Origin of the sequence: Nonomuraea sp. NPDC046570, from assembly GCF_040645915.1 — a bacterium.
Classification (GTDB): Bacteria; Actinomycetota; Actinomycetes; order Streptosporangiales; family Streptosporangiaceae; genus Nonomuraea.
The window spans coordinates 55,378-111,939 of record NZ_JBEYZF010000022.1 but is presented as its reverse complement, the minus strand read 5'-3'; the positions used below and the strand labels follow the sequence as shown (position 1 = coordinate 111,939).

The window sequence follows — 56,562 nt, the reverse complement described above, 5'->3', positions numbered from 1 at the left end:
GTCGGCTCCCGCCAGGGGGCGAGGCGCATCGTGCTGGGCGGTGAGCGCAGCCAGAGCTTCGCCGAGCTGCACAGCTTCGCCCAGTGGGCGCGCTCGAACGGCTACCGGGTGGGCGGCCAGGTGATCGCCCAGCGGCGCAGGCCCGCCCGCGGCGCCGAGGCCGGGCGGCTCGGCTCGGACACGGTGCTCGACGTCCTGCGGCTGCGCACCCTGGAGGGTGAGCCCGTCCTCGTCGAGCGGACCGTGTACGCCGACTGGATCGCCGCCGCCGTCGAGGCGGTCCCCGCCGACTGCGAGTCGATCACCCAGGCGCTCTACGACACGGCCGGCGTGGTCTTCGCCTACGGCGAGCACCTGCTCGACGCGGTCGCCGCGGGCACCCGGGACGCGGCCCTGCTGGGCGTACGGCGCGGCAGCCCGCTGCTGCGCCAGCGCCGGATCACCACCACGCACGAGGGCCGCCCCGTCGAGTGGTCCGACGACCGCTACCGGGCGGGCAGCGTGGCCTTCAGCGTCCGCAACTCGATCGGCGCCAACCCGCTGATCCGCCAGGCGGGTGACTTGCGCTTCGGCGCGTAAGAACATATGTTCGATACATAGCACCCGCCTTCCCCCGGGTGGCTCACGAGAGATCCATCAGGAGCCCCGGGAAGAAGAGACGTCTTGAGCAGACTCTATGGCGATCCGATCGAGGTGTGGACCCGCGAAGGGCAGCCCACCCAGTTCGTCTGGCGTGACCGGCTGTATCTGGTCAGGCGCGTCCTGGATCACTGGGTGGTGGCCCGCGAGTGGTGGAAGACCACCGAGGGGGATCCCGGCGAGCGCCGGTTCTGGCGGATCGAGGCCAGTCCCGGGCGCGAGGTCGGTTCCTACGAGCTGCGCTTCGACAGCGCGAGCGGCGGCTGGCTGCTGATGAGGTCGTGGGACTGATGGCCGGATTCCCGCACCTGCACGTGGCCTCGGCCTACTCCATGCGCTACGGCACCGCCTTTCCGCAGGCGCTGGTGCGCCGGGCGGCCGAGCACGGCATGGACATCCTCGCGCTGACCGACCGCGACGGCCTCTACGGCGCGATCAAGCACGCCCAGTCCTGCGCGGACGCCGGCATCCGCCCGGTCTTCGGCGTCGACTTCGCCCTGGCCCCCTCCGCGTCCCGGGATCCCGCGTCGCGCGCCCCCGCGTCCCGGGAGGCGCGCCCGCGGACCGGGCCCGACGCCGAGGACCGGGTCACCGTGCTGGCCCGGTCGGGCGGCTGGTCGCGGCTGGCCAGGCTGGTCACCGCCGCCCACCACTCGGGCGCGCGCGGCGAGCCCAGGGTGACCCGCGAGCTGGTCGGCTCCTGGTCCGGCGCGGCCGGCTCCGACGGTTTCGGGGAGCGTGACGGGCTGGTCGTGCTGCTCGGGCCGAGGTCGGACGTCGGGCGAGCGGTGGCGGCCCGCCGCGATGAGCAGGCCGGGGCGCTGCTGAACCGCTGGCGGTCACTGGTCCCGGGCGTGGTGATCGAGCTGGTCGACCAGTACGGCTACCGCGACGCCATCACCGCCGTGCGCATGCTCGCCCTGGCCGAGGCGGCGGGCGTGCCCGCCGTACTCACCAACGCGGCCCGCTACCTCGACCCGGCCGACCACCAGGTCGGCGACGTGCTCGACGCGGCTCGCCAGCTCGTCCCGCTGCACCCCCGGCACCTGGAGCGGTCCACCTCGCACGCCTACCTCAAGAGCGGCGAGGAGATGGGGCAGGTCGCCTACAAGGTCTGCGGCGGCGACGAGCGGCGGGTGGGCCGCCTGCTGCACACCACCAGGCGGCTGGCCGAGGCGTGCGCCGTCGACCCGCTGGAGCTGCTGCCGCTGCGCGGGCCCGAGCCGCACAACCTGCACCTGCCCGAGATCGGCGGCGACCCGGTGCCGCTGCTGCGCCACCGCGTCCTCGACGGCCTGCACGAGCGCGGCCTCGACCGCGACGAGCACGCGCGCACCCGGCTGGAGGAGGAGCTGCGGATCATCGAGCGGAAACGCCTGTCCGGATATTTCGTGGCGGTGGCTGGTATCACCGACATGATCCGGCAGATGGGCGTCCGCTGCGCCATCCGCGGCTCGGGCGCGGGCAGCCTGGTCAACTACCTGCTCAGGATCGGCGAGGTCAACCCGCTGGACCACGGCCTGCTGATGGAGCGCTTCCTGTCCGAGGGCCGCATCGGCCTGCCCGACATCGATGTGGACGTGGAATCCGCCCGCCGCCTCGACTGCTACAAGGCGATCTACGACCGGTACGGCGAGGCACGGGTGGCCTGCGTCTCCATGATGGAGACCTACCGGGCGCGCAGCGCCATCCGCGACGTGGGCGGGGCCATGGGGCTGCCGCCGCACGAGATCGACGCCATCGCCAAGGCCTTCCCGCACATCCGCGCCCGCCAGATCACCGCGTCCCTGAGCGACCTGCCCGAGCTGCGCGAGAGCCGCCTCGGCGACGGCGGGCTGGAACGCGTCTTCCGGCTCGCCGAGAAGCTCGACGGGCTGCCCCGGCACATCGCGCTGCACCCGTGCGGGGTGCTGATCGGCAACTCGGCGCTGCGTGACCGCACCCCGGTGGAGCGCAGCCTGCTGGAGTTCCCGATGTCGCAGTTCGACAAGGACGACGTGGAGGAGGCGGGGCTGCTCAAGCTGGACGTGCTCGGCGTGCGGATGCAGTCGGCGATGGCGTACACGCTGGGTGAGATCAGGCGCGTCGACGACCTCGAGGTCGAGCTGGACTCGGTTCCGCACGACGACCAGGACACCTACGACATGATCTGCGCCAGCCGTACCCTCGGGTGTTTCCAGATCGAGTCGCCGGGGCAGCGGGAGCTCGTCGCCAAGCTGGAGCCGCGCACGATGCACGACCTGATCGTGGACATCTCGCTGTTCCGGCCGGGGCCGGTGAACTCCGACATGGTCACGCCGTACCTGGAGGCCAGGCACGGGTGGCGGCAGCCGTACTATCCGCACGAGCGGCTGCGCGGGGCGCTCAAAGAGACCCACGGGGTGGTCGTCTTCCACGAGCAGGTGCTCAAGGTCATCGAGGTGATGACCGGGCGGACCCTGTCGTTCGCCGAGCGGATGCGGCGCACGCTGGCCACCGCCGAGGGGCGGGAGAAGGTGAAGTCCTGGTTCGAGCCGCTCGCCCTCGACAACGGGTTCGACGAGCGGACGGTGCGGAAGGCGTGGAAGGTGCTCGACGCGTTCGGGGCGTTCGGGTTCTGCAAGGCGCACGCGGCGGCGTTCGCGCTGCCCACCTACCAGTCGGCGTGGCTCAAGCGGCACCACACGGCCGCGTTCTTCGCCGGGGTGCTCACCCACGAGCCGGGGATGTACCCGCAGCGGGTGATCATCGACGAGGCGCGGCAGTGCGGGGTGGAGATCCTGCCGCTGGACATCAACAGGTCGGGCCGGGAGTGGCGGGTGGAACGCGTCGGCCCGGCCCTGTCGGTCCGCGTCCGGCCCGAGGACCTGCTGGAGCCCGGCGCCGAGACGCCGGCCCGGCGGGTGCGGGAGTTCCGGGCCGGGGAGCTCGGGCGGGGGTACGCCCTGCGGGTGCCGTTCTCCGGGGTCAAGGGGGTGAGCGAGGCCGAGGTGGAGCGGATGGTCGCCGGGCAGCCGTACACCTCGCTGGCCGACTTCTGGGACCGGGCCAGGCCCTCGCGGCCGATCATGGAGCGGATCGTCCAGGTGGGCGGCCTCGACGCGGTGCACGGCCTGCGGCCTGGCGGCCCGCGCTGGCGGCCGGGCGAGCTGACCCGCCGCGATCTGATCGCCCAGGTCGGCGTCCTGGAACGCGCCTCGGCGACGGGTGTCAAGGGCGGCGCGGGCAGGAAGAAGGGCTACGTCCCCAACCAGCGCGACGCGCCCGCGCGGCAGGCCGTCCAGCTTCCGCTCGGGTTCGCCGAGCGGATCGAGCCCGGCGAGCTGCCCGAGATGACGGAGACCGAGATGGTCGAGGCCGAGCTGGAGATCCTCGGCATCGACGTCAGCCGCCACGTGATCAGCTTCCACGACGAGCTGCTCGACGCCATCGGGGTGGTGCGTTCCAGCGAGCTCCTCGACCAGCGCAACGGCGCGGAGATCCTGGTCGCGGGGGTGAAGGTGGCCACCCAGACGCCGGCCGTACGCTCCGGCCAGCGCGTCATCTTCACCACCCTGGACGACTCGACCGGCCCGGTGGACCTGACGTTCTTCGAGTCGGTCCAGGGCAGGTGCGCGGCGACGGTGTTCGGCTCGTGGCTGATGGTCGCCAGGGGGGTGATCCGCCGCACCGGCTCCCGGGCCGTGTCGATGCGTGCCGTCGACTGCTGGAACCTGGTCGACCTGGACGCCGCCTGGCGCTCAGGCGGCCTGGCGGCGGTCCGCGCCCTCCTCGACCGCGTCCCGCAGCCCGACCAGGCCGTCGGCGGCCGTCAGATCGAGTACGCCAACGGCTTCCGCCTGTCCCCCTACGCCGACATCGGCCCCGCCCCTGGCGTCGTCGACCCGCCCCGCCGGCTCTGGCACGCCAGCCAGGGCAGCTCCGGACCGGCCGCGGCGTAGGAGAGGCGCTAGCCCTCCGCCGTGCCGGAGGGTTCCAGCGGGGTGCGGCGGAAGGCGGACAGGGAGCGGGGCGGGGGGCGGAGGGAGTGGAAGCGCTGGCGGGAGGGGGCCGTCTGGATGCGGGTGATCTCGCGGACGGTCAGCGCGCACAGCAGGGCCGCCACGGTGGTGGCCGCAAGCTCCACGCCGCTCAGCCCGGTCAGCTCGCCCGCCCCCGCGTCCAGCGGGAGCCGTACCACCACCAGGGACAGGGCCGTCAGCCAGCTCAGCCACCACGCCCCCAGCAGCGCCAGCCAGCGGTGGCGGCGGTCGAGCGGGGGCTGGGCGCCCCGCCACACCTCGTCCACCAGCAGGGCCGGGGCGATCAGGTTGACGCCCGGAATGAGCCACCCGGCCGCCACCGGAGCGGCCGTGGCCGTGCGCGAGTTGGCCTGGCGGACGCGGACGAGCCAGGTGAGGTAGGCGGCGGACGCCGCGACGGTGGTGCCGACGAGCAGCATCATCAGCACGGCGAACAGCGTGACGGCGCCGACCAGGGCCTCCGCGCCAGGGGAGCGCGGATCGCCGCCGAGGGAGGCGATCTCGGCCGCCAGGCGACGGCCGCGGACCTCCTCGAAGAGCACGAGCGCGGTCATGGCGGCGAGCTGGGCGGCGAGGGTCAGGTAGACGGCGGCGGTGGCGGGCCTTTTCGGTGGTGACGGGGTAAAGCGCACGAATCTCTCCCCCCGGACATGCGCTGAGGTTCTGATTCACTTTTATCCCGACAGCCACCTGCTTAATCAGCTCACCACGCCGGACTCCCACGCCCACGCGGCGATCTCCACCCGGTTCCGGGCGCCGAGCTTGACCTGGATGCTGCCGAGGTGCGTCTTGACCGTCGACAGCGACACGAACAGCTCCCCGGCCACCTCCTGATTGGTCCTGCCCCGGGCCACCAGCCGCACCACGTCCAGCTCCCGCTCGGTCAGCGGATCGTTCGGCGACTGGGATCCGTTTCCCGTGCGCGGGTGGGCCAGATGCTGCAGCAGCCGTACCGTCACCGACGGCGACACCAGCGCGTCGCCCGCCGCCGCGGCCCTGATCGCCTCGATCAGCAGCGTCGGCCCGCTGTCCTTCAGCAGGAACCCGGCCGCCCCGGCCCGCAGCGCGCCGTAGACGTACTCGTCCAGGTCGAAGGTGGTGACGATGACCACCCGCATCGGGCTCTCCACCCCGGGACCGGCCAGAATGCGCGTCACCTCGAGCCCGTCGAGCCTGGGCATGCGGATGTCGAGCAGGCACACGTCCGGCCGCAGCCGCCTGGCCGCCTCGACGGCGTCGGCCCCGTCGGCCACGGCCGCCACCACCTCGATGTCCGGCTGGGCGTCGAGGATCATCTGGAAGCCGGTGCGGACCAGCTCCTGGTCGTCGGCGATGAGCACGCGAATAGTCACTTTGACAGCTTAGAGATCGGCCGTTCGGCCGAGGGGCATCGGACGCCCGGCCGATACGGCGACCGGAGCGTGCGCGGGAGAGTCCTGGTCATGAGTGAGGTACTTGCGGGACGGGCGCTGACGAAGACGTTCGGAGACAGGGTCAGGGCACTGGCCGGAGTGGACATCGCGGTGGCCGCGGGCGAGGCCGTCGCGATCATGGGCCCGAGCGGATCGGGCAAGTCGACGCTGCTGCACTGCCTGGCCGGGATCATGAAGCCGGACTCCGGTGAGGTGCACCTGCTGGGCTCGCGCATCGACGCGATGCGCGAACGCGAGCGCAGCGCGCTGCGCCGGACCCGGTTCGGTTTCGTCTTCCAGTTCGGCCAGCTCCTGCCGGAGCTGCCCGCCGACGAGAACGTGGCGCTGCCCCTGATGCTCGGCGGCCTGCCCAGAGCCCAGGCGGTACGGCAGGCCCGCGACTGGTTCGCCCCCCTCGGCCTGGGCGGCATGGAGACCCGCAGGCCGGGCGAGCTGTCCGGCGGCCAGGCCCAGCGGGTGGCGATCGCCAGGGCGCTGGTGACCAAGCCCGCCGTGGTGTTCGCCGACGAGCCGACCGGCGCGCTCGACCAGACGACCGGCCACGACACGATGCGGCTGCTGGTGGAGGCGACCAAGCACAACGGGGCCTCGCTGATCGTGGTGACGCACGACCCCGGCGTGGCCGGCTGGTGCGACCGTACGGTGGAGGTCCGCGACGGCCACCTGCTGCCGGGGGTGCGCGCGTGAAGACCTCGCTCGCGCTGAGCTGGCGGCTGCTGCGCGGCGGCGGCCGGCGCGGCCTGCTGGGCAGCTCGCTCACGCTGGCCGCGGTGGCCGTCTCGACGACGCTGCTGCTGTTCACGGTCGCGGCCAACTTCGCCTTCCAGGACAGGGCCGAGCGGGAGGCCTGGCGCAACCCGGTCAAGTCCGGCAAGCCCGTCGCGGTGGAGGCCATGCGCAGGGACTACGCCGCGGGCAGGCCGATCACGGTGATCGACCTGGCCGCGCTCGACGGCCGGACCGCCCCGCCGCCGCCCGGCCTGAGGACCTTCCCGCGGCCGGGCCAGGTCTGGCTCTCCCCGGCGCTCGCCGACCTGGCCTCCAGCCTGCCCGCCGGCCAGCTCGCCGCCCGGTACGGCAAGCCCGCCGGCGTACTCGGCGAGCAGGCGCTGATCCACCCGGACGAGCTCGTCGCCGTGGTCGGGCGCGCCCCCGGCGACCCGGCGATGACAGCCGCCCGAGCGCACGACATGAGAACGGCCGTCCCGCCGACGCCCATCGCGGACTTCACCGGCGAGCGGACCGACGACGCCATCGCCTACCAGGCACTCGCGCTGATCGCCAGCGTGCTGATGCTGGTGCCGCTGCTGGTGTTCGGCGGCGCCGCCGCCCGGCTCACCGTGGCCCGCCGCGACCAGCGGCTGGCCGCGCTGCGCCTGGTCGGAGCCACCCCGGGGCAGGTGGTCGGCATGACGGCGGCGGAGGCGGTGATCGTCGCCTTCGCGGGCGCGCTGCTCGGCTTCGTGCTGTACGCGCTGGTCATGCCGCTGCTGGCGGGCATCCCGATCGCCGGAGGCGGCTGGTTCGTCGCCGACCTGTGGCCGGGCCTGCTCAACGTGGCCGCGGTCCTGGTGGCCGTGCCGCTGCTGGTCGGGGTGTCGGCGGTGGTGGGCCTGCGCCGGGTGGTGGTCAGCCCGCTCGGCGTGGCCAAGCGGGAGACGCCGCCGGGCATGCGCGTCGTCAGGATGATCGTGCTGCTGGTGGTCCTCGCGGCCGTGCCCGTGGTGGCCCCGAACGCCGGGGTGGGCGTCGTCGCGGTGATGATCGGGCTGGCCTTCCTCGCCGTCAACCTGGCCGGCCCCTGGGTGGTCGGGATGATCGGCAGGATCACCGCGGGCGCGGCCAGGCGTCCGGCGAGGCTGCTGGCCGCGCGGCGGCTGATCGACGACCCGCGCGCGGGCTGGCGCACGGTCAGCGGCGTCGCCATGACGGGGTTCGTCGCCGGATTCATCGGCCTGCTCAGCCCCGGCGCCTTCGCCACCGACGGGGCGGCGGACGAGCTGCGCCTGACCGCGCCCGCCGCGGCCGTCGCCCAGGTCGAGCGGCGGCTGGACGAGGCGGGTATAGGCGCCCAGGTCTCCCACAAGGACGGCCTGGTCACGATCGCGGTGAAGAAGACGGACGACGCGACGCTGGACCGGGCGCGCACCGCGCTGGAGGGGGTCTCGCCCGGTCACGGCGCGTCGACCAGGGCCGAGGAGGACAAGGCGCAGCTGGTGATCCTCGACGACATCAGGGTCGGCGTGATCACCGTGCTCGCGGTGTCGTTCCTGGTCGCGATCGCCAGCTCGGCGATCACCGCCGCCTCCTCGATCCTGGACCGCAGGCAGACCTACGCCCTGCTGCGCCTCGCGGGCACTCCGCTGGAGGTGCTGGACAAGGCCAGGCGGGCCGAGACGCTGATCCCGTTGACGGTGATGGGCGGCGGCACGATCCTGGCCGGCGCGTTCTGCGCCCTGCCGTTCGCGTCGGGGTCCATGAGCTCCACCGGCGCGATCACCCTGGCCGCGTGCGTCGGGCTCGGTTTCGGCGGGGTGATCGCGGCGGGCGCCCTGAGCAGGCCGCTGCTCCGCTCGGTCACCGCCGACCCCGCTCCCCGGCCCGACTAGCCGAGCACCAGGTCGCGGATCGTGGTCAGCGACCTCTCGTCGCGGGGCCCCATCACCAGCAGGCTGGTGACGGGGCTCTCGTGCCAGGGCTGGAGCCGTTCGCGGATCCGTCCCGGTGGGCCGACCAGGGAGATGCCGTCGGCCAGCTCGTCGGGGATCGCCTGGAACGCCTCGTCCCTGCGGCCCGCCAGGTAGAGGGCCTGGACGCGCTCGGCGGCCTCGGCGTAGCCCATCCTGCCGATGATGTCGGCGTGGAAGTTGCGGCTCCTGGCGCCCATGCCGCCGATGTACAGGGTGAGCATCAGCTTCACGCCGTCCAGGGCGGCCCTGACGTCGTCGGAGATGACGACCATGACCATGGCGGCGATGTCGAAGTCCTTCGGGGCGGTGGCGAGGGACTCGCCGTACATCTCGCCGATCTTGGCGGGGAAGGCGAACAGCGGGAGCCAGCCGTCGGCGAGTTCGGCGGCCAGCGCGACGTTCTTCGGGCCCTCGGCGCCCAGGTAGAGGGGGATGTCGGGGCGCAGGGGGTGGGTGATGAGCTTGAGCGGCTTGCCGTGGCCGCCGGGCAGCGGCAGCGGGTAGTGCGGGCCGTCGCCGGTCACCGGCTCCTCGCGGCGCCAGACCTTGCGCATGATGTCGACGTACTCGCGGGTCCTGGCCAGCGGTCTGGCGAACGGCTGGCCGTACCAGCCCTCGACCACCTGGGGGCCCGAGGCGCCCACGCCGAGCAGCAGGCGGCCGCCGGTGAGGTGGTCGAGGGTCATCGCGGTCATCGCGGTGGCAGCGGGGGAGCGGGCGGAGAGCTGGGCCACCGAGGTGCCCAGCTTGATCCTGGAGGTGCGGGCGCCGTACCAGGCCAGCGGGGTGAAGGCGTCGCTGCCGTACGCCTCGGCGGTCCAGACCGAGTCGTAGCCGAGCCGCTCGGCGGTGCGAACCACCTCTGTGGCGTCGTCGGCGGCGCGCTGCCAGTAGCCGAGATTCAGGCCGAGCTTCATCGGGCCGCTCCCTGAGTAGAACGTGTTCTATTAGCTCAGGGGAGTTGGCGTGTGTCAATCCGTGATCTCCCGGGGAGGAGGAGACCTGTGATGAAGGTTATGTGGCGCCTCGTCTGTCTCCTGCTGCTCCTCGTGGTCGCGGCCGAGCCCACGCTCGCCATCGGCGAGGTGCGCGCGCCCCGGCCGAACATCGTGTTCATCCTGGCCGACGACCTGGAGTCGGGCACCCTGCAGAACTTCCCCAACATCACCAACGAGCTGGTGCGCCAGGGCGCGTCGTTCGACCGGTTCTTCGTCACCAACTCCTGGTGCTGCCCCTCGCGCTCGTCGATCCTGCGCTCGCAGTACGTGCACAGCCACGGCGTCCTCACCAACACCGCCCCCGAAGGCGGTTTCAGCCGATTCCATAAGACAGATCTGGAACGTTCCACTCTGGGAACCTGGATGCAGGGCGCCGGATATCGCACCGCGTTGATGGGCAAGTACCTCAACCACTACCCGGACAAGGCCGCGCCCGCCACGTACGTGCCCCCCGGGTGGAACGAGTGGGCCGTGCCGGTGCGGCGGCTGTACGAGGAGTACGACTACACGCTCAACGAGAACGGCACGCTGGTGCCGTACGGCACGGCCCCGCAGGACTACCTGGAGGACGTCCTCGCCCGCAAGGCCGTCGACTTCGTCGGAGCGGCCGACGACGCCCCGTTCTTCCTCTACCTCGCCCCGATCGCCCCGCACAACCCGGCCAACTCCGCGCCCCGGCACGCCCAGGCCTTCGCCGGCGCCGAGGCGCCCAGGACGGACTCGTTCAACCAGGAGTACTTCGACGACGAGCCGGAGTGGCTGCGGGAACGGCCGTTGATCGGGCCGGCGGGGATCGCGCGGATCGACGAGCGCTACCGCGCCAGGATGCGGGCCATGCTCGGCGTGGACGACATGGTCGGGAGCCTGGTCGCCGCGCTGCGGGCATCGGGCAAGCTGGACAACACCTACATTTTCTTCGCTTCTGATAACGGGTTCCACCTGGGCACGCACCGCCTTCCGCAGGGCAAGACCACGCCGTTCGAGGAGGCGATCAAGGTGCCGCTGGTGGTCAGAGGACCGGGCGTGGCCCCGGGCTCGGCGATCGAGAGCATGGCCTCGACCGTGGACGTCGCGCCCACCTTCGCCGAGCTCGGCGGCGCGACCATGCCCGCCTTCGTGGAGGGCCGCTCCCTGCTCCCGCTGCTGCGCGGCGAGCGGCCGGCGCGCTGGCGGCGCAACGCGCTGATCGAGTTCTACCGCCCGGCGAACGCGAGGTCCGCCGCCCAGACCCCGGTGCCCCCCTACGTGGCGCTCCGCACCGACACCCACACCTATGTCCAGTACGCCACGGGCGAGACCCAGCTCTACGACCTGACCACCGATCCCGACCAGTTGCACAACCTGGCCGCCATCACCGAGATCTCCGACCCCGGCCTGCTGCAGAGGCTGCAGGCCCGGCTGCTGATGATGCGCACCTGCTCCGGCGCCAACTGCCGCATCGCCGACTCCGTCGACTAGACGTGACCGGGATAGGCGCGGGCGAGGTGGTCGGTGACGGCCGCGGCCGCCTCGGCGGAGTCGCCGTCGTCGATGGCCGCCAGGATGCGCCGGTGGTCGGCGCGGAGCTCGGCGGTGTCGCCGAGGCGTTCCACCGCCTCCACGGCGTACCGCCGCATCGAGTCGCGCAGTGACCGCATGATCGCGGCGATCAGCCGGTTGCCGGAGGCCTCGGCGATGGCGCAGTGGAAGGCCGTGTCGTGCTCGACGAACTCCTCGGCGCCGTCCGCCGCGTCCATCCGGGCCAGCGCGGCGGCCAGCTCGCCGGTGCCGGCCCCCGCCTGGGCGGCCCTGGCCACCGCCCAGCGCTCGATCATCAACCGGGTGTCGACGACCTCGCTCAGCTCCAGGTTCGACAGCCCCAGGTGCAGCCGGAGCAGGTCGGTCAGCGGGCTGTCGGGCCGGGCGGTGAGCACGGCGCCCGCGTCGGGACCGCGCCCGGCCTGCGAGGACAGCACGCCGAGCGTCTCCAGCACGCGCAGCGCCTCGCGCACCGAGGAGCGGCCGACCCGGAGCTGCTCGGCCAACTGCCGCTCACCGGGCAGCCGGTCGCCGACCGTCAGCCCGTCCTCGGCGATGCGCCGCTCGATCTGAGCGAGCACATCCTCGAACTTCCTAGTCATCCGATCTCTCCCCGGCAGGTATATGGTCAGACCATACTCTGGTCTAGGAGGGAACGCCGTGCGAGTCGCCCTTTTCGTCACCTGTGTCAACGACACACTCTTCCCCGGCACGGGCCGGGCGGTCGTGTCGTTGCTCCGCCGCCTGGGCTGTGACGTGGACTTCCCCGCCGCGCAGACCTGCTGCGGCCAGATGCACGTCAACACCGGCTACCGCGCGGAGGGGGTACGGCTGGCCCACCACTTCGCCGAGGTGTTCGGCGGATACGACGCGGTGGTGGCCCCGTCGGGCTCGTGCGCGGCGATGGTCCGCGAGCAGTACCCGAAACTGGTCGGCGACCAGCCCGTGGTGTCCAAGGTGTACGACCTGTCGGAGTTCCTGGTCGACATCCTCCAGGTCACCGATGTCGGCGCCTACTTCCCGCACCGCGTCACCTATCATCCGACCTGCCACTCGCTGCGCGGCCTGCACCTGGGCGACCGCCCGGCCAAGCTGCTGGAGAACGTGCGCGGCCTGGAACTGGTCCCGCTCGGCGGCGCGGAGGAGTGCTGCGGATTCGGCGGCACCTTCGCGGTGAAGAACGCGGAGATCTCCGCCGCCATGTGCGCCGACAAGGTGCGCAACGTCATGGACACCGGGGCCGAGGTGCTGTGCGCGGCCGACAACTCCTGCCTGATGCACATCGGCGGCACGATGAGACGGCAGCGGACCGGGGTGCGGATCATGCACCTGGCCGAGATCCTCGCCACGACGGAGGCCGGACGATGAGCACCTTCGTCGGGATGCCGGGCAGTTTCCCGCAGAACGCGGCGGTGGCCGTACGGGACTCGCAGCTCCGCTACAACCTGCGCAAGGCCACCCACACCATCCGCGGCAAGCGGGCGAGCGCGGTCGGCGAGCTGCCCGACTGGCGGGAACTGCGCGCCGCGGGCAAGGCCGTCAAGGACGAGACGCTGCGCCACCTGGACCGCTACCTGATCCAGCTGGAGGAGGCGGTGGTCAAGGCGGGCGGGAAGGTGCACTGGGCGCGCGACGCCGCCGAAGCCAACAAGATCGTCACCGATCTCGTCCGCGCCACCGGCGAGCGCGAGGTGGTCAAGGTCAAGTCCATGGCCACCCAGGAGATCGGGCTCAACGAGCACCTGGCCAAGGAGGGCATCACCGCCTACGAGACCGACCTCGCCGAGCTCATCGTCCAGCTCGGCGACGACTGGCCGAGCCACATCCTGGTGCCCGCGATCCACCGCAACCGCGCCGAGATCCGGGAGATCTTCAACGAGCACATGGCCGACTGGGGCCGTGCCGCCCCCGAGGGCCTGACCGACGAGCCCGCCGCGCTGGCCGAAGCCGCCCGTGTGCACCTGCGCGAACGCTTCCTGGCGGCCAAGGTCGCCGTCTCCGGCGCCAACTTCATGGTCGCCGAGACCGGCACCATGGTGGTGCTGGAGTCCGAGGGCAACGGCCGCATGTGCCTGACCCTGCCCGAGACGCTGATCAGCGTGGTCGGCATCGAGAAGCTGGTGCCCACCTGGCGCGACCTGGAGGTCTTCCTCCAACTCCTGCCGAGGAGCTCCACCGGCGAGCGGATGAACCCCTACACCTCCATGTGGACCGGCGCCGTCGAGGGCCAGGACTTCCACCTGGTGCTGCTCGACAACGGCCGCACCGGCGTGCTCGCCGACGAGGTGGGCCGCCAGGCGCTGCGCTGCATCCGCTGCTCGGCCTGCCTGAACGTCTGCCCCGTGTACGAGCGGGCGGGCGGCCACGCCTACGGCTCGGTCTACCCCGGCCCGATCGGCGCCATCCTCACCCCCCAGCTCCGCGGCATGGGTACCGAGCTGGACGCCTCCCTGCCGTTCGCCTCCAGCCTCTGCGGCGCCTGCTACGAGGTCTGCCCCGTAGCCATCGACATTCCCGAGGTGCTGGTCGACCTGCGCGCCAAGGCCCCGCACGCGCGGGCCGAGCGCGCGGGCATGAAGGTCGCCGGCTGGCTGCTGGCCGACCAGGTACGGCTCGCGCGGGCGCAACGCCTGGCCGTCCGGTTCCGCAAGCTGGTGCCCCGGCGGCTGCCCGGCCCGCTGTCGGCGTGGACCGACACCAGGGACCTGCCCGAGATCCCGCCCGAGTCGTTCCGCGACTGGTGGGCCCGCACCGAAGGAGGCACGAAGTGAGCGCGCGCAAGGAGATCCTGGACCGGGTCAGGCGGGCCGTCGAAGGGGCGCCGGAGGTGGAGATCCGGCGCGACTACCGCACCTCCGCCGCCTCGGACGACCTGGTCGGACTGCTGGCCGAGCGGGTCGGCGACTACCGAGCGGCCGTGCACGTGGTGCCCGCCGCCGAGGTGCCCGCGAAGATCGCCGAGCTGACCGGGGACAGGCGGCTGGTGGTGCCCGAGGGGCTGCCGAAGGAGTGGCGGCCGGCGGTCGCCGTACCAGGGGAGAGCCTGGCGGAGCTGGACGCGGCGGACGGCGTGATCACCGGGTGCGCGGTGGCGATCGCCGAGACCGGCACGATCGTCCTGGACGCGGGGCCCGGCCAGGGCCGCCGGGCGATGACGCTGGTGCCCGACTACCACCTGTGCGTGGTGCGCGCCGACCAGATCGTGGGCGTCGTGCCCGAGGCGATCGTCAGGCTGGACGCCGTACGGCCGATGACCTGGATCAGCGGGCCCTCGGCCACCAGCGACATCGAGCTGAACCGGGTCGAGGGCGTGCACGGCCCCCGTACCCTCGAAGTGATCATCAGTACTTGAGCACGGCACCCACGTCGCCGACGTCGGGCGAGAACCACAGCTCGGCGTCGGTCATCGCGGCCGCCCTCGTCACGGCCGAGTCGGCGCGATCCAGCACCGGCGACTCGACACCCCTGCGGCGCAGCTCGTCCGGCCCGGTGGCGAGCTGGGTGCCGCCCGCGCCGGTCCACACCGGCCGCGGCAGCTCGCCGGGCGACAGCACGGCGAGCACCCGGCCCTCGCGCAGCGCGCCCACGGTGGCCTCCAGGCCCACCGGCCCCTCGGACTCGCGGTGGCGCTCCAGCAGTTCGGCCCGCCGCCGCGAGATCCACGCGTCGAGCGTGACCTCCACGTCGACCGCGAAGTCACCGCAGCCCCCGTGCTCCACCATCATGACCCGGTCGGTCGCCTTGGTGCCGAGACAGTCGCAGAGCAGGGAGCGCGGACGCGGTTCACCGGCGATCACCACCAGCTCCGCGCCGATCCTGCGCACCTGCTCGTCCACCTCGTGCGCGACCGCCGCCACGTCCAGATCCCGGAACGTCCGGCGCGACCAGCCGCCCTGGGCGGTCTTCGGCAGCGGCCACGGTCGCGGATCGGTGGCCGCCGCGCGCGGCGAACCGCCCCCCACCACCGTCACCTCGGTGGCCTCCCGGCCCACGATGACCCGCACATGCGGCACGTTCTCGCCCCGCTGCAGCAGCAGCGGGGTCACGTACGGCAGCGCCGACCAGCTCGCCCCCTCGCGCCGGGGCGGCTCCGGCAGCGTCTCGGCCAGCACCACCTCCCCGTGCGAGGCGAACAGCGCCTGCCCCGGCGCCGGCCGCGCCGCGCTCGCCCGCAGCGCCTCGACCGTGGCCCGGTCGGCGCCTGCGAGCTGCCCCCACAGCGCGTCGCCGCGTCCCACCCCGAGCGCGGCCAGATAGAGCGAGGCGTACGGCCCGCGCCGCTCGTACAGCGGCCGGATGAAGTCGAGCCTCACCCTTGCCCACCTCCTCGTCCCTTTTGTCCAGCAAACCGGCCCCTACCCGCCCAAATGACCACCAACCACACCCCACCTGTACCCTTTCGCCACAACGACGACGGGCAGCGGGTGACACATGATCGACGCCAATCTGAGGATCACGAGCGACCGGCTCACGCTCCGGCCCTTCCACCAGGACGACGCCGCCAGGATCAGGACGATCGTCGAGTCCGGAATCCGCTTCCTGCCACCCGGCGCCCCCGCCCAGGTCTCGGCCGTCGGCCCCTGGCTGGCCACCGGCGTGCACGAGCTGCGGCGCTCCGGCCAGGGCGTCCACCTGGCCATGGTCGACGACGAGGACCGGATCGTCGGCGCGCTCAGCCTGTTCAGAACCCAGTGGGGCGCCGGCACCACCGAGATCGGGTACGGCGTGCACCCCCTGCACCGCGGCCGGGGCTACGCGGCCGAGGCCGTACGCGAGCTGGTCGCCTGGGTGTTCAGGACCACCGAGCTGCGCCGCGTCGAGCTGCGCGCCAACCTCGACAACACCGCCTCCCTGCGGGTGGCGGCCAAGGCGGGCTTCACCCGCGAGGGGCTGCTGCGCGCCGCGGAGATGGAGGACGACGGCCCGCACGACCTGGTGGTCTTCGGCCGCCTGCGGCACGACACCGCCCTGGCCCCCGAGGTGTTCCCGCAGGACGAGCTGGTCACCCCGAGGCTGCGGCTGCGCGCCTTCACCCTCGGCGACGTGCCCGACCTGGCCGTCACGGCCGCCGACCCGCTCACCCAGTCCTGGACCACCGTGCCGAGGGACTACACCGAGGAGCACGCCCGCGACTACGTGCTGACCTTCACCGAACGGCAGCGGGCCGACGGCGCCGGCGTCGCCTGGGCCGCCGAGGACCGCGTCACCGGCAGGTACGCGGGCAGCGTCGACCTCAAGGCCACCGACTGGCTGCACCGCACGACCGAGGTCGGCTACATGACCGCCCCCTGGGCGCGCGGCAGCGGCTTCGCGGGCGAGGCCGTCCTCGCCGTCGCCCGCTGGTTGTTCACCAGGCAGGGCTTCCAGCGCCTGCAACTGCGCGCCGCCGCGGGCAACCTGGCCTCCCAGCGGGTGGCGGAGAAGGCCGGCTTCGTCCGCGAGGGCGTGGCCCGCAACGGCGGGCACGGCACGGACCTCGTCGTGTACGGCCTCATCCCCGCAGACCTGGTGTGACGCCCGCTCAACCGGCACCCTGGACAGGGAGGACGGTGAGCTGATGATCACGGTGATCGGGTGGGACGGATCGGACCTGTCGGCCGAGGCCAAGGACCGCCTCCGGGAGGCGACCCTGATCACCGGGCCTGCCCGGCTGCTGAGAGCCCTGCGGCTGACCGAGGCCGTGGCCGCCGAATCCCCCGACGAGGTGCTCGCCGTACTCGACGACCACCTCGAACGCGGCCAGGGCCCGGCCGTCGTGCTCGGCGAGGGCGACCCCGGCTACTTCGGCGTCGTCCGCGCCCTGCGCGGCCACGGCATCCAGCCCGGCGTGCTGCCCAGGACCTCCCTCGCCGCCCGCGCCTTCGCCCGCGCCGGCCTGCACTGGGACGACGCCCTGGTGCTCGCCCCCGTCGGCGCCGCCGAACTGAACCGCGTCGTCAACGCCTGCCGGGCACACCACAAGGTCGCCGTCCTGGCGGCCCCCGGCGTCGGCCCCGCCGAGATCGCCAGAGAGCTCGCCCCCACCACCCCGCGCGCCCTCATCGTCTGCGACGACCTCGGCGGCCCCGACGAGCGGGTGACGCACAGCCGCATGGGCGAGGCCACCACCAGGCCGTGGAAGAACCCCGACGTGGTGCTCGTCCTCGACCCCCTGCACCGCCGTGACACCCGCGGCTGGGTCGCCGGCGCCCGCCCCGGCCCCGGCGAGTGGGCGCTGCCCTTCGAGGAGGAACTCCCCGCCGAGGCGCGCGCCTTCATCCTGGCCAAACTCGGTCCCCGCCTCGGCGACCTGGTCTGGGACGTCGGCGCGGGCTCGGGCGAGATCGCGGTCGAGTGCGCCAGACTCGGCGCCGCCGTCGTGGCCGTCGAGCGCGAGGAGGCCGCCTGCGCCCGGCTGCGGCGCAACGTCCTCGCCCACGGGGTCAAGGTCGCGCTGACCCGGGGCCTCGCGCCGCCCGCCCTCGAACCGCTGCCCGACCCCGACGCCGTCTTCGTCGGCGGCGGCGGGCCCGACGTGATCGCCGCCTGCGCGGCCAGGCGGCCGAGGGCACTGGTGTGCGCGCTCAGGACCGTCGAGTCGGCCCAGGCCGTACTCGAGGGGTTGGCGGAGCACGGCTACCGCGCGGCGGGGACGCGGATCCAGGCCGAGAGGCTCGGCGTTCAGGCCGATGGAACGCGTACTCTGACCGGTACCGACCCGGTTTTCGTGGTGCACGCGGTACGCCTTCACCCGGCGTGACCTGTGCATGACATGGCCGCGTCGGATATCCTCGCGTTTCTTGTCCACATACCCCCAGGTCAGGCGTGGAGATCCCCTAAATGAAGCCGCCGCTGCTGCTCATCGGGCAGGGCTCGAACGACGACACCGGAGCAGCCGAGTTCGGAAGGTTCGTCCACCGGCTGCGCTGCCGCCTCGACCAGACCGCCGCCGACGTCTCCGGCGGCTACCTCGAAAAGTCCGCGCCGCGACTGAGCGACTCGGTCGCCTCGCTGGTCGCCCGCGGACACCACCGTCTGGTGGCGCTGCCGTTGAGCCTCAGCAGGACCAGCGAAGAGCTGCCCGCCGCCATGGCGAGGGAGCAGGAGCGCCACCCGACGCTCATGTACGACTACGGCCGCCCCCTCGGCCCCGACCCCCGGGTGCTGGCGCTGCTGGCCGAGCGGCTGGCCGACGCCGCCGCCGAGGTGCCCGGAGCGCGCCCGCCGGAGCCCGTGGCCGGGGTCAGGCCGCGGCTGCGGGCCGTGCCGTCGGTGCCCGTGGACGAGCCCCCGGCGCACATCGAGCCGGGGGAGACCGCGGTGGTGCTGGTCGGCGAGGGCTCGACCGACCCGATCGCGAACGCCGAGGTGCACCGGGTCTCCCGGCTGTTCTGGGAGACCCACGCCCACGACTTCATGACCGTGGAGACCGCCTTCGTCTCCGTCACCCCGCCCGGCGTGCCCGGCGGCCTGGAGCGCTGCCGCAGGCTCGGCGCCAAGCGGGTGATCGTCGTTCCCTACCTGCTGTTCGCGGGTGGCATGCTGGAGCGCGTGTGGGCGCAGGCCCTCGCCTACGGAGCCGGCCACCCCGACCTCGACATCCGCTGCGCGGAGGTGATCGGCGACTGCGAGGCCCTCGCCGACGTGGTCATCGACCGCTACGAGGAGGCGCTCCGGCTCGCGCAGGGCGTCTCCGCCTAGGAGGGTTCCGTGCTAGAGGAGACCATCGCCGCGATCAGGCCCGCCGATCCCGCCGCGCTGGCCGAGGCCCGCGCGCACCAGGACCGGCTGACCAAGCCGCGCGGCGCGCTCGGCGTCCTGGAGGAGGTCGCCGTCCGCCTCGCGGGCGCGGCCGGCGCCAGCCCGCCGCCCATGCCCGAGCCCGCCGCGCTGGCCATCTTCGCCGCCGACCACGGCGTCCACGCCCAGGGCGTCAGCCCGTGGCCGCAGGAGGTCACCCAGCAGATGGTCGGCAACTTCCTGGCCGGAGGCGCGGTCGCCAACGCGTTCGCCGCCCAGGTGGGCGCCTCGGTCACGGTCGTCGACGTGGGCGTCGCCGCCGACCTGCCCCCCGCCGACGGCCTGCTCGTCCGCAAACTCGGGTACGGCACCGCCGACCTGTCCGAAGGCCCCGCGATGACCGCCGCCCAGGCCGTCGAGGCCCTGGAAGCGGGCATCTCGGTCGCCCGCTCCCTCCTGGACGCGGGCGCCCGCTGCCTGATCACCGGCGACATGGGCATCGCCAACACCACCGCCTCCGCCGCGCTGATCTGCGCCTTCACCGGCCGCGACGCCGCCGAGGTGACCGGGCGCGGCACCGGCATCGACGACGAGACGCACGCCAAGAAGATCACGATCGTCCGGCGCGCGCTGCGGGTCAACAAGCTGCCGCTCGACCCGCTGGGCACGCTGGCCGCCCTGGGCGGGTTCGAGCACGCGGCCATCGCCGGCTTCATCCTCGGCGGCGCCGCCGCCCGGGTGCCGGTCATCCTCGACGGCGTCATCGCCGGCTCGGCCGCCCTGGCCGCCGCCGCGCTCGCCCCGGCCGTCGCCGACCACCTCGTGGCCGGCCACCGCTCGGCCGAACCCGGGCACGCCGCCGCCCTCGACCACCTCGGCCTGCGCCCGCTCGTCGATCTGGAGCTCCGGCTCGGCGAGGGTACCGGCGGGCTGCTCGCCCATCCGCTGGTGTGCGCGGCCGTCCGGGTCATGCACGAGGTGGCCACGTTCGACGCGGCGGGGGTCACGGACAAGACGACGTAACGGCGACCCGGTAGGTTTACCTCCCGGCATTGCAGTCCTCGCGAACAGGAGAGCCTCCGACATGAGCCCCTACCTTCTCGGCCTTCGCCTCTCGGGCCGCCGGGTGCTCGTCGTGGGCGGCGGGCGGGTCGCCCAGCGCCGGGTTCCCGCACTCCTCGACGCCGGCGCCGCCGTCACCATCGTCTCCACCAGCGTCACGCCCGCCCTCGACGACCTCATCGCCGCGGGCCGCGTCACCTGGGAGGCCAGGCGCTACCAGGACGGCGACTGCGAAGGCGCCTGGCTCGTCCAGGCCTGCACCAGCGACAGAGAGGTCAACGCCGCGATCGCGGCCGAGGCGGAGGCCAGGCGCGTGTGGTGCGTGCGAGCCGACGACAAGGACGCCTCGGCCGCCTGGACCCCCGCCTCCGGCAAGGTCGACGAGATCAGCGTGGCGATCACCGCGGGCGGCGACCCGCGCCGGGCGGCCGGCATCCGGGACGCCGTGGTCGGCGCGCTGCGCGACGGCACCGTCGACGCCCGCCGCAACCGCACCAAGCCCGCGGGGGTCGCGCTGGTCGGCGGCGGCCCCGGCGACCCCTCCCTGATCACCGTGCGCGGACGCCAGCTCCTGGCCCAGGCCGACGTGGTGATCGCCGACCGGCTCGCGCCCCGAGCCCTGCTCGACGAGCTGGCCCCCGACGTCGAGCTGATCGACGCCGCCAAGGTCCCCTACGGCCGCTCGCTGCCGCAGGAGCGGATCAACGAGTTGCTGGTCGAGCACGCCCGGCAGGGCAAGTTCGTGGTCAGGCTCAAGGGCGGCGACCCGTTCGTCTTCGGCAGGGGCGGCGAGGAGATGCTCGCCTGCGCCCACGCCGGCGTGCCCGTCATGGTGGTGCCCGGCATCACCAGCGCGGTCGCCGTGCCCGCCGCCGCCGGGGTGCCGGTGACCCATCGGGGGGTGAGCCAGGAGTTCCACGTGATCTCCGTACACGTGGCGCCCGACGACCCCCAATCCACCGTCGACTGGCCCGCGCTGGCCCGTACTGATGGCACCCTGGTGCTCATGATGGCCGTCGAACGCCTTCCGAAGGTCGCCGAGACCCTTCTCCGGGACGGACGTTCGCCGGAAACTCCCGTAATGGTGGTACAGGACGGTACTCTTCCCACGCAGCGAGCACTTGTCGCCTCGCTTTCCACCGTGGCCGACCGTGTGTCCGCGGCTGGTATACGGCCACCGGCGATTGTCATCGTCGGCGACGTCGTGAGGGTCGGCCAGGAGGTCGAGATGGTTCGAGCGGAGCAGCCGCAGTGAGACCGGCCGCTGACAGGGCCGGTGACGCGGCCATGGACGAGAACCCCGAGTCCGCCGGGGAGCAGACGCTGAGCTTCCGCGCGATCAGGGACGACGACCCCGATCCGGTACGGCAGGCCGACCCGGCGGAACCTGACGCCCCGGCCGCCTCCGAATCGGGTCCGGCTGAGTCCGACCCGGACCCGGCTGAGTCCGACTCCGACCCGGACCGGGCCGACTCCGAATCCGACTCGGGCCCGGTTGGCTCCGATTCAGGCCCGGCCGAGACGGATCCGCGCTCGGGTGCCGCTGACTCGCTTCCGGCTGACACCGGCATGCCCTCGGCTGATTCCGGTGATCCGCCCGGCTTCTCCGCCTTCACCGCCTTCTCGCCCTTCCCGGGGTCGAGCTTCTCGCCCTCCCCAGGGTCGAGGTCAGTCTTCTCCCCCGCTCCGGAGAGGTCGGCCTTCACACCCGCCTCCGCTCTGCCCAGAGCGGCCGAGGCCGAGCCGGAGGGCGACGACGCGGACGAATCCGGCGAAGCCGTACCGGGGAGTGCCGGCGAAGCCGCAGGGGAGAGTGCCGGCGAAGCCGTACCCGAGGGGGGCGAGGCGCCGGAGGTTGAGGAGGAGTTGCCGGATGCGGCGGCCGAGGCTCTGACCGTGGCGCTCACCGCGCTTCGGGAGAGCGTCACCGACCTGCGGTTCGGGCTTGATCTGCCGGGGGCGGCGGAGGCCAGGCAGGCGCAGGCGGAGATTCTGGCGCAGCTCGGCGACTACGTGCTGCCCAGGGTGCGGATGAGCGCGGCCCCGGCGCTGATCGTCATCGCCGGATCGACCGGGGCGGGCAAGTCCACCCTGGTCAACACACTCGCCGAGAAGAACGTGAGCCGTACCGGCGTACGCCGCCCGACCACCGGCACCCCCGTGCTCGCCTGCCACCCCGGCGACCGCGAGTGGTTCGCCGGAGGGCGGCTGCTCGGCAATCTACGCAGGGTGGAGGCGGCCACCTCGGACACGGGCCTCGACAGCCTGGTCCTGGTGCCCACCGAACGGCTCCCGCAGGGCGTGGCACTGCTGGACACCCCCGACATCGACTCCGTCGTCGAGGAACACCACGAGATCGCGCACCGCATGCTCGACGCGGCCGACCTGTGGATCTTCGTGACCACCGCCGCCCGCTACGCCGACGCGCCCGCCTGGAAACTGCTCAGGCTGGCCAAGGAACGCGGCGCCAGGCTGGCGATCGTGCTGTCCCGGGTCTCGCCCAAGTCCCGCGAGGTCGTGCTGAAGCACTTCGCCCGCATGCTCACCGAGTACGGCATGGGCGAGGTCGAGCGGTTCGTCATCGAGGAGTCCGTCGTCACCGGGGGCAGACTGCCCGACCAGGAGGTCACCGAGCTGCGGCTGTGGCTGGCCGAGCTGTCGGTCGACGACGAGCGGCGGACGCAGGCCGTACAGGACACGCTGAACGGTGTGCTGGACAGCTTCCGCACCCGCGTGCCCGCGCTGGCCAGGCACCTGGAGAACCAGATGGCCTTCCGCGGCGAGCTGCGCGGCGACGTCGAGGCCGCCTACACGGCCGCGCTCGCCGAGATCGACGAGGCGATGCGCGGCGGCGCGCTGCTGCGCGGCGAGGTACTGGCCCGCTGGCAGGACTTCGCGGGCTCCGGCGACCTCCTGCGCATGCTGAACCTCCGCAAACGCGGCAAGACGCCGGAACTCGCGCCCGAGCGGGTGACCGCGTTCAAGGCGGCGCTGCGGACGGGGCTGGAGTCGGTGATCCTCACCGCCGCGCAGCGCGCGTCCGAGGAGGTCGTCGCGCGCTGGCGGCACCGCTCCGACGTCGGCGCGCAGCTCGGCAGCGGGCTGGAGCGGCACTCCGACGAGCTGGTCCGCCGTACCGGCAGGGCCGTGGCCGCCTGGCAGGAGCACCTGACCGAGCTGATCAGGACCGACGGCGTCACCAAGCGCTCGGTGTCCAAGGTCGTCTCGTTCGACGTGGACTCGCTGTCGCTGATCTTCCTGGTCTCGCTGTTCGGCCACCGGGCGTCCGAGGACGGCGCGCTGCCGCAGCGGTTGCTGAAGGCGCTGCTCGGCGCCGAGTCGCTGCGCAGCATCGGCGCCAAGGCGCACAACGACCTGCGCGCCAGGATCAGCATGCTGTTCGACGAGGAGACCATGCGCTACGTCCAGGCGCTCGACTCGGCGGGTATCCCTGACGAGGCCACGGCGACCCGCCTCTACCAGGCAACGTACAACCTCGAGGTCGCCCGATGAGCGTGTTCTTCTCCACCCCGGTCAAGCCTGGGCTCGGTGAGCGGCTCGGCTCGCTGTCCAGGATCGTGGAGCTCGGCCCCGGCCGGCTCGACGCCAAGCTGCTCGCCGAGGCGGGACAGCTGCTGTTGCGCGCCGGAGACCGGCTCAAGCTGTCCTCCGACCACACCGTGGTCGCGCTCGCCGGTGGCACCGGCAGCGGCAAGTCGTCACTGTTCAACGCCGTGTCGGGGCTCGAACTCTCGCCCACCGGCGTCCGCAGGCCGACCACCGCCCGCACCCACGCCTGCGTGTGGGGCCTGGAGGGCGCCGGACCGCTGCTCGACTGGCTGCAGGTGCAGTGGCGGCACCGCTTCGCCCGCGCCAGCGCCCTGGACAAGGGCGAGAGCCAACTGCACGGCCTCATCCTGCTCGACCTGCCCGACCACGACTCCATCCGGGCGCTCACCGACAGCGAGGCCGACCGCCTGATCGGCCTGGCCGACCTGGTCGTGTGGGTGCTCGACCCGCAGAAGTACGCCGACGCCTCCACCCACCGGCAGTACGTCACCGAGCTGGCCGGGCACGACGCCGTCACCGTCTTCGCGCTCAACCAGACCGACAGGCTCACGCCCGAGGAACTGGCCGAGCTGATCATCGACCTCAACGACCTGCTGCGGCGCGAAGGCGTGCAGAGCCCGACCGTCGTGGCCACCTCCGCGGTCAGCGGGCGCGGCATCGACAGCCTCAAGGGCGTGATCTCCGAGGCCGTCTCCAAGCGGCGGGCGGCGATCCAGCGGCTGGAGGCCGACGTCGACCGGATCGACCGGCGGCTGGCGCAGTCCATGCCGGTGGGGGCCTCCCTGGCCGCTCCGACGTCCGTGGACGCGGCCCGCCGGGTCGGGCTCACCGACGCGCTCTGCGACGCGGCCGGGGTGCCGGCCGTGGGCGAGGCCATGGAGAACACCTACGTCGAGCGGTCGGACTCGTGGATCGGCTGGCCGTTCGCGCGCTGGGCCGCGCGGCTGCGGCCCGACCCGCTCAAGCACCTGCGGCTCGGGGACCTGCGCGAGGAGATCCGCGGGCTCACCGACGGCGCGGTCTCCGCGCAGCCCGCCGAGGTGGACAACGCCGTGCAGGCGCTGAGCGACGGGCTCACCATCGGCATGCACGAGACCTGGCGGGGGGCCGTGCAGCACGCCGCCCGGTCGCGTACCGGGCAGTTGCCCAAGGCGTTGTCCGAAGAGCTTTCCGAGGTGACGCCGAGGCTGGACCGGGTTCCCGCCTGGTGGCGGGTGTTGAAGGTGTGGCAGTACCTGCTCGTTCTCGCCTTCGTGGCCAGTGTGGTGTGGGCGGGCACGGCCCTGGTGTACGGGGTGTTCTCCGTCGGGCGGCCGCCGTCCGGGCTGTCGCTGTTCGGGGACGCTTCGACGCTGCCGTGGGTGGCGCTGATGATGGCGGCCGTGCTGGGGCTCGGGGCGTTGTCCGGGGTCGCGGCGCGGAACTTCGTGTCGCTCGGGGCCGCCAGGGAACGCGACGGCATCGAGCGCGAGATGCGGCGGCGGGTCGGGGCGATAGCCGAGAGCATGGTGGTGGAGCCGGTCGAGCGCGAGCTGGCCAGGCACCACGACTTCTTCGTGGCGTTGAAGGGGCTGTCCGGGTAGGATTCGCCCTTTTCCTCCTGTGGATAGTCCACCGTTTTCCACAGAGTCCCGTTCGGGCGCGCCGCCGCCCGTCCCGGCGCGCGACCCTCGTCTCCCGCGGGCATCCCGGCCCGCCGCATGGGAGGCACGAATGAACGACATCTACATCACACTCACCGGCAATGTCGCGGCCGAGCCGAGGCAGCACACCTTCAACGACGGGTCCCGGGTGACCTCGCTGCGCGTGGCCTCGACCAACCGCTACTTCGACCGGAAGACCAAGGAGTGGACCGACGGCGACACCGTCTACTTCGCGGTCAGGTGCTGGCGGGGTCTCGCCGACAACGTCGTCCAGTCCGTGCAGGTCGGCCATCCCGTGGTCATCTCGGGCAAGCTGCGGATCAGGGAGTTCGGTCCCGAGGGCGACCGCCGCTTCATGCCGGAGGTCGAGGCCGTGTCGGTCGGGCACGACCTGCGCTGGGGCGTCGGCGCCTTCACCAAGCCCCAGCGGAGCGGCGGGGTGGCGACCCTGAGCAAGGAGACCCGGGAGAGCCTCGACGAATCCACCCAGGACTGGGCCATGGGCCCGTCCGGCGCGCCCGCGGGCATCGAGGCGGTCGCGGAGCCCGGCTCGTTCGGCGAGTCCGGCGCGCTCGCCCGCGCCCGGGCGCTCGCGGCGGGCACCGGGCTCGTGGAGCCCGGCGCTTTCGGCCCTGACGGTCCTTCTGGCTCGGATCTCGTACGCCCGGGGGATCCGTCGGCTGCCGCCCATGTCACGGAAGTCCGCCTCCTGGGCCGCCCGGAGACGGCGGAGGTGCCTGGCCACCTGGTCGATGACCTCGAGTCGCCGAGCGTGGAGGGTGACGGGGCGGGTGCCGATTCCGGGGCGCGGGTGCGGGCCATCGGGGGCGCGGGCAGGGCCCGGCGCTCGAAGGCCGGTGCCGTACAGGTGAGTGCGGCAGGTGAGGGCGGGGGCACGGCGGGCGAGGCGCCGTGGCCCGCGGGGGTGAAGACGGCCGCCTGACGGTCGGAAGATGTGGGGAGGGGGCATCGGCCGTAGGTGCCGGTGCCCCGCTCTCAAGAGAACCCGGGTGCCCGGAGGATCGGCCGATGGCGTTCCGCCTAGACGGTTAGAGCATCTTTCAGGTCCAGGTCACACCCCGCACCATGGCTGCTCCTTTCCCCACGCACCGCTCGCGGAGTGAGCGGATTTGCGATCCCCGGCCACCGGACAGACGTGGCCATGCTGCCCAAGGTATCGGTTCCCGTCGCGCAACGCACACTCCGCAACTATTGTGTTACACATCGTTAGTTGGAGGAGGGAGGCGAGATGGCGGCTACCAGCCACACCTCAGTGAAGCCTCGCGCCGGTGCGTCGACACTGGCCGACCGATGGCCGTTGCTGGCACAGCGCCGTGCCCTCGTTGCCTACCTCAGCGGGATCGTAGCCCTGGATCTCGCCGCGATCGGGTTCTTTGCGACATCTGCCAATTTCCGCTGGTCCGACCTGCTGACCTTCCTGGCCCTGATGGTGTGCGGCGCGGTGTGCATCGAGGCGACCCGCCGCCTGGGCATGCCCGCGGGCGTCTCACGCGACCTGCTGTCAGCCTGGTGGCTGCCCGTCGCCCTGCTCCTCCCACCTGTCTACGCCCTGTTCGCGCCGATCGTCCTGCAAACCCTGCTGCAGTGGCGGGTCAGAGCCACCGTGCTCTACCGCAGGGTCTTCAGCGCCGCGGCCATCGGCCTCGCCGCCTGTACGGCCTCGGCCCTCTTCCACGCCCTGGTGCCCGACGTCTCGGTGCTCTCCCAGGGCAGCGGGCCATCCATCATGCTGGCCATCGGCTGCGCGGTGCTGTTCGCGGTGCTCAACACGGCGCTGATCGCCGTCGCCGCGCACACCGCCGACCCCGACACGCGCTGGCGCGAGGTCCTGTGGGACCGCGAGAGCGTGCTCCTCGACGTCGTCGAGCTCTGCCTGGGCGTGATCGTCGCGATCGCCTGCGGCCTCAACCCCGCCCTGCTGGTGCTCGCCCTCCCGCCCGTCGTCCTGCTGCAGCGAAGCCTCCTGCACGCCCAGCTTCAGGCGGCGGCGCGCACCGACCCCAAGACGGGGCTGCTCAACGCCGCGGCCTGGCAGCGCGAGGCCGACACCGAGATCGTCAGAGCCCGCCGTACCGGCGAGACGCTCGCCCTGCTCATCGTGGACATCGACCACTTCAAGCGGGTCAACGACACCCACGGCCACCTCATCGGCGACCAGGTGCTGATCGCCGTGGCCGCGATGCTGCGCAGCCAGTTGCGCGAATACGACGTGGTGGGCCGCTTCGGCGGTGAGGAGTTCGTCGTCCTGCTGCCCGGGGCGGACATCTCCGAGGCGCGGCGGGTGGCCGAGCGCCTGCGCAGCCGGGTCGGCCGGATGGCGATCCCCGCCGACGACGTCATGGTCACCGTGACGATCTCGGCGGGCGTGGCCATCATGAGCCTGCACGGCGACGACCTCATCGAACTCCTCGCGGCAGCCGACCTGGCCCTGTACCGCGCCAAGGAGCTGGGCCGCGACCGCATCTGCCTCCCCGCCCCCCGCACCCCGCCTCACAGCCCCACCCCCGAACGCCCGTCCTCACCGCCGGACCCGATAGCCGAGTTGTAGCCCCTCGCGTGGCCGCCGATTCCGCAGGCCGAACAATCCCGCGCGGTCGGGTCCCCAAGAGGCCCTAAGCTAGGTGGCATGCCGGAGTACATCTACACGCTGCAGCGCGTGCGCAAGGCGCACGGCGACAAGGTTGTCCTTGACGACGTCACGCTGTCGTTCCTGCCTGGCGCCAAGATCGGCGTTCTGGGCCCCAACGGCACCGGAAAGTCGACGCTGCTCCGGATGATGGCCGGTCTCGAGCAGCCCTCCAACGGTGACGCCAGGCTCATGCCCGGCTTCACGGTCGGCATGCTGCAGCAGGAGCCCCCGCTCAACGAAGCCAAGACCGTCCTCGGCAACGTCCAGGAGGGCGTCGCCGAGACAATGGCCATGCTCGAGCGCTACAACCAGATCGCCGAGCAGATGGCCACCGACTACAGCGACGAGCTGCTGGAGGAGATGGGCAAGCTCCAGGACCAGCTTGAGCACCGCAACGCCTGGGAGCTCGACAGCCAGCTGGAGCAGGCGATGGACGCCCTGCGCTGCCCGCCGCCCGACGCCGACGTGACCACCCTGTCCGGTGGCGAGCGCCGTCGAGTCGCGCTGTGCAAGCTGCTGCTCGAAGCCCCCGACCTGCTGCTGCTCGACGAGCCCACCAACCACCTCGACGCCGAGAGCGTCCAGTGGCTGGAGCAGCACCTGGAGAAGTACGCGGGCACCGTCCTGGCCGTCACCCACGACCGGTACTTCCTCGAAGGCGTCGCCGGCTGGATCCTCGAGCTCGACCGAGGCCGCTGCTACGCCTACGAAGGCAACTACTCCACCTACCTGGAGGCCAAGGCCCAGCGCCTGAAGGTCGAAGGGCAGAAGGACGTCAAGCGCAAGAAGCGCCTGGAAGACGAGCTCGAGTGGGTTCGGTCCAACCCCAAGGCCCGCCAGACCAAGAGCAAGGCCCGCCTCCAGCGCTACGAGGAGATGGCGGCCGAAGCCGACAAGCACCGCAAGCTCGACTTCGAAGAGATCCAGATCCCGCCGGGTCCGCGCCTGGGCACCACGGTCATCAGGGCCGAAGACCTCACCAAGGGCTTCGAGGACCGTCTGCTCATGGAGGGTCTCACCTTCGACCTGCCGCGCAACGGCATCGTCGGCATCATCGGCCCCAACGGCGTCGGCAAGACAACCATGTTCCGCATGATCATCGGCACCGAGACGCCCGACGACGGGGCGGTCGTCGTCGGCGACACCGTCAAGATCTCCTACGCCGACCAGAGCCGCGGCGGCATCGACCCCAGCAAGAACGTCTGGGAAGTCGTCTCCGACGGGCTCGACTACATCAAGGTCGGCCAGGTCGAAGTCCCGTCACGCGCCTACATCGCCGCGTTCGGCTTCAAGGGCCCCGACCAGCAGAAGAAGTCCGGCGTACTGTCCGGTGGCGAGCGCAACCGCCTCAACCTGGCGCTGACGCTCAAGCAGGGCGGCAACGTACTGCTGCTCGACGAGCCCACCAACGACCTCGACACCGAAACCCTCTCCTCCCTCGAGAACGCCCTGCTCGAATTCCCGGGCTGCGCGGTCATCACCTCCCACGACCGCTGGTTCCTCGACCGCATCGCCACGCACATCCTGGCGTGGGAAGAGGGCTCCAACTGGTTCTGGTTCGAGGGCAACTTCGCGGACTACGAGAAGAACAAGATCGAGCGCCTGGGCGCCGACGCCGCCCGCCCCCACCGCGTCACCTACCGCAAACTCCACCGCGACTGATCCCCACCCCGCAACGCCCCCGGCCCACCCGGGGGCGTTTCGCATTCCCAGCCTCGGGACGCACACAATCGACATAGGTTTGCCCAGCCCGCAGCCACATGGCAACGCCTTAGATGCGGGTGTGCGGGGGAGTTTTGGGGTTGGAGCCTGTACGGCACGCACGAGATACGCCACCCAGCCCGCCGGCTGGCGCCTGTCCAGGGTGACGCTCCTCGGGAGCGCGGGCTGAACGCCGTTACGGCGAGTCGAATCCTGGGATCTTTCTGCAGGTGGACAGCAGAACAGTGCGGCTTCTTAGGAATGGTCGAAGCCCGCGACGCGATATGGCGTTCTCGGATAAGTCGATCTTAGGGACCACGGAGGAGGTCACACTCCAGTGCACGCTCAAGGTTCGTGATGGTCGGCATCTCGGACAGGTCGATCTTGGGGACTACGGAGTAGGGGCCGGGCGTGGAGGGCGGAGTGGAGGGAGCGGAGTAGAGGGTGGGCGGTGGGGTACCCGGCGGTTGGGTGGGGTGGGGAGGTCGATAGCGTGGCGGGTGTGGTTGAACACTCCCTCGTGCAGCGGCATGTCTTTCCCCGGATGGTGCGCTTCGCGGACATTGATTCGCTGGGGCATGTGAATAACGTGCGGTTCTTCGATTACCTCGAAGACGCGCGGCTGGGGATGCTGCACATTGATCCCTACAGGGCCGGAGACGCGCCGTTCAAGGGGTTGGTGGTGGCTCGGCATGAGATCGACTATCGGCGGCCGTTGACGTTCAGGGCGGATCCGGTGAACGTGGAGACGTGGGTGACCGAGATCAGGTCGGTGCGCTTCACGCTGGAGTACGAGATCAAGGACGATCGCGAGGTGTTCGTGACGGCGCGGTCGGTGATCGTGGCGTACGACGTGGAGAGCGCGGCACCGCGTCGACTCAACACGGACGAACTCGCGTATCTCAAGCGCTACTCGATCTGAGTCCGGACCTGGCTGGGCACCGTCGACATCGACGTCGTCTCGATCAGAGATTGGCCCCGCGCCCCACACCGTGATTCACCAGCACCCCTGAACAAGGGGGTGCTGGTGCTGGTTTCCGCCCCTTACGCCACTCGTCCCAGCGGCTCCAATCACACCAAGCGCAAGACACCCCAGCGCAGGACGCCCGGCGCAGGGCATCCAGCGCAAGACGCCCAGCGCAAGACGCCCAGCGCAGGACAGGCGGACACATCGAGGGTTGGTTGTCGTCGAGCATTGTCACTTTGGTGCGCCTGAAATCTCTCGCGAGGAGAAGGCATGGGGCGCACCTAGCCCCAGCACCCACCCTCAGCACCCACCCTCAGCCCCCCTCAGCAGGACAAGCGCCGCCGCTATGCGGCTCGGCCCGTTCGGGGGCTAGGAGGCGAGCAGGTCGAAGTGGAAGCCGAGCAGGAGTGCGAAGATTGCCAGGAGGCGAAGTTGGGTCACCTGTGGGTGCGCTAGCCAGGCGGCTACTCCGAGAACGAGCCAGCTGAGCAGGCAACGCAGGCCGAGCCACACGAAGACCGCGACGTACGCTCCCACGATCGTCCCCAGCAGGCCGATGATCATGTTCGCGAAGATGGTGCCGGCGATGCCGAGGTCCCAGTCGGGGAGTATCCCGGCCAGCACGAACCACCAGCCTCCGAAGATCAGCACGTAGAGCGGGAAGTCGCCGCTGTCTCGCCGGCGGCGTAACCAGGTGGCAAGGGACGACAGCCGGGCGGGGCCTGCGATGTCGAGGATCACGGTCAGGCCCGCGACGAAGGAGAGCGCCTTACCTGCTCGTCCCAGCCCGAGGATGGACCATCCGGCCAGGGTGTGCTGGTTCACCTGAACGTTGTCCAGCCACATTCGCCATGCCTCGAACAGTCCGAGATCCGCCATGCCCGGAGCGTAGGAGCGGTGATGTGCACCTGGCTAGAGCCGTCCGCGCAGGGCTCTCAGGGCGGGACGGAGTAGCGAGGGGTGGGAGAATCTGGGCGATGGGTCGGAATCCGGGGCGTAAGCGGTGGTTGATGCTGGGGCTCGGGGTTAACGCCCATACGAGCGTCACCCTGGGTTTGGCGGGATTACCGGTGGTCATGCCGGATATCGAACGCCATTTCGCCGTCCCTCTGCCCGTCGCCGGGCTCATCGGGAACGCCCCGGCGATCGGGATCCTGTTCGCGCTCGTTGCCTGGGGAGCGTTGGCCGACCGGCGGGGTGAGCGCTTGGTGCTCGGGGTCGGGGTCAGCCTCGCGGCGGTGCTGCTCGCGGCGGCTGCGTTGGTGCCCTGGACGTGGGCGGTGATCGTGTTGCTCGCGCTCGCGGGGGCGGCCGGGGCGGCGGCGGTCGTGGGGGGCGGGCGCATTGTGCTGCGGTGGTTCGCGCCGCACGAGCGCGGTGTCGCGATGGGCCTGCGGCAGGTCTCCTACACGCTGGGCATGGCCGTCGCGGCGTTTCTGCTGCCGCCGGTCGCCGGGGCGTACGGCATTCCAGGGGTGTTGTTCGTCTGCGCGGGGGTGGCGCTGGTCGCGGCGGTGCTGGCGGTGCTTTTCCTCGCCGATCCGCCGCACTCGCTGGAGCCGGCGGGGACGGTCGCGGGTGGCTCGCCGTACCGGCAGCGGGCGCTGTGGCGGGTGCATGGGACCAGTGCTCTGCAGGCGGTGCCGCAGGTGGTGGTGGGGACGTATGGGGTGACCTGTCTGGTCAGGGTGTACGGCTGGGACGCGGTGGCGGCGGGGCAGCTCTTCGGGGCGGCGGCGATCGCGGGGGCGGTGGTCAGGATCGCGGTGGGACGGTGGTCGGACCGTACCGGGCTGCGGATGCGGCCGTTGCGGCTCATCACCGTGATGACGGTCGCGGTGCTGGTGTCGCTGGTGGCGGGGCAGTTGGCCGGTGCGTGGTTCGGGCCGGTGCTGATCGCGGTGGCCTCGGTGATCACGGTGGCGGGGAACGGGCTGGCCTACTTGTCCGCGGGGGAGCTGGCCGGGCCCGGGTGGGCGGGGCGGGTGCTGGGGACGCACAACAGTATTCAGAACACGGTGGCGCTGGTCGCCGTGCCGGTCGCGGGGGTGGTGATCACTCAGGTGGGGTTCTGGGCGGGCTTCGCGGTGGGGCTGGCCTGCACGATCGCTTCGCTTCCCGTCATCCCTGCGCGCGGCGAAGTCTCGGCCCGAGAGGAGAAGCGCCCTTGAGGAACGGGCTGACGCCGGTGGGAAGGCGGGCATCACGATCGGCCGGTTCTCGATGCCCGCCTCGTGGAGTCAAGGCCCCTACTCCGTGTGGAGCCAGGCCGCGGTGTCGGGTGGGAGGAGGTTGCCGGTGAGGGGACCGCTGGAGAGGATCACTCGGTGGTGCGGAGGGAGTGGCACCGGGCCGGAGCCGCAGTTGATCGCGCATGTCAGCTCGCCGCGGGTGAAGAAAAGCGCTCCCCCGGGAGAATCCAGCCACTCCAAGTTGTAAGGAATCGCTCCCCGCAGCTCGCGGCGTCGCGTGAGCGCTCTCCGGTAGAACTCGAGCGTGGAGTCGGCGTCCCCGGCCTGCGCTTCCACACTCATCGAGCGGAAAAGCGCGGGTTGCGGCAGCCACGGATCCACCCCCGGAGGGGAGAACCCGTACGGCGGCGCGTCCCCCGACCAAGGCAGCGGCACCCGGCACCCGTCCCTCCCGGGCAGTTCCCCGCCGGACTGGAAGAACACGGGATCCTGCCGCGCCTCCGGTGGAAGTTCCTTAACCTCAGGGAGGCCAAGTTCCTCCCCCTGGTAGAGATATGCCGACCCGGGCAGCGCCAGCATCATGAGTAATGCGGCCTTCGCCCTGGAAAGTCCGGTGCCGGGGTCGGCGGTCTCGTAGCGGGTGCGGTGCCGTACCACGTCGTGGTTGGACAGGACCCAGGTGGCGGATGGGACCGCGCCGAGCGTGTCGTCGATGACCTGTTTGAACGCCGTGGGCGACCAGGGTGCCTGCAGCCACGCGAAGTTGAAGCTCTGCTGCAGCTCGTCGGGCCGTACATAGAGGGCGAGGTCCTCGGCGCTGTCGGTCCACACCTCGCCGACGGCCATCCGCTCGCCGTCGTAGGAGTCGAGCAGCTTGCGCCACTCGCGGTAGACCTCGTGGACCTCGGGCCGGCCCCAGATCGGAGACTCGGCCTTGAACGACTGGTCGGGCACGTCGGGCAGTCCCTCCGCCTTGTACAGGCCCATCGCGACGTCGATGCGGAACCCGTCGACGCCCTTGTCCAGCCAGAACCGCAGCACGTCCAGGAACTCCTGGTGCACCTCCCGGTTGCGCCAGTCGAAGTCGGGCTGGCCGGGGGCGAACAGGTGGAGGTACCACTGCCCGTCGGGCAGTCGCGTCCAGGCGGGCCCGCCGAAGGTGGACTGCCAGTTGTTCGGGGGAGCGTCGCCGTCGCGGAAGATGTAGCGGTCACGCCGCTCGCCGCGCAGCGCCTGCTGGAACCAGGCGTGCGCGTCGGAGCTGTGGTTGGGCACGACGTCGACGATCACCCGCAGCCCGTGCGCGTGCGCCTCCGCGACCAGCGCGTCGAAGTCGGCGAGGGTGCCGAACAGCGGATCCACGTCACGGTAGTCGGCCACGTCGTAGCCGCCGTCGGCCATGGGGGAGGTGTAGAAGGGGGTCAGCCAGATCGCGTCCACCCCGAGCTCGGCCAGGTACGGCAGGCGCTGCCTGATCCCGGCCAGATCGCCGACGCCGTCTCCGGAGGCGTCGGCGAAACTGCGGACATAGATCTCGTATACGACGGCGTCCCGCCACCAGGGGATATCCATGTGGCAGGCTTTGCCCTACTTGGAAGGGCTTTATGCCTGGCTGTTGATCATGCTGCGCGCGGCATAGACGAGGTAGTCCCAGAGCCTGGTCTCCTGCTCCTGCGGGAGCTCCAGGGACAGGACCGCGTCGTGCATGTGCTTCAGCCAGGCGTCATGCTCCGCCTGGCCGATCACGAAGGGCGCGTGGCGCATGCGCAGCCGGGGATGGCCACGCTCCTGGCTGTAGGTGGTGGGCCCGCCCCAGTACTGGATGAGGAAGCCGCGCATCCGGTCCTCGGCTCCGGTGAGGTCTTCCTCGGGATAGAGCGGGCGCAAGAGTGCGTCCTCCGCGACACCTTCGTAGAAACGGTGCACCAGACGGCGGAAGGTGTCTTCGCCTCCGACGGCATCGTAGAAAGAGGACTCAGTCACGCATCCCAGCCTAGGTCAACTTGGACACTGCTCAGGCGACGAGCGGGACTCCGGCGGAGTCCAGGGCGGACTTGACGCGGAATCGCAGCTCACGGGCGACCTCGGCCTGCCTGGACGGCAGGGTCCTGGCGGAGACGCGGAAGATGACCGAGGTGTCGGAGATCTGCTCGATGCCGTACACGACCGGCTCTTCGACGATCATGCTCTCCTTGTACTCAGGATCATTCCACAGCTCGTCGGTGACCCGCTTGAGCAGTTCGCGCACGGCGGGCACGTCCGCGTCGTAGGCCACGGGCACGTCGAGATAGGCGCGCGACCAGCCCTGGGACTCGTTGCCGACCCGGGTGATGGTGCCGTTGCGGACGTACCAGACGCGTCCGTCGGCGTCGCGCAGGCGGGTGATGCGCAGGGTGACCGCCTCGACGGTGCCGATCGCGGCGCCCGCGTCGATGACGTCGCCCACGCCGTACTGGTCCTCCAGCAGCATGAACATGCCCGCGATGAAGTCCTTGACGAGCTCCTGCGCGCCGAAGCCGATCGCCACGCCCAGGATGCCGACGCTGGTCAGCAGCGGCGCGATGGGGATGGTCAGCCGGTCGAGGACGGTCAGGATCGCGGTGCCCATGATGACGATCGAGACGATGTGCCGCAGGACCGAGCCCATGGTCTCGGCGCGCTGCTTGCGGCGCTCGGTGAGCAGGGCGTTGATGCCGTCGGTGGCGGGGGCGCCGCGGCGCAGCCGCCCGGTGAAGGAGGTGCCGACGGCCGCCCGGTTCACCACGCGGGTGATCAGGCGCTGCGCGATGTTCCGCACGATGAGGGCGATGACCAGGATGAGCGCGATGGTGATCGCGCTGGCCACCAGCGGCGCCCAGACCGCATTGGGGAACAGGTTGGCGAAGGTGGAGCAGAGCAGCGCGTCGTCGTTGCAGAGCTTGGAGATGTCGCTGACCACTTCCATGGGATCGGGGATCAGTCCCGAGGGGCTGGGAGAGGGGGTCGGGGACAGCGACGGCGAGGGGGTCGGGGTCGCTAGCAAGGACACGAGGTGAATCCCCTCCGGAAGCGGTTCGATCGGCAGGTGCGCGGGCGTGTATGCACCCATACATACTGCCGATCGAACCGGTCGCCGTCACATCACGCCGGGGAAGACGGGGTTGCCAGGACCGGGGCCGCGGGGGGCGGCCCTGACGCTCCGGTGACGGACGACTCGGACGGGACATGCACCCGGAAGCATGTCCCGCGCCGTTTCCGGGGAGGGATCCCCCGAACGTCCTCCGGGCGGACCCGGAGGACGGCTCTACGTGTACGGCGGTAGCCGTACAGGCTCTTGGGAGACGGAGCCGGCGGGGTGGCCAGGATTCCCTTCTGACCGGAATCCTCCGCACCGGTCACCCCACCGGCTCCGTGGGGCCGCGGTGACGGCGGTGAGCCGCGGTGACTGCGCTTCACCCCGGATCACCGCCTCGTCACTCTCCCACCGCGGCAAGTACTCGGGCGACCTTCGTCGCGGCGCCCGCCGGATCGTCGGCCGCGTGCATCCGCTCGCCCCACGACCAGCAGAACCACGGGTCGGGGACATCCTGCGCGGCGACCCGGCAGGTGACGTTCTCCGCCAGGCTGGTGGCGTTGGGGTTGATGACCCGAACGAACACCCTGCCCGACTGGGTTCGTACCACGCGTGCCAGCAGGCCGCGAGCATCAAGCTCGGACACCAGACGCTCCAGATGCCCGAAGCTGTCGTCCGCCATCTCGGCGCCCTCCCTCAGGTCGTTGCCGATGCGCCAAAGATGACTCACGCCTGAGCAGGAGGTCAACGCGGCCCTTGCGGGGCGGGAGTGGCCAAACCCCTCGTGGGTTGTAAGAAACAGTCCGCTGGAGGACGATCCTTAACCGTAAGCTTCAACTGCACGTTTTCAACCTGCCAATCGTGGTTCATAGTTCTGTGTAGGCGCAGTGCGATGTTGTGGCTACACTGCGTCAGCGACGTTGAACCGGTCGGGACGTGTGGGTCGGCCTTGGTCGGCGGCTCACGAGAGAGGGGCCGGGATGTCCGGCAGGCAGCACAGGGAGACGGAGATCGCGCGGCAGGTCAGAGCCAGGGGCCTGGCCGCGGGCCGCACGTGTGCGCTCATCGCTGAGGAGATCCACGAGGCGTGCACGACCCAGTTCGGCACGACCAAGATCAAATCCCATCGGCTGGCCCACGGCATCGCCCTCGCCGACGTCATCGAGCAGATCCGGGCGCTGTTCGAGCGGGACGAGAAGTCGGTGCCCGGCATCGGCGAGACGCTGCTGTCGGCGTACGAGAGCGGCCTGAAGCGCCCCGGGCCCGAGTATCTCCACTACCTCTGCTCGGTCTACCGGGTCGAGCCGCCCGCGCTCGGCTTCGACGGCCCGTGCATCTGCGGGCGCGGCCACCGGACGCCCAACGCGGCCAAAGGCGAGCACGACCCCTCCGACGCCGACTTCCCGGCGGACACCCGCGAGCTGTTCGTCTCACGGCAGGGGTCCGAAGATCAGGCCGCCCGCGGCGACGAAGAGGACGAGAACGTCATGCGCCGCACCCTGCTGGGGCTGCTGGCGGGCAAGCAGCCCGAGCTGGACAGCGCGGTGCTCGCCGCGGTCGAGGGCATCCGGCGGCGGATGGACGACACGCTCATGTCGGCGACCGTCTCGCCCGCGATGCTCGACCAGTGGGAGGAGGCCACGCTCAGCTTCGGCCGGCAGTACACCACGACCGCGCCGCTGCGGCTGCTGTGCGACGTGCTGCTGGAGCTGAGCGCGGTGCGCACCGCGATGAGCCGGCGCCAGCCCACCGACCTGCAGGAGCGGCTGTGCCGCATGGCCGCGCAGCTCTCCGGGCTGTGCGGCATGATCATGATCAACCTGGGCGACCACCGGCTCGCCAGGGCCTTCTTCCGCACCGGCCGCACGGCCGCCGACGAGACCGGCGACCGCGCGCTGCGCGCCTGGATCACCGCCCGCGAGTCGCTGGTCCCGCTGTACTACGGCGACGCGCGCGAGGCGCTCAACCTGGCCAAGAAGAGCCGTGACCTGGCGGGCCAGACGCCGTGCGCCGCGCAGGCGATGGCGCCGGTCGTCGAGGCCCGCGCGCTGGCGCTGCTGGCCGGCACGAACGGCAAGAAGGAAGTGATCGACCAGGCCAAGCGGGCGCTGGCCAAGGCGCGATCGGCCTTCCTGCACATGAAGGCCGACGAGCAGGAGGACATGGCCTTCGGCTACACCGAGAAGCAGCTCTACTTCTACCAGGGCGACGTGCTCACCAAGCTCGGGCAGACGCTCGAGGCCGACATGGTGCTGGAGCAGGCGCTGGAGAAGTACTCCGACCACATCCTCGACCAGACGCTCATCCGGCTCGACCGGGCGCAGTGCAAGCTGCTGGAGGGCGACGGCGAGGAGGCGGCGAAACTCGCGGCCAAGGCGCTGGACATGCTCGCCGTCGGCTATCGCACCGAATTCGTCATGCGCCCGGCCTACCAGCTGGAGCGGGATCTCGTCAAAGCCGGTTACACCACGGGACCGAACGTACAGGCGCTCAGGAACCAGCTCCTGCCGGTCAGCGTGCCAGAGGGGAAAGGCGGTGCATGAAGCTGCGGATCCGGCGCTATCGCTGGTCTGATCTGGACGAGGTCTACGCTCTCCACCAGATCTGCCTGGCCCAGGTGGGCATCGTCCCCGGTGACGGCGTCTACTACGACGACGACTTCCCGCGCATCCACGAGGTCTACCTCTCGTGCGGCGGGGAGTTCCTCATCGGGGAGATCGACAGCAGGCTCGTCGCCATGGGCGCACTGCGCCCCCTCGACGAGCAGACGGTGGAGACCTGCCGCCTGCGGGTGCACCCGGAGTTCCAGCGCCGCGGCTTCGGCGCGCTCATGCTGGCCGCCCTCGAGGCCAAGGCCATCGAGCTCGGCTTCAGCCGCCTGCGCGGGGACACCACGCTCAACCAGGGTGCCGCCCTCTCGCTCTACGAGAAGCAGGGCTGGCGCGAGATCTCCCGGCAACAGGTCGGTGAGCTGACCGTCGTGTACGGCGAGAAGCAACTCGCTCACGCCCTCACCCAGTAGCCGCCCTTCCACGCCCTCTGAGCCGGAAACGGCTGTCCGTTACCTATGCGCGTTATGTGCTGAATTCAGAGTGCGCCGGTGGGGGAAGTCCGAATCCGCGAGTGATGCCCTTCCCCCTGGGTGTAACAGGAGCCTCACCGGGCTCCCGCGCGCGCCGCGACGGGCGTGAATCCCAGTGAGACGCTGTGTGGCATGGCAGTGGTCTCTGCTCCCCGACCCCTCTTGGGAGCCGTGCTTCTGTTGTTCGTCAGCGCCGCTTGGGGGTCGGCCTTCCCGCTGATGAAAGACCTGATGCTCCGCGTGCCGGTGGATGATCTGCTCACTGAGCGGTACACCATCGCCGCGGTGGCGCTGATCCTCCTACGGCCCCGATGCCTGCGAGGGCTCGGGCGCGGCACCTGGCTCCGGGGGCTCCTGCTGGGTGTGCTGTTCGGGGTGGGGCAGTCGATGCAGGCGTTCGCCCTGGGCGGCCTCTCCTCGGCCGTGTCCGGTTTCGCGGTCGGCTGCAACGTCCTCATCACCCCGGTGCTGGCGCTGGTCCTGTTCCGGACACGGGTGCGGGCGCGGGTGTGGACGGGAGTGGCCCTCGCGCTCGCCGGGATGACCGTCTTCACCCTGTTGAGCAGCACCGAGGGCGGCGAGTTCTCCCTCGGAGGTCTCGGGCTCACGCTGAGCGCCGCCGCTCTCTACTCCTGCCACACGCTCGTGCTGGCCCGCTTCTCCCGCTCCAACTACGACGCCTACGCGATCACCGTCATCCAGCTCGTCACGATCGGGTTGCTCACCGGGCTGGTCGCCGCACCGGACGGGCTGGTGCTGCCCGCGACGCGAGGCGACTGGCTCATCCTGGCGCACCTGTCGCTCGTCTCGTGCGCGCTGGGCTTCCTGGCCCGGTCGTTCGCCCAGCGGCACATCGCCGCGGTGCCCAGCGCCGTACTGCTGTCCTCGCAGCCGCTCTGGGTCGCCGTCATCGCGCTGGGCTTCGGCGAGCGGATCGGCCTGAGCATCGTGGTGGGCGGCGCGCTCATGGGGGCGGCGATGCTGCTGGCGGTGCCGTCTCGAGGCGCGCCCGTGGTCGTGGGCGACCCGCCCGCGCGGGTGCCGCAGCGGCCCGAGGCCGACGACGACCTGCGCCACGCGGCCAAACGCGCCGCCCAGGTGCTGGCCACGCTCAGGGGCGAGCAGTCCACACCGGCCGTCCCGCCCGCCGACGACTACCCCGTCACGCCCAGGTTCTCCGAGTGCCGCTTGCGCGCCGTCGACGGCGAACTCTGGAGCTCGCTGGCGCGGAAGGGAACGACCGAGCCCGGCATCGAGCGCCTGATCGAGCACGCCACCGAGATCGTCAGGGCCAGGGCCACGCCGGGCGCGGAAGGCTGCCTGACCATGCCGCTGAGCGGGCGCTGCCTCTGCACCATGCGGGCGGATACGGCGCGCGACATCGGCTCGCTCGGCGCAGCCGATATAGGCGTCATCCGATAATCCAGACCTGCCCGGCATATTTCTTGCGTTCGGCGCCTCCGAGGTCAAGGCTGGACTCCTATGTAATAAGGGGTGCCAGATGAAGAGGATCCTCGTCCGTAAGCCGGGTCCCGCCAAGCTCACCGGAACCGCCAGCGTCATCCACAAGGGGTGACGTCCCACCTCCGGATCCAGGGTGCACCCCCTGCTCGATGGGACTCGAGCCCGCCGCTGCTGCCCGTCATCGACGGGCACCGGCACCCGAACGGGCCCTACACCGTCGCCGCCGCGCTGCTGCACCATCTGGTTCCACGAGCTCTGGAACGTTCCCATGACCTCGTGGCGGCCCATGACATCGAGATCAGGGCCGCCGCGCCCGGCTTGGCCGGTCTTGTCCCGGCCAGGCGGGTGGCCGTCGACTCCGCGCTGCCCGACGACGAGCGCATCCTGGTGCCCGCGCCGCGCCGTACCCTGCGGCTGGCCAACGGGCTGGCCGAGTTCGTCGCGGCAGCCGTACCGCCGGGGAGCGTGGTCGTCGTGTGCAACGCGGCCGAGGCCGATCCCACCGACACCGAGCTGCTGGAGGTGCTGGCCCGCAGGATCCCGCCCGGCGTGCTGCGTCTCGTGGTCTACTCGGCGGGTCCCGCCCCGCCTCCCGACACCAGGACCGCGGCGCGGCTCTGGGAGCAGGTCGACCGGTGCGTGCGCGAGGGGTTCCTGTACGCCGTGGTCGAGCTGGGCGAGCGCGGGCTGACGCTGACCGAGCCCGGTGGCGAGCTGTGGTGGCGCTTCGCCCAGCGCGCCGCGACCGCCCTGGGCGGCCTCGGCCGCCGCGCGGAGGCGCGAGCGCTGTGGGAGCGGGTGCGCGGGCACAGCCAGGACCCCGCGGTGCACGCGGCCTGCGCGTACGGCATCGCGATGCTCGACGCGCGCGACCCCGACCCCGCCCGGCGCGACCTGGGCCGGGCCAGAGCCTGGCTCAACCAGGCGGTCGCCATCTCGAGGCTGCTCCCGGACCCCGTCGAGCGCGCCTTCAAACTGGGCTTCGACCGCAACGCGCTGGCCCTGGTCGAATGGCGGCAAGGTCGCTCCCAGGCCGCGCTCGCCCTCGTCGAGTCGGCACTCGAACTGGCCGACAAGGAGCTGTCCGGCCGCCACCCCCAGCACCGGATGGTGCTGCTGGCCAACCGGGCGCGACTGCTGGCCGCGACCGGCCGGGCCGAGGAGGCACTCGCCGACTACACCGCGGCGATCGCCGTCGACCCCGCCTTCCCCGACAACTACCTGGAGCGCGGGAACCTGCTGCTCGCCCTGCGCCGCCATGACGAGGCGCTGGCCGACTACGAGAGCGCGATCACGGCCGGGCCACCGCTGCCCGAGGCCTACTACAACCGCGCGGAGCTGCGCACCACGCTCGGCGACCTGGACGCCGCGCTGGCCGACCTGGGGCACGTGATCGAGCTGGACCCGGCCTACCTGGACGCCTACATCAACAGGGCCGGGCTGCTGGCGGGCCTGGAGCGGGACGCCGAAGCGGCGGCCGACGTCGAGGCGGGGCTGGCGCTGGCGCCGGGCAACCCGCACCTGCTGTCGGTCCTCGGCCAGCTGGAGACGGCCGCCGGACGCTTCGCCGAGGCCGAGTCGGCCTTCGGCGCCGCCATCGCGGCCGCCCCGGGCCTGGCCGCCGCATGGGCGAACCGGGGCGTGATGCGGTACGCCGCAGGCGACCTGACCGGCGCGCTGGCCGACCTCGACCGGGCGATCGACCTGGAACCACATCCCGACCTGCACCTCAACCGGGCGACGGCGCTACGCGAGCTGGGCAGGACGGCCGAGGCCGCCGCCGCCGAGCGGGAGGCGGCGCGCCTGACCCCGTGAAACCGGCCATCATGGTGAGCATGGGGGACATACGGGTGCGTTTGGCGCGAGCCGGAGCCGTGTACGGCGCGGCCGGCCTGCTCTGGTGGTCGGCCATCGGCGCCACCCGGGGAACGGTCGGCTGCGGGGAGTGGGGCTGCCTGTATCCCACGCTGGCCGCCTACCTGGCGATCACGGTCGGCGTGCTGACCGCCATGGTGCCGCTGCTGCGGCGGATCGGCGTCCACCCCGCCCGACGGGTGGCCGTCCGCGCGGCCGTGGTCCTGATGGCGGTGCGCGTGCTGGCCGAGACGCTGCCGCCGTCATCGTCCCAGGTGGTGGTGCTCGGCCGTACGGCGGTCGCGTTCGTGCTCGCCGGGGTGGCCGGAGCCTTCCTCGCCGCCCCGGACGTACCGGCCCGGTGGCGGCGGCTCGGCTGGTGCGGCCTGCTGGCGGTGCCGACGGCCGCCTTCGCCGTGCTGGTGATGCGGCTCGGACTGTGAGTCAGGCGGGGACACCGGTCCACCGCAGGGCGCGTTTCGAGGTCAGCGCGTATGCGCGGTTTACGGTGGTCGTCTCGTGCCCGGACCGTTGGGGCGTGTCCTCGGCGTAAGCCTGTGGGGGTGTTCGCGTGAGTTTCGATGAGTTGTTCGCCGGCCTGAAGAACGGTGCCAGCGCGCAGGCGGCAGGGCTTGCGCTGGGGCACGGCGGGGCGCCGCCGCGAGCGGTGAGTGTGCGGTACGGCAGTGCCAGGTTGCGGTGCGCGTCGCTGCTCAAGCCGCTGTACGCCTGGGCGACCGCGCGGCACGCCGACGCCTGGCGGGAGTACGCCGAGCCCGCCGTACGGGTGTCGTCCAACGCGGACACGTTGCGGTTGTGGCTCGGGATGGGGCCGTTGCCGATCCTTGAGTCCGTCAGGGCCAGGACGGGAGTCGCGTGGACGCCATCGCCGAGTGATCCCGCGTGGTTCGGTTCGGTGGAGGTGGCCGCCGACGAGGTGGTGACCGCCTACGCCGCGCTGGCGCGGGCCGGGGCGATGGGGGAGCCGGTGGCGGCACAACTGCTCTCCTGGATGCGTGAGGTCCCGGACGATCAGGCGTTCGGCCTGCGCGACGTACTGCCGGGAAACGTCGCGATCAAGTGCGGCTGGTACGGCGGAGCCGACGAGACCTGCCTGCGCACCCACGCGGTGGCGGTCCTGCGGGGCAGCGGCACCAGCGTCACGGTGCTCGCGGCCCTGACCGCGCAGCCGTACCTGGATGAGAAAGACCGCACGACCTACCGGGCGAACCTGGCCACCGGCGCCGCAGTCGTCGATCAGCATGAGAAGGTCGCGGGCCAGCTACTCCGCGGCCTGATGGCGACCACACTGCTCGAACTCGGCGGACCGCCAAACGCCCACTGGCACCCACTAGTCCACTGTCGGCATGAGTGAATTGTGCTAATCCGGTCGCTTTCCGCGATTGACCGTGGAGCGATCTGCGACGCGCATGCCACCCCGAGGCGCAGTGGGGCGGCCCGCCCGCCGGACGGGCCGCGCGATCTCAGTTTCGGGGGACAGCGCCGTCCCCCTGCGGAGGGGCGAAACCCGGCCGGGGATCAGGCCAGGTCGTCGAATTCGCCGTCCTTCATGCCGAGCCGGAAAGCCTCCCATTCGGCCATGGTGAAGAACAGCCGAGGACCCTCGGGATCCTTGGAGTCGCGCAGGACGAAAAGTTTGTCCTGGTCGGGCTTGTGAGCGGGGCCGTCCTCGATCGCGTCGAGGACGGCCACTTCGACACAGTCGCCGCCGTTGCCTCCGCTACGGCGGGCTTTGCGCCAGGCGATGCCGTTGACTAGCTCCATATGGTTTCCTCCACCTTCGACAGTAAATTTAGACTGGCGTGAACGGGCAAGGCGAGTGACCGCATGACGTCATATCTGCGGGCGATCGACTCCACGTCCGCAGGCCGGTCGGTGACGTACCCCTCGCAGGCCGACTCCAGGTAGACCAGGTCCGGCTCGGTGGGCACCTTCGCGATGACGAACGCGCCGCACAGCCCGGGCACCGCCTGGGCGTCCATCGGGACCACCTGGATGGCGACGTTCGGCAACTCCGACGCTGCGAGCAGCGCCTCCACCTGGCCGCGCATCGTCGACGGCGCGCCGACGGGACGATGCAGGACCCACTCGTCGAGAACCACCCAGTACATCGGGGGGTCGGGTCTGGTGAGCACGGCCTGGCGGGTCATGCGGGCCGACACGGCCTCCTCCGCCTGCTCGGCCGTGGCGCCGGGCTCCCTGCGGAAGATCTCACGGGCGTAGTCCTCGGTCTGTAACAGGCCGGGGACCAGTAAAGGCTGCCACGTCTGGAGCGTGCGGGCCGTCTGCTCGATGTCCAGCCAGGGCCGGAACCAGGCGGGGTAGGCCGCCTGCCGTACCAGAGGCCAGAGCCGTAGCAGGACGCCGTCGGTCTGGAGCACCTGGTCCGCGCGCTCGGCGAAGTCGCGCGTGGGGGTGCGCCTGGCCAGTTCGATGGCGCAGACCAGAGAGAGCGAGTAACTGAGCCGCTCGGCCAGTTGCTCCTGGGACATGCCCGCGCGGGTTCTGTGCTCCCTCAGCTCCGAGCCGAAGAACGCCAGCGGGCTCGAACTCGGGTCCAGCTCACGTGCAGCGGGCATCGGACGCTCCGGTTCTACAGGGTTCTACACGGTTCTACACATGCACCCGGGTAGTCGCACACTCCACGTGTCGCACCCGTTTCCGTACCTACAGTAGTCATCTGAGTGCACGCTGGGGTCATGACAGGGGAATCCAACCGACGTGAGGACATGTGGTGTTTATGACTGCCGTCTATCCGCAACGTGTTGAGGAAAGGCAGCTGCAGCAGCTGGACGTGGTCCAGGGACTGCTGCTCGGGCGCGGCATCCGCACCCTGCTCGTCCGGCACCTGCGGCTGACTCTCATACAGAACAGGTACGACCCGCCGCAGTGCGCCGGACCGGTGCTCCTGGCGGGCGGGACGACGGTGAGCGTGGCCAACGGGTACCACGTCGAAACCCCTGACGGGCGCTCGGCGGACTTCTCCGAAGCCCAGGACGCGGCCGCCTACGTCTCCGCCGAGGCTAGGCCAGCCTCCTGATCACCTCGGGCAGCTCCGGCGGGTCGAGCCGACCCGGCAGCGAGCCCAGCTCCTCGGCCGAGAACCAGCCGTAGCCGAGGTAGGCCTCGCTCTCCTCCTCCGTGAGCGCCCCCGGATCGACCTGCGGCCTGACCTGGTCGAAGCGGGCCAGGTAGAACGGCTCGACTTTCACGTACCGCACGCCGAGCCAGACGAAGTCGCGATCGACCTGGACGCACCGGTCGAGCACCGTCGCCCCCGGCAGCCCGGTCTCCTCGGCCAACTCCCGCCTGGCCGCCTCCAGCGGCGTCTCACCGGGATCCACCCCTCCACCCGGAGGCTCCCAGATCACGGCGCCGCTGATGGTGTCACGCCAGTTCATCAGCAGCACCCTGCCGTCACGATCGAGACACACCACCCGCGCTGCGGGTCGATCATCGCTCATCCGAGCCCTCCACTCGACCACCTGGTCGGCCAGTGTAGAGCAGCCCTTCAACGTCAATCGGCCACGATCCACAGGCTCCGACGTGCTTCAGGGGTACGGCGCGCTTCACCCACCTGAGCGTGATCCGGAGTCGCGCATGGCCGCTGCGGGCACGAACACCCTGATCCGCTTAACCGCGAAACGGGCGCCTGGCGCGGGCTGAACCTTGGTGGGCGAAGCAGGTGAAGCGGGTGAAGCGCGGGTTGAACGGCTGGGCGGGTGTTCGGGTGTTCGGGGTACGGCCACGCGACGCTCGATCGCCTCCAGCCGAGCTCCGTCGGCGGCGCCTCTACCTCTTGGGGTGCTCCGAGCTCTTGGGGTGCTCCTCCGCCAGCACCAGCGGGAGCAGGCCAGGGAAGCGGGCGTCGAACTCCGGTCTGCGCAGGCGGTTGAGGCGTCTGGCGCCCTCGTCGCGCTGCTCCAGCAGGCCCACGTTGCGCAGGACCGTGAAGTGGTGGCTGAGCGTGGACTTGGCCACCGGCAGGTGGGTGAACGTGCCACAAGGACGGGTCCAGTCGGGCACGTCGGCCAGTTCGCGGACGATCTGGCGGCGGATCGGATCGGCCAGCGCCTCCAGTGCGGCCTGCAGCGAGACCTCCACGGGTGAGGCATGCGTCAGCCCGCGAGCGCGCGAGGTGTTCGACGCCGGTCGAACGTTGCTGTAGTGTTCCATCTCAGTCGAACACTCTAGTCGAGTTGGACGGAGATCACCATGAACGGCCGCTTCGGCGTATGGCATCTGCTCTTGAGCAAGGCCCCCGCGGACGTGGTCCGCCAGGCTGCGGCCGAGATCGAGGAGCTCGGCTACGGCACCCTCTGGGTCTACGAGGGGGTAGGCGCCAGAGAGCCGCTGACCGGCGCGGGCCTGCTCCTGGCGGCCACCCGGCGCATTGCCGTCGGCACCGGCATCGCCAGCATCTGGTCACGCGACGCGACGGCGATGGCCGCCGCTTCGGCCACGCTGGCAGAGGCCTATCCAGGCAGGTTCGTACTGGGCATCGGAGTGAGCCACAGCCCACTGGTCTCGTTGCGCGGCCACGCTTACAACAAACCGCTGACGGCGATGCGCGCCTACCTCGACGACATGGACACCTCGGTCAGCGCCTTCCCGCAGCCCGCCGAGCCCGCGCCCAGGCTGCTGGCCGCGCTGCGCCCGAAAATGCTGGAGTTGGTCAGGGACAAGGCGGACGGCGCGCACTCCTTCTTCGTCCCGCCGGAGCACACCGCACTGGCTCGCGAGATCATCGGCCCTGACCGGCTGCTCGTCCCCGAACAGGCCGTGATCCTGGAGACCGACCCCGCCCGCGCCCGCCGGATCGCCCGCGCCCACACCACCTTCTACCTGACGCTCCCCAACTACCTCAACAACCTCCGCGACCTCGGCTACGACGACAGGGACTTCGCCGATGGCGGCAGCGACCGCCTGGTCGACGCGATCGTCGCCTGGGGCGACGCCGAGACCGTAGCCAGACGCCTCCAATCCCACCTCGACGCGGGCGCCGACCACATCGCCCTACAGCCCCTCACCGAAGACGACTCCGACTTCCCCGCAGCCGTAACCGCCCTCCGCGAACTCGCACCTGTCCTCGCCCTCTAATGCCTCCTCCCGGAGAGGCCTCACCTCCCGAACCACCTCCGAAAGCCCCATCCGCTCCGAAGCCCCATCGGCTACGAAAGACCATCCGCTTTGAAAGACCATCGGCTCTGAAGGCCCATTGGCTCGAAAGACCTCAGCTCGTGACCCCCGTTCTGACTTCAGCTCTCCTGATCTCAGCGCTTCATGGCGCCGTCGGCGATGGCGTCGGCGGCGTCGCCGATGGCCATGCCGACGATTTCCAGGCGGCGGACCAGTTCGCGTTCCTTCATCACTTCGGAGTTGAGTTCGCCGGAGAAGATGCGGGAGATCTCGTACTGGTACATCCGGCGGATCGCGCCGCCCGCCTTCTTGGCCTCCAGGGCGTCGTGGACCACGGCCGAGGGGCGGGAGGCGAGGTCGCGGACCGCGTTCTCCAGGGCTTCGATGCCGTTGACCACCTGGTCGAGCATGGGGGCGAAGCGGATCTGGTCAGCCACCCGGTACAGGTGCGACTCGCGGACGAAGTCGCGCAGGGAGTCGAGCACGTCGTCGATCGACCGGGACAGGCGGAACAGGTCCTCCCGGTCGATGGGGGTGACCAGGGCGTTCTTCAGTTCGTCGACCAGGCGGGCGCGTTCGTCGTCGCCCAGGTGCTCGATGGCGCGCATCTGTTCGTGCGCGCCGGTCCTGCCGACCTCTCCGCTGATCATGGCCATGGCCAGCCAGGCGCCCTCCTTGGTCGCCTCCAACTGCCCCACCAGCGCTTCGGTCAGCGCGCTGTCCATCCGTCCCGTGAGCAGATCGCGAACCCGCCGCAACCGCTTCATGCCACCCCCGCCCCCTGGCCTTGTCCGCTCCATACCCGCGTCGCGAAACACCCATGTGAGCAGGTCGCGCCCGTTCCGGAACCGCTTCGCGGGCGCCCTCGCCGAACCCGCGACGATCACGACCCCGACGATCGAGGCCCACGGCGATCGAGGGCATCGGGCCGATCGAGGGCGCCACGGCGGTCGAGGGAATCGTACCGATCGAAGGCGTCAGGAGGTCGAGGGCATCGGTGCGGCCAAGGCCATCAGGATGTCAGGCCTTTCACCACGAAAGCCGCGACGCCCGCGAGGATGGCGCTGGCGGGCAGGGTGAGGGCCCAGGCGATGACGATCTTGAGAGCGGCGTACCAGCGGACGCGGCCGCCGCCCTGGGACACCCCGGCGCCGATCAGCCCGCCCGCGATCGACTGGGTCATGCTCACCGGCGCGCCCGCCGTCGCGCACACGATCACCGTGACCCCGGAGGCCAGTTCCGCTGCCACCCCGTGCAGCGGCCGGGAGACGATGATCTCCCGGCTCAGGGTACGGCCGGCCCGCGGCATGCCGTACAGCGCGCCCATGCCGAACAGGATGGAGATGAGCGAGGTCACGCCCAGCGGCGCCCCGGAGAAGCCCAAGGCGATCATGAAGACGGCCAGCATCTTCTGCCCGTCGTTGGCCGCGTAGGCGATGCACTGCACCATGAAGCCGACCCGGTGCCAGGAGGCCAGTGCCGTGCTGGAGGACAGGTGCTGCAGCAGCCGGCTGACCACCCAGGCGCCGAGTGCCCCGACGAAGGGGGCGGCCAGGCCGATGGCGAGGACCAGCGCCACCGCGCGCCCGGAGACGGTCAGGCCCCAGCCGAGCCCGGCGCCGGTGAGGCCGCCGACGATCGCCAGGGTGAGGCTGGTGGGCCGGCCCCGGTGGCTGAGGAAGGTGACCACGCTGAGCGCGGACAGTACGGCCACGGTCATGGCCGTCTTGGCGCCGGGCCCCTCGAAGGAGGCCAGCTTGGTGACGAAGGTGAGCGCGACCCGGTGGGTCATCAGGGGGATGAGCGCGATCATGATGACCATGGTCATGATGCCGGTGGCCGGCCGGATGCTGGGCAGTTTGAGCCCGGTGGCGAGCAGCGCTCCGCCGTCGTTCATCCCAGACACGACCGCGAACAGAGCCGCGACCGTGGTGAGGGTGACAGTGTCCAGCGGCACGTTCCCCACCCAATCTGGCCTGGGTATCGGGGACAAGGCCGATCCCTTATGGCCCTCAAAGCGAAAAGGCGGCTGTCCCATAGGGAAGTGCCTCAATAACCGCCGTATTGTCCGATACCTACCCCGCTATCGAGAGGATGATGAACCAAGAGTTCATTGTGTTGAATCCCAGCCCCGCGTGTACCTCGAAGAGGGTCAAGGACGCCCTGCTAAGGGGAGATCTGTGTAACCATGCGCCGGAGTCCACCGAGCCGAGTACGGCTTCGCCCGCCCAGCTCGCCGGCGAGCTCAGGGCGCCTGCGAGGCCCCGGAGCGTCTCCGAAGCCTGTCCGGCGGACACGGGCACGGGCAAGTGGAGGTCGATCCGGCCGGAGAGCTGTACCCTGCCCAGATCAGCCGCAAGGCGCCCGACGATCCGACGTCCGCGAGAGTGAAGGCATGAGCGCTGCCGAGTACGTTCTGACCCTGTCCTGCCCCGACCGGCCCGGCGTCGTGGCCGCGGTCTCCGGACTGCTGGCCGGGCACGGTTGCAACATCATCGAGAGCCAGCAGTTCGGCGACCCCGTCGCCCAGCGCTTCTTCATGCGGGTGCAGTTCGCCGCCACCCTCTCGCACGACGAGCTGAGCGGCGCCTTCGCCGCGCTGGCGCCCGAGTTCGGCATGGAGGTCAAGCTGCGCGACGTCGCGGTCAAGCCGCGGGTGCTCATCATGGTCAGCAAGTTCGACCACTGCCTCAACGACCTGCTCTACCGGGTGCGGTCGAAGACGCTGGACATCGAGATCGTCGCGGTCGCCTCCAACCACCCCGACCTGCGCCCGCTCACCCAGTCGTACGGCATCGACTACCACCACCTGCCGGTCACCCCGGAGACCAAGGCGAAGCAGGAGGCGGAGATCCTCGCGCTGGTCGAGCACTACCAGGTGGACCTGGTGGTGCTGGCCCGCTACATGCAGGTCCTGTCGGAGGACCTGTGCGAGAAGCTGTCGGGGCGGGCGATCAACATCCACCACTCGTTCCTGCCGTCGTTCAAGGGCGCCAAGCCGTACCACCAGGCCCACGCCCGCGGCGTGAAGCTGATCGGCGCCACCGCCCACTACGTGACGTCCGTCCTCGACGAGGGGCCGATCATCGAGCAGGAGGTGGCCAGGGTCAACCACAGCCACTCGCCCGAGGACCTGGTCGCGATCGGGCGGGACGTGGAGTGCGTGGCGCTGGCCCGCGCGGTGCGCTGGCACGCCGAGCAGCGCGTGCTGCTCGACGGCCACAAGACGATCGTCTTCCCGCGCTAGCTAGGGCCGGTAGGTGCCGAAGAACCACAGGTTGCCCTGCGGGTCCGCGCAGCCGTACTCGCGCGAGCCGTACGGCTGGTCGACGAGGTCCATGGTGATCGTGGCGCCCGCCGACCTGGCCCGCGCCAGATGGGCGTCGGGGTCGTCGACGGCCACGTAGATCCCGGGCCCGCCGGGTTTCCCCAGCCCGACCATGATCATGTCGTCGCCGACGCGGAGTTCGGCGTGGTGGACCACGCCCTCGTCGTTCTTGGCGACCTCGTGCACGGTGAAGCCGAAGGCGGCCTGCAGGAAGTCGAGGCCGGCCTGGCAGTCCTGGTAGCGCGTGAGCGCGTAGACGGTTCTCATGCCTTCAGTCTGCGCAGGTCAGGCGCCGGAGTCTTGGACGAATGTGACCTGGCCGGGCGGCGCGCCGGCCAGCGCCCGGAACTCCCGGCTGAGGTGCGCCTGGTCGTAGAAGCCGCAGTCGGCGGCCACCTCGGCGATGGGCGCGCCCGCGCGCAGCCGGCCGAGCGCCCGGTCGAACCTGATCACCCGGGCGGCCGTCTTCGGCGACAGGCCGACCTGGTCGTGGAAGCGGGCGATCAGATGGCGGTGGCTCCAGCCGAGTTCCTCGCCGAGCGAGCGGACCGCGACCGTGCCGCCCGAGGCCAGCAGCCTGCCCCAGGCCCAGGGGATCTGCGGGCCGACCTCGGGGGCGGCCAGGATGCGCCGGGACAGCAGCCGGTCGGTCAGGGCCAGCCGGTCCGGCCAGGAGGGCGTCTCGGCGAGCCTGGCGACCGCCGTACAGCTCCAGGGGCCGAGCAGGTCCTCCACCGGCAGCGTCAGGTTGGTCAGTTCGCGCATCGGCAGCCCGAACAGGCGGCGGGCGCCGAAGGGGGTGAGGTGGACCTCGACCCCCTCGGTGGGCGCCGCCACCCGGGTCAGCGTGGCCCGGTCGCTGAGGCCGCCGGTGAAGGCGGTGACGCTGACGCCGTCCACCTCCATCGGCGCGCCCAGGCCCAGGATGAGCACCGCTCCGGGGAAGGGGTGCTCGACCCGGGCCAGCGGGCGTCCGTAATGCTCGCGGTAGGCGCACAGGCGGGTGACGTACGGCCGCAGCGCGTCGCTCGGCGTGGCCTCGACCATGGTGAGGCCGGGGGTGACCCGCGTGCCGTCCATCGCCTCCGACTCTACGCCGCGAAGTACCTCAGGTAGACGTACGCCCAGGCCATCAGCGTGCTCAGCACCGTGACGACGATCCCGTACTTGGTGAACTCCCAGAAGGAGATCCGGTGGCCGCTCCTGGCGGCGATCCCGATGGCCACCACGTTGGCGCTGGCGGCGACCGCCGTGCCGTTGCCGCCGAAGTCGGCGCCGAGCGCGAACGCCCACCAGAGCGCCTGCCCGGTCGCCGGGTCGGGCGTCTGCGCGACCAGTCCCTCGACGATGGGCGTCATCGTCGCGACATACGGGATGTTGTCGAAGAAGGCGCCCAGGACGGCGGAGCCGAACAGCAGCGAGGTGGCGGCGGCGAAGTAGTCGTCGCCGACCGCTTCGATCACCCAGGTGCCCGCGGTGGAGATCACGCCGGTGTGCACGAGCCCCGCGACCATCACGAACAGCCCCATGAAGAACACCAGCGTGGGCCACTCGACCTCGTCCAGCACCTCCGGAACCCGTACCCGGGCGATCAGCAGCATCACTCCGGCGCCGACCAGGGCGACGATGGACGGCTCCAGGTGCAGCACCGCGTGCAGCGAGAACCCGGCGACGACCAGGCCGAGCACCACCAGGCAGCGGACCAGCAGGCGCGGGTCGGTGATCGCCCGCCGCTCCTGCAGCGCCATCACCGCGGCCAGCCGTTCGGGGTCGTAGCGGAAGGACCTGCGGAACAGCACCCAGGCGAGCAGCACGAACGCCGCGAAGATCACCACGACGACAGGCGCCATGTGCACGAGGAAGTCGTTGAAGGTCAGCCCCGCCCGGCTGCCGATGATGATGTTGGGCGGGTCCCCGATCAGCGTCGCCGCCCCGCCGATGTTGGAGGCCAGCACCTCCGCGATCAGGTACGGCTGCGCCGGGATGTTCAGCCGGTTGCACACCACCACGGTGACCGGCGCGACCAGCATGATCGTGGTCACGTTGTCCAGGAACGGCGAGGCGATGGCGGTGATGGCCATCAACATCACCATGAGCCGGTACGGCCGGCCACGCGACCGTTTGGCCGCCCAGATGGCGAGGTAGTCGAAGACGCCGGTCTGCTTGATGATGCCGACGATGACCATCATGCCGAACAGCAGGAAGATGACGTTCCAGTCGATGCCTTCGTGCTCGGAGTAGAACACCTCGGCACCGGGGGTCAGGCCGAGGACGGTCATCAGCCCGGCGGCGATGAGCACGACCTTGACCTTGTTCGCCTTCTCGGTCGCGATGAAGAAGAAGGCGATCACGAAGATGGCGAGGGCGGCGACGGCGCTCACCGGGCACGACCCGGCGGATGGTACGTGGCCGCGGACAGGTGGTACACGAAACAGGCCTCCGAACAGGGATGCGCGAGATGCGGGGGCGAACGCCCGATCACCGGTCGGGGATGGCCAGGCTGGTCAGCAGGCCGTCCAGGGTGATCGCACCCGCGAGCACGCCGTCGTCGTCCACGACCGCCACCAGCGGCACGCGCCTGCGCGCCATCAGGGCGGCGATCTCCAGCAGGGTCGCGTCGAGCGGCACCGTCACCGGCCGGTCCGGCTCGCCCGGCATGCAGGCGGCCACCGACAGGTGCCCGAGCTCCTCCCAGAACACGTCGGCGTGCGCCTCGTCGATGACCCTGACTAGGGCGGGGTCCTCCTGGTACGGCCGGGGCACCACCAGGCGCAGCACCTGAGGCCCCGACAGCACGGCGTGCGGGCGGCCCCGGTCGTCGACGATGACCAGGCCGGGCAGCCGTCCCAGCACCATCACCCGGACCGCCCGCGCCACAGGGTCGCGGAGGGTCACGGTCGGTAGCTGTACGGCGATGTCGCGTGCTTGCATGACCTCATCCCTTTGGGCGTGGCCGAGCGCCAGCCAGTGAAGGTAGGCGGTCCGGTGGCCGCTCAGGATCTCCATGTCGGGGCCTCCGTTCGTGAGCAGGCAGGGCGGGCCGCGGGTCCCATAAGTCTTGGTTTCAGAGCTGTTTTCCGACTATTGGGTCCACCACCCATCTCCAGGGGGCGGGATCATGTAGATCGGACGAGGAGTGTCGAATATGGACAAATCCAGCTCCATGCGATGACCTAGAGGCATGGATCAGCTCATCCGCGAGAGGCGTCGCACGCCCGTCCAGGCGCTGTTCTGGCGGCTCTTCGCGATCAACGGCTTCGTCTACGCGGCCGGCACGCTGGTCCTCGCGCTCTCCCCGGCCACCGTCTCCTCGCCGGTCCTGCTCACCGAGGTCCCCGTGCTGAGCGTCGGGCTGGCGCTGATGCTCGCCGCCGACGCGTTCCTGCTGCGCGCCAGCCTGGCCCCGCTCGGCTCCCTCACCACCCTCATGCGGCGCGTCGACCTGCTCGGCCCCAGGGACCGGCTCACCCACAGCGGCAACGGCGACCTGCGCCAGGTGGTCGACTCCTTCAACGAGATGCTCGACCGGCTGGAGGCCGAACGCAGCGCCAGCAGCGCCCACGCGCTGGCCGCCCAGGAAGGCGAGCGGCAACGCATCGCCAGGGAACTGCACGACGAGATCGGGCAGAGCCTGACCGTGGTCCTGCTCGGCCTCAAACGGGCCGTCGACCGCGCCCCCGAGGAACTGCGCGAAGAACTGCACAACGTGCAGGAGACGGTCAGGTCCAGCCTGGACGAGGTCCGTCAGGTCGCCCGCCGCCTACGCCCCGGCGTACTGGAGGACCTCGGCCTGCTCAGCGCCCTGAACGCGCTGGCCACCGACTTCTCCCAGAGCAGCGGCGTCCCCGTCACCCGCAGGCTGGACCCCGACCTGCCCGCGCTCAGCTCCGACGCCGAACTCGTCGTCTACCGGATCGCCCAGGAAGGGCTCACCAACGTGGCCAGACACGCCCGCGCCACCCGCGTCGAGCTGTCGCTGCGCGCGGCCGACTCCGGCGTGCGGCTGCGCATCGTCGACGACGGCGAAGGCGGCCCGCTGCGCGAGGGAGCGGGCATCCGCGGCATGCGCGAACGCGCGCTCCTCGTCGGCGCCACCCTGCGCGTCGGCGCCAGACCGGACGGCGGCACCGAGGTGCTCCTCGACGTCCCCGTCCCCGCGAAAGGGATCTGATGGACTCTCCCAGGACCAGGATCCTGCTGGCCGACGACCACACCCTGGTACGGCGCGGCCTGCGCCTCATCCTCGACGCCGAGCCCGACCTGGAGGTCGTCGCCGAGGCCGCCGACGGCGCCGAGGCGATCGAGGCCGCCACCACCACCGAGGTCGACCTGGCCATCCTGGACATCGCGATGCCCCGGATGACCGGCCTCCAGGCGGCCCGGGAGATCTCCCGCCGGGCCTCCGGCGTGCGCATCCTCATCCTGTCGATGTACGACAACGAGCAGTACTTCTTCGAGTCGCTCAAGGCGGGCGCGTCCGGCTACGTGCTCAAGTCCGTCGCCGACCGCGACCTGCTGGAGGCGTGCCGGGCGGCCATGCGCGGCGAGCCGTTCCTCTACCCGGGCGCGATCACCGCGCTCATCCGCGACTACCTCCAGCGCGACCAGGACGGGGGTCGGATACCGGACAGCATCCTGACCCCCAGGGAGGAGGAGATCGTGAAGCTCATCGCCGAGGGGCACTCCTCCAGGGAGATCGCCGAGACGCTCGTCATCAGCGTCAAGACCGTGGACCGGCACCGGGCCAACATCCTGCAGAAGCTGGGCATGCGCGACCGGCTCGACCTGGCCAGATACGCGATCAGGGCCGGCCTGGTCGAGCCGTGAGGCGCCCGTTCAGAGCCCGGTGTGCCGGGCCAGGAACGTCAGCGTGTCGGCGGACAGGTCGACCGTACGGCTGATCGAGCGGGCGCCGTGGCCCACCTCGCGCTCGTTGCGCAGCACGATCGGGCGGTCGGCGTCGGCCTGGGCGTGCTGCAGCGCCGCGCACATCTTCCAGGCGTGCAGCGGGTGCACCCGGGTGTCGGACTGGAAGACGGTGAACAGCGTCGCCGGGTAGGAGACGCCCTCGCGGACGTGGTGGTAGGGGGAGTAGGCGGACAGCCAGCCGAACTCCTCGGCCACCGAGGCGGAGCCGTACTCGACGTTCCAGGTCGCGCCGAGGCCGAACAGCTCGTAGCGGATCATGTCGAGCAGCGGCGCGGAGCAGGCCACGGCCGCGTACAGCTCGGGGCGCTGGGTGAGCGCGGCGCCGACCAGCAGCCCGCCGTTCGAGCCGCCCGAGATGGCCAGGCGGTCGGACGTGGTCACGCCCGTGGCGATGAGGTGCTCGGCCGCGGCGTGGAAGTCGTCGAAGACGTTCTGCTTGTGGGCGAGCATGCCGGCCCGGTGCCAGTCCTCGCCCTCCTCGCCGCCGCCGCGCAGGTTGGCGATGGCGTAGACGCCGCCCGCCTCCACCCAGGCCAGGATCGAGGCGGAGTAGCCGGGCGTCATCGACAGGCCGAAGCCGCCGTAGCCGTTCAGGATCGTCGGGCGCGGCCCCTCGCCGGAGACCGGCGCGATGACCAGCATGCGCACCTGCGTGCCGTCCTTGGACTGGTAGACGACCTGCGAGGTGCGCACCGGCGGCACCTCGACCGCGCCCGGTGAGGCGGCCCACAGCGTGGTCTCGCCCGTGCGGGCGTCGTAGCGCTGGATGGTCGGCGGCGTGGTGTTGTCGGTGTAGCCGAACCAGGCCTCGTGGCCGCCCTCGGGACGCTCGGCGATGCCGCCGATCGAGCCGAGGCCGGGCGTGGGCACCGAGCCGATCCGCTCGCCGGTGACCAGGTCGTGCACGCTG

53 protein-coding genes (2 of these 53 cut by a window edge) are annotated in these 56,562 nt (G+C 71.2%); 32 read left to right on the top strand and 21 right to left on the bottom strand.

All coding sequences use genetic code 11. The features are described from left to right. From ABZ911_RS29415 to dnaE, 3 genes are all read left to right on the top strand, one after another. Window positions 1-579, top strand: partial view of a GntR family transcriptional regulator gene (locus ABZ911_RS29415; RefSeq protein ID WP_358062888.1) — the 3' portion only. It extends 168 nt beyond the left edge of the window; only the last 579 of its 747 coding nucleotides appear in the window; its start codon lies beyond the left edge, outside the window; it ends in the stop codon at window positions 577-579. Between the two features lie 84 nt (window positions 580-663). After that, window positions 664-930, top strand: coding sequence for a DUF6504 family protein (locus tag ABZ911_RS29410; RefSeq protein ID WP_358062885.1), 267 nt, complete (start codon window positions 664-666; stop codon window positions 928-930). Next, window positions 930-4,559: a DNA polymerase III subunit alpha gene (dnaE, locus tag ABZ911_RS29405; RefSeq protein ID WP_358062882.1), complete on the top strand. Its 3,630-nt coding sequence runs from the start codon at window positions 930-932 to the stop codon at window positions 4,557-4,559. Before ABZ911_RS29410 ends, dnaE begins: the two co-directional genes overlap by 1 nt. 8 nt (window positions 4,560-4,567) lie before the next feature. Here the strand turns inward: dnaE and ABZ911_RS29400 are convergent, their stop codons facing one another. Both ABZ911_RS29400 and ABZ911_RS29395 read right to left on the bottom strand, forming a co-directional pair. After that, a complete protein-coding gene (locus tag ABZ911_RS29400; protein ID WP_358062879.1) occupies window positions 4,568-5,272 on the bottom strand; it encodes a DUF4328 domain-containing protein in 705 nt (234 codons plus the stop codon). Between the two features lie 66 nt (window positions 5,273-5,338). Next, a complete protein-coding gene (locus ABZ911_RS29395) occupies window positions 5,339-5,992 on the bottom strand; it encodes a response regulator transcription factor (protein WP_358062876.1) in 654 nt (217 codons plus the stop codon). A gap of 90 nt (window positions 5,993-6,082) precedes the next feature. Here ABZ911_RS29395 and ABZ911_RS29390 point away from each other — a divergent pair, with 90 nt between their 5' ends. Beyond that, on the top strand, window positions 6,083-6,760 hold the full coding sequence (locus tag ABZ911_RS29390; RefSeq protein WP_358062873.1) for an ABC transporter ATP-binding protein: 678 nt from the start codon (window positions 6,083-6,085) through the stop codon (window positions 6,758-6,760). Next, on the top strand, window positions 6,757-8,682 hold the full coding sequence (locus ABZ911_RS29385; RefSeq protein WP_358062870.1) for an ABC transporter permease: 1,926 nt from the start codon (window positions 6,757-6,759) through the stop codon (window positions 8,680-8,682). Before ABZ911_RS29390 ends, ABZ911_RS29385 begins: the two co-directional genes overlap by 4 nt. Here the strand turns inward: ABZ911_RS29385 and ABZ911_RS29380 are convergent. Beyond that, window positions 8,679-9,680 (bottom strand): LLM class F420-dependent oxidoreductase, encoded by a 1,002-nt coding sequence (locus ABZ911_RS29380; RefSeq protein ID WP_358062868.1) that lies wholly within the window; start codon window positions 9,678-9,680, stop codon window positions 8,679-8,681. The genes ABZ911_RS29385 and ABZ911_RS29380 overlap by 4 nt on opposite strands. Window positions 9,681-9,770: 90 nt before the next feature. On the opposite strand from ABZ911_RS29380, the gene ABZ911_RS29375 reads away from it, so the two are divergent. Continuing rightward, window positions 9,771-11,219, top strand: a complete 1,449-nt coding sequence (locus ABZ911_RS29375; RefSeq protein WP_358062865.1) for a sulfatase — start codon at window positions 9,771-9,773, stop codon at window positions 11,217-11,219. Here ABZ911_RS29375 and ABZ911_RS29370 read toward each other — a convergent pair. Continuing rightward, the gene (locus tag ABZ911_RS29370) at window positions 11,216-11,881 is read right to left on the bottom strand and encodes an FCD domain-containing protein (RefSeq protein WP_358062862.1); all 666 of its coding nucleotides are present in this window, start codon (window positions 11,879-11,881) and stop codon (window positions 11,216-11,218) included. The two genes, ABZ911_RS29375 and ABZ911_RS29370, sit on opposite strands and share 4 nt — an antisense overlap. Window positions 11,882-11,939: 58 nt before the next feature. On the opposite strand from ABZ911_RS29370, the gene ABZ911_RS29365 reads away from it, so the two are divergent. From ABZ911_RS29365 to ABZ911_RS29355, 3 genes are read left to right on the top strand one after another with little or no spacing between them, the layout of a single operon-like run. Continuing rightward, complete coding sequence (locus tag ABZ911_RS29365) at window positions 11,940-12,647, top strand: (Fe-S)-binding protein (RefSeq protein WP_358062859.1); 708 nt, start codon at window positions 11,940-11,942, stop codon at window positions 12,645-12,647. Continuing rightward, window positions 12,644-14,050: a lactate utilization protein B gene (locus tag ABZ911_RS29360; RefSeq protein WP_358062856.1), complete on the top strand. Its 1,407-nt coding sequence runs from the start codon at window positions 12,644-12,646 to the stop codon at window positions 14,048-14,050. The genes ABZ911_RS29365 and ABZ911_RS29360 overlap by 4 nt, the downstream gene beginning before the upstream one ends. Further along, a complete protein-coding gene (locus ABZ911_RS29355; RefSeq protein WP_358062853.1) occupies window positions 14,047-14,631 on the top strand; it encodes a lactate utilization protein C in 585 nt (194 codons plus the stop codon). The genes ABZ911_RS29360 and ABZ911_RS29355 overlap by 4 nt, the downstream gene beginning before the upstream one ends. On the opposite strand, the gene ABZ911_RS29350 is transcribed toward ABZ911_RS29355, so the two are convergent. After that, on the bottom strand, window positions 14,621-15,592 hold the full coding sequence (locus ABZ911_RS29350) for a Vms1/Ankzf1 family peptidyl-tRNA hydrolase (protein ID WP_358062850.1): 972 nt from the start codon (window positions 15,590-15,592) through the stop codon (window positions 14,621-14,623). The two genes, ABZ911_RS29355 and ABZ911_RS29350, sit on opposite strands and share 11 nt — an antisense overlap. A 118-nt stretch (window positions 15,593-15,710) precedes the next feature. On the opposite strand from ABZ911_RS29350, the gene ABZ911_RS29345 reads away from it, so the two are divergent. The 11 genes from ABZ911_RS29345 to ABZ911_RS29295 all read left to right on the top strand — a co-directional run bounded on the left by ABZ911_RS29345 (window position 15,711) and on the right by ABZ911_RS29295 (window position 30,546). Next, a complete protein-coding gene (locus tag ABZ911_RS29345; RefSeq protein ID WP_358062848.1) occupies window positions 15,711-16,793 on the top strand; it encodes a GNAT family protein in 1,083 nt (360 codons plus the stop codon). A 43-nt stretch (window positions 16,794-16,836) separates the two neighbouring features. Then, window positions 16,837-18,018, top strand: a complete 1,182-nt coding sequence (locus ABZ911_RS29340; RefSeq protein ID WP_358062845.1) for an SAM-dependent methyltransferase — start codon at window positions 16,837-16,839, stop codon at window positions 18,016-18,018. Between the two features lie 80 nt (window positions 18,019-18,098). Then, window positions 18,099-18,959, top strand: coding sequence for a sirohydrochlorin chelatase (locus ABZ911_RS29335; protein WP_358062842.1), 861 nt, complete (start codon window positions 18,099-18,101; stop codon window positions 18,957-18,959). A gap of 9 nt (window positions 18,960-18,968) precedes the next feature. Further along, entirely contained in the window at window positions 18,969-20,021 is a 1,053-nt protein-coding gene (gene cobT / locus ABZ911_RS29330) for a nicotinate-nucleotide--dimethylbenzimidazole phosphoribosyltransferase (RefSeq protein WP_358062839.1), read from the top strand. Window positions 20,022-20,082: 61 nt separating this feature from the next. After that, the gene (gene cobA, locus ABZ911_RS29325; RefSeq protein ID WP_358062836.1) at window positions 20,083-21,315 is read left to right on the top strand and encodes a uroporphyrinogen-III C-methyltransferase; all 1,233 of its coding nucleotides are present in this window, start codon (window positions 20,083-20,085) and stop codon (window positions 21,313-21,315) included. Next, window positions 21,312-23,573: a GTPase gene (locus ABZ911_RS29320; protein ID WP_358062834.1), complete on the top strand. Its 2,262-nt coding sequence runs from the start codon at window positions 21,312-21,314 to the stop codon at window positions 23,571-23,573. The genes cobA and ABZ911_RS29320 overlap by 4 nt, the downstream gene beginning before the upstream one ends. Beyond that, window positions 23,570-25,213, top strand: coding sequence for an ABC transporter (locus tag ABZ911_RS29315; protein ID WP_358062831.1), 1,644 nt, complete (start codon window positions 23,570-23,572; stop codon window positions 25,211-25,213). Before ABZ911_RS29320 ends, ABZ911_RS29315 begins: the two co-directional genes overlap by 4 nt. A gap of 130 nt (window positions 25,214-25,343) precedes the next feature. Continuing rightward, the gene (locus ABZ911_RS29310) at window positions 25,344-26,216 is read left to right on the top strand and encodes a single-stranded DNA-binding protein (RefSeq protein ID WP_358062828.1); all 873 of its coding nucleotides are present in this window, start codon (window positions 25,344-25,346) and stop codon (window positions 26,214-26,216) included. 306 nt (window positions 26,217-26,522) lie between these two features. Further along, on the top strand, window positions 26,523-27,842 hold the full coding sequence (locus ABZ911_RS29305; RefSeq protein ID WP_358062825.1) for a GGDEF domain-containing protein: 1,320 nt from the start codon (window positions 26,523-26,525) through the stop codon (window positions 27,840-27,842). Between the two features lie 78 nt (window positions 27,843-27,920). After that, window positions 27,921-29,585, top strand: coding sequence for an energy-dependent translational throttle protein EttA (ettA, locus tag ABZ911_RS29300; protein ID WP_358062822.1), 1,665 nt, complete (start codon window positions 27,921-27,923; stop codon window positions 29,583-29,585). Window positions 29,586-30,117: 532 nt separating this feature from the next. Continuing rightward, window positions 30,118-30,546: a thioesterase family protein gene (locus ABZ911_RS29295; protein ID WP_358062819.1), complete on the top strand. Its 429-nt coding sequence runs from the start codon at window positions 30,118-30,120 to the stop codon at window positions 30,544-30,546. Between the two features lie 414 nt (window positions 30,547-30,960). On the opposite strand, the gene ABZ911_RS29290 is transcribed toward ABZ911_RS29295, so the two are convergent. Beyond that, on the bottom strand, window positions 30,961-31,470 hold the full coding sequence (locus ABZ911_RS29290) for a hypothetical protein (RefSeq protein WP_358062816.1): 510 nt from the start codon (window positions 31,468-31,470) through the stop codon (window positions 30,961-30,963). Here ABZ911_RS29290 and ABZ911_RS29285 point away from each other — a divergent pair. Beyond that, window positions 31,443-32,762, top strand: coding sequence for an MFS transporter (locus ABZ911_RS29285; RefSeq protein ID WP_358062813.1), 1,320 nt, complete (start codon window positions 31,443-31,445; stop codon window positions 32,760-32,762). The two genes, ABZ911_RS29290 and ABZ911_RS29285, sit on opposite strands and share 28 nt — an antisense overlap. A gap of 78 nt (window positions 32,763-32,840) precedes the next feature. On the opposite strand, the gene ABZ911_RS29280 is transcribed toward ABZ911_RS29285, so the two are convergent. The 4 genes from ABZ911_RS29280 to ABZ911_RS29265 all read right to left on the bottom strand — a co-directional run bounded on the left by ABZ911_RS29280 (window position 32,841) and on the right by ABZ911_RS29265 (window position 36,565). Continuing rightward, window positions 32,841-34,355 (bottom strand): glycoside hydrolase family 13 protein, encoded by a 1,515-nt coding sequence (locus ABZ911_RS29280; RefSeq protein ID WP_358062810.1) that lies wholly within the window; start codon window positions 34,353-34,355, stop codon window positions 32,841-32,843. Between the two features lie 30 nt (window positions 34,356-34,385). Next, the gene (locus ABZ911_RS29275; protein ID WP_358062807.1) at window positions 34,386-34,766 is read right to left on the bottom strand and encodes a globin; all 381 of its coding nucleotides are present in this window, start codon (window positions 34,764-34,766) and stop codon (window positions 34,386-34,388) included. 31 nt (window positions 34,767-34,797) lie between these two features. Continuing rightward, entirely contained in the window at window positions 34,798-35,811 is a 1,014-nt protein-coding gene (locus ABZ911_RS29270) for a mechanosensitive ion channel family protein (protein ID WP_358062805.1), read from the bottom strand. Between the two features lie 424 nt (window positions 35,812-36,235). Next, window positions 36,236-36,565, bottom strand: a complete 330-nt coding sequence (locus tag ABZ911_RS29265; protein ID WP_358062802.1) for a hypothetical protein — start codon at window positions 36,563-36,565, stop codon at window positions 36,236-36,238. A gap of 250 nt (window positions 36,566-36,815) precedes the next feature. Between ABZ911_RS29265 and ABZ911_RS29260 the strand changes: the two genes are divergently transcribed. The 6 genes from ABZ911_RS29260 to ABZ911_RS29235 all read left to right on the top strand — a co-directional run bounded on the left by ABZ911_RS29260 (window position 36,816) and on the right by ABZ911_RS29235 (window position 43,610). Continuing rightward, window positions 36,816-38,378 (top strand): XRE family transcriptional regulator, encoded by a 1,563-nt coding sequence (locus tag ABZ911_RS29260; protein WP_358062799.1) that lies wholly within the window; start codon window positions 36,816-36,818, stop codon window positions 38,376-38,378. Continuing rightward, on the top strand, window positions 38,375-38,857 hold the full coding sequence (locus tag ABZ911_RS29255) for a GNAT family N-acetyltransferase (RefSeq protein WP_358062796.1): 483 nt from the start codon (window positions 38,375-38,377) through the stop codon (window positions 38,855-38,857). The genes ABZ911_RS29260 and ABZ911_RS29255 overlap by 4 nt, the downstream gene beginning before the upstream one ends. 231 nt (window positions 38,858-39,088) lie before the next feature. Further along, a complete protein-coding gene (locus ABZ911_RS29250) occupies window positions 39,089-40,339 on the top strand; it encodes a DMT family transporter (RefSeq protein ID WP_358062793.1) in 1,251 nt (416 codons plus the stop codon). 150 nt (window positions 40,340-40,489) lie between these two features. After that, window positions 40,490-42,196: a tetratricopeptide repeat protein gene (locus tag ABZ911_RS29245; RefSeq protein WP_358062790.1), complete on the top strand. Its 1,707-nt coding sequence runs from the start codon at window positions 40,490-40,492 to the stop codon at window positions 42,194-42,196. 20 nt (window positions 42,197-42,216) lie between these two features. Beyond that, window positions 42,217-42,678, top strand: coding sequence for a hypothetical protein (locus ABZ911_RS29240; RefSeq protein WP_358062787.1), 462 nt, complete (start codon window positions 42,217-42,219; stop codon window positions 42,676-42,678). Between the two features lie 128 nt (window positions 42,679-42,806). Next, window positions 42,807-43,610, top strand: coding sequence for a hypothetical protein (locus ABZ911_RS29235; RefSeq protein ID WP_358062784.1), 804 nt, complete (start codon window positions 42,807-42,809; stop codon window positions 43,608-43,610). A gap of 164 nt (window positions 43,611-43,774) precedes the next feature. On the opposite strand, the gene ABZ911_RS29230 is transcribed toward ABZ911_RS29235, so the two are convergent. Both ABZ911_RS29230 and ABZ911_RS29225 read right to left on the bottom strand, forming a co-directional pair. Next, a complete protein-coding gene (locus ABZ911_RS29230; protein ID WP_358062782.1) occupies window positions 43,775-44,020 on the bottom strand; it encodes a DUF397 domain-containing protein in 246 nt (81 codons plus the stop codon). Beyond that, window positions 44,011-44,835: a helix-turn-helix transcriptional regulator gene (locus ABZ911_RS29225; protein WP_358062779.1), complete on the bottom strand. Its 825-nt coding sequence runs from the start codon at window positions 44,833-44,835 to the stop codon at window positions 44,011-44,013. Before ABZ911_RS29225 ends, ABZ911_RS29230 begins: the two co-directional genes overlap by 10 nt. 161 nt (window positions 44,836-44,996) lie before the next feature. Here ABZ911_RS29225 and ABZ911_RS29220 point away from each other — a divergent pair, with 161 nt between their 5' ends. Continuing rightward, the gene (locus tag ABZ911_RS29220) at window positions 44,997-45,296 is read left to right on the top strand and encodes a hypothetical protein (RefSeq protein ID WP_358062777.1); all 300 of its coding nucleotides are present in this window, start codon (window positions 44,997-44,999) and stop codon (window positions 45,294-45,296) included. On the opposite strand, the gene ABZ911_RS29215 is transcribed toward ABZ911_RS29220, so the two are convergent. Both ABZ911_RS29215 and ABZ911_RS29210 read right to left on the bottom strand, forming a co-directional pair. Beyond that, window positions 45,280-45,720 (bottom strand): NUDIX domain-containing protein, encoded by a 441-nt coding sequence (locus ABZ911_RS29215; protein WP_358062774.1) that lies wholly within the window; start codon window positions 45,718-45,720, stop codon window positions 45,280-45,282. The genes ABZ911_RS29220 and ABZ911_RS29215 overlap by 17 nt on opposite strands. A gap of 328 nt (window positions 45,721-46,048) precedes the next feature. Then, complete coding sequence (locus ABZ911_RS29210; protein WP_358062771.1) at window positions 46,049-46,360, bottom strand: ArsR family transcriptional regulator; 312 nt, start codon at window positions 46,358-46,360, stop codon at window positions 46,049-46,051. Between the two features lie 111 nt (window positions 46,361-46,471). Between ABZ911_RS29210 and ABZ911_RS29205 the strand changes: the two genes are divergently transcribed. After that, entirely contained in the window at window positions 46,472-47,356 is an 885-nt protein-coding gene (locus tag ABZ911_RS29205) for a TIGR03620 family F420-dependent LLM class oxidoreductase (protein ID WP_358062769.1), read from the top strand. Between the two features lie 173 nt (window positions 47,357-47,529). Here ABZ911_RS29205 and ABZ911_RS29200 read toward each other — a convergent pair whose 3' ends face one another. Further along, window positions 47,530-48,162 carry a DUF47 family protein gene (locus tag ABZ911_RS29200; RefSeq protein WP_358062766.1) on the bottom strand — a complete coding sequence of 211 codons (633 nt, stop codon included), beginning with the start codon at window positions 48,160-48,162 and terminating at the stop codon, window positions 47,530-47,532. A gap of 245 nt (window positions 48,163-48,407) precedes the next feature. Beyond that, a complete protein-coding gene (locus ABZ911_RS29195; protein ID WP_358062763.1) occupies window positions 48,408-49,352 on the bottom strand; it encodes an inorganic phosphate transporter in 945 nt (314 codons plus the stop codon). 438 nt (window positions 49,353-49,790) lie between these two features. Here ABZ911_RS29195 and purU point away from each other — a divergent pair, with 438 nt between their 5' ends. Next, window positions 49,791-50,642, top strand: coding sequence for a formyltetrahydrofolate deformylase (gene purU / locus ABZ911_RS29190; RefSeq protein ID WP_358062760.1), 852 nt, complete (start codon window positions 49,791-49,793; stop codon window positions 50,640-50,642). Here purU and ABZ911_RS29185 read toward each other — a convergent pair whose 3' ends face one another. The 4 genes from ABZ911_RS29185 to ABZ911_RS29170 all read right to left on the bottom strand — a co-directional run bounded on the left by ABZ911_RS29185 (window position 50,643) and on the right by ABZ911_RS29170 (window position 53,729). After that, window positions 50,643-50,990 carry a VOC family protein gene (locus tag ABZ911_RS29185; RefSeq protein ID WP_358062758.1) on the bottom strand — a complete coding sequence of 116 codons (348 nt, stop codon included), beginning with the start codon at window positions 50,988-50,990 and terminating at the stop codon, window positions 50,643-50,645. Between the two features lie 18 nt (window positions 50,991-51,008). Then, entirely contained in the window at window positions 51,009-51,803 is a 795-nt protein-coding gene (locus ABZ911_RS29180; RefSeq protein ID WP_358062755.1) for a helix-turn-helix domain-containing protein, read from the bottom strand. A gap of 11 nt (window positions 51,804-51,814) precedes the next feature. Then, window positions 51,815-53,104 carry an ArsB/NhaD family transporter gene (locus ABZ911_RS29175; RefSeq protein ID WP_358062752.1) on the bottom strand — a complete coding sequence of 430 codons (1,290 nt, stop codon included), beginning with the start codon at window positions 53,102-53,104 and terminating at the stop codon, window positions 51,815-51,817. A gap of 97 nt (window positions 53,105-53,201) precedes the next feature. After that, window positions 53,202-53,729, bottom strand: a complete 528-nt coding sequence (locus ABZ911_RS29170; protein WP_358062749.1) for a CBS domain-containing protein — start codon at window positions 53,727-53,729, stop codon at window positions 53,202-53,204. Window positions 53,730-53,904: 175 nt separating this feature from the next. Here ABZ911_RS29170 and ABZ911_RS29165 point away from each other — a divergent pair, with 175 nt between their 5' ends. Further along, window positions 53,905-54,894: a histidine kinase gene (locus tag ABZ911_RS29165; protein WP_358062746.1), complete on the top strand. Its 990-nt coding sequence runs from the start codon at window positions 53,905-53,907 to the stop codon at window positions 54,892-54,894. Next, window positions 54,894-55,550: a response regulator transcription factor gene (locus tag ABZ911_RS29160; RefSeq protein WP_358062743.1), complete on the top strand. Its 657-nt coding sequence runs from the start codon at window positions 54,894-54,896 to the stop codon at window positions 55,548-55,550. The genes ABZ911_RS29165 and ABZ911_RS29160 overlap by 1 nt, the downstream gene beginning before the upstream one ends. 9 nt (window positions 55,551-55,559) lie before the next feature. On the opposite strand, the gene ABZ911_RS29155 is transcribed toward ABZ911_RS29160, so the two are convergent. Then, window positions 55,560-56,562 carry the final stretch of a prolyl oligopeptidase family serine peptidase gene (locus ABZ911_RS29155; protein WP_358062741.1) on the bottom strand. It continues 1,055 nt past the right edge of the window, so 1,003 of the gene's 2,058 nt are visible here — the last part of the coding sequence; the start codon falls outside the window, past its right edge — the gene reads right to left on this strand; its stop codon occupies window positions 55,560-55,562.

Coding starts and splice junctions, on each gene's coding strand:
- ABZ911_RS29290 (WP_358062816.1), bottom strand. CDS start 31,470: ATGGCGGATCTCGGACTGTTCGAGGCATGGCGAATGTGGCTGGACAAC.
- ABZ911_RS29255 (WP_358062796.1), top strand. CDS start 38,375: ATGAAGCTGCGGATCCGGCGCTATCGCTGGTCTGATCTGGACGAGGTC.
- purU (WP_358062760.1), top strand. CDS start 49,791: ATGAGCGCTGCCGAGTACGTTCTGACCCTGTCCTGCCCCGACCGGCCC.
- ABZ911_RS29160 (WP_358062743.1), top strand. CDS start 54,894: ATGGACTCTCCCAGGACCAGGATCCTGCTGGCCGACGACCACACCCTG.
- ABZ911_RS29225 (WP_358062779.1), bottom strand. CDS start 44,835: ATGCCCGCTGCACGTGAGCTGGACCCGAGTTCGAGCCCGCTGGCGTTC.
- ABZ911_RS29185 (WP_358062758.1), bottom strand. CDS start 50,990: ATGAGAACCGTCTACGCGCTCACGCGCTACCAGGACTGCCAGGCCGGC.
- ABZ911_RS29390 (WP_358062873.1), top strand. CDS start 6,083: ATGAGTGAGGTACTTGCGGGACGGGCGCTGACGAAGACGTTCGGAGAC.
- ABZ911_RS29165 (WP_358062746.1), top strand. CDS start 53,905: ATGGATCAGCTCATCCGCGAGAGGCGTCGCACGCCCGTCCAGGCGCTG.
- ABZ911_RS29215 (WP_358062774.1), bottom strand. CDS start 45,720: ATGAGCGATGATCGACCCGCAGCGCGGGTGGTGTGTCTCGATCGTGAC.
- ABZ911_RS29345 (WP_358062848.1), top strand. CDS start 15,711: ATGATCGACGCCAATCTGAGGATCACGAGCGACCGGCTCACGCTCCGG.
- ABZ911_RS29260 (WP_358062799.1), top strand. CDS start 36,816: ATGTCCGGCAGGCAGCACAGGGAGACGGAGATCGCGCGGCAGGTCAGA.
- ABZ911_RS29240 (WP_358062787.1), top strand. CDS start 42,217: ATGGGGGACATACGGGTGCGTTTGGCGCGAGCCGGAGCCGTGTACGGC.
- cobA (WP_358062836.1), top strand. CDS start 20,083: ATGAGCCCCTACCTTCTCGGCCTTCGCCTCTCGGGCCGCCGGGTGCTC.
- ABZ911_RS29180 (WP_358062755.1), bottom strand. CDS start 51,803: ATGGACGGCACGCGGGTCACCCCCGGCCTCACCATGGTCGAGGCCACG.
- ABZ911_RS29170 (WP_358062749.1), bottom strand. CDS start 53,729: ATGGAGATCCTGAGCGGCCACCGGACCGCCTACCTTCACTGGCTGGCG.
- dnaE (WP_358062882.1), top strand. CDS start 930: ATGGCCGGATTCCCGCACCTGCACGTGGCCTCGGCCTACTCCATGCGC.
- ABZ911_RS29380 (WP_358062868.1), bottom strand. CDS start 9,680: ATGAAGCTCGGCCTGAATCTCGGCTACTGGCAGCGCGCCGCCGACGAC.
- ABZ911_RS29310 (WP_358062828.1), top strand. CDS start 25,344: ATGAACGACATCTACATCACACTCACCGGCAATGTCGCGGCCGAGCCG.
- ABZ911_RS29335 (WP_358062842.1), top strand. CDS start 18,099: ATGAAGCCGCCGCTGCTGCTCATCGGGCAGGGCTCGAACGACGACACC.
- ABZ911_RS29370 (WP_358062862.1), bottom strand. CDS start 11,881: ATGACTAGGAAGTTCGAGGATGTGCTCGCTCAGATCGAGCGGCGCATC.
- ABZ911_RS29315 (WP_358062831.1), top strand. CDS start 23,570: ATGAGCGTGTTCTTCTCCACCCCGGTCAAGCCTGGGCTCGGTGAGCGG.
- ABZ911_RS29340 (WP_358062845.1), top strand. CDS start 16,837: ATGATCACGGTGATCGGGTGGGACGGATCGGACCTGTCGGCCGAGGCC.
- ABZ911_RS29280 (WP_358062810.1), bottom strand. CDS start 34,355: ATGGATATCCCCTGGTGGCGGGACGCCGTCGTATACGAGATCTATGTC.
- ABZ911_RS29230 (WP_358062782.1), bottom strand. CDS start 44,020: ATGGAGCTAGTCAACGGCATCGCCTGGCGCAAAGCCCGCCGTAGCGGA.
- ABZ911_RS29305 (WP_358062825.1), top strand. CDS start 26,523: ATGGCGGCTACCAGCCACACCTCAGTGAAGCCTCGCGCCGGTGCGTCG.
- ABZ911_RS29285 (WP_358062813.1), top strand. CDS start 31,443: ATGCCTCGAACAGTCCGAGATCCGCCATGCCCGGAGCGTAGGAGCGGT.
- ABZ911_RS29200 (WP_358062766.1), bottom strand. CDS start 48,162: ATGAAGCGGTTGCGGCGGGTTCGCGATCTGCTCACGGGACGGATGGAC.
- ABZ911_RS29360 (WP_358062856.1), top strand. CDS start 12,644: ATGAGCACCTTCGTCGGGATGCCGGGCAGTTTCCCGCAGAACGCGGCG.
- ABZ911_RS29220 (WP_358062777.1), top strand. CDS start 44,997: ATGACTGCCGTCTATCCGCAACGTGTTGAGGAAAGGCAGCTGCAGCAG.
- ettA (WP_358062822.1), top strand. CDS start 27,921: ATGCCGGAGTACATCTACACGCTGCAGCGCGTGCGCAAGGCGCACGGC.
- ABZ911_RS29375 (WP_358062865.1), top strand. CDS start 9,771: ATGAAGGTTATGTGGCGCCTCGTCTGTCTCCTGCTGCTCCTCGTGGTC.
- ABZ911_RS29205 (WP_358062769.1), top strand. CDS start 46,472: ATGAACGGCCGCTTCGGCGTATGGCATCTGCTCTTGAGCAAGGCCCCC.